Raw genomic sequence first — 56,808 nt, forward strand, 5'->3', positions numbered from 1 at the left:
ATGGCCACCGTCAGGCCGGAATCGAAGCGCGAGACCAGGCGCTCGTGGATGTCGGCCAGGCCCTTGGGGTAGGTGTCCGACGTCATCACGATGTGCGACTTTTTGGCCAGCAAGGCCTCGAAAGCGTTGAAAAACTCTTCCTGCGTCCTGTCCTTGTTGGCGAAGAACTGGACGTCATCGATGAGCAGCAGGTCCAGCGAGTGGTAGCGCTCCTTGAACTCGTCGAAAGTCTTGCGCTGGTAGGCCTTAACCACATCCGAAACAAACTGCTCGGCATGGATGTAGAGAACTTTGCTGCCGGGCTTGTCGGCCAACAACTTATTGCCTACAGCGTGCATCAAGTGGGTTTTGCCCAGGCCGACGCCGCCGTAGATGAACAGCGGGTTGTACAGCTGGCCGGGCATGCCCGAGACATGCATGGCGGCGGCGCGCGCCATGCGGTTGGCCGTGCCCTCGACCAGGGTGTCGAAGGTCAGGGCCGTGTTCAGGCGGTTCTTGAAGCCGTTGGCGGCCGCCTCTTCGGCGATATCGGCCGGCTCGGGGGCCGGGCGCATCTCTGCGGAAGAAGGCGTGGAGTAAGTCCTGGCGCCAGGTTCGCGCTGAGCAAGCGCCAACTCAAGCTGTACCGGCTGGCCGTAGAGCTTTTCCAGCAGGCCGGCAATGCGGCCGGCGTACTGGGCACGCACCCAGTCGAGCTTGAAGCGGTTGGCCACGTGCAGGGTGACCCTGCTGAGGTCTTCTGAGACGGTGGCCGCCAGCGGCTTGATCCAGGTGTTGAACTGCTGCTCGGGCAGCTCCTGGGCCAGTTGGTCCATGCAGGCCTGCCACAGGCTGTCGCCCGCGCCGAGGGCCGCTGCGGCCGTCAGGCTCTTGTGTTGCCCCTCGCTCATTCTCGGCTGTTGCCTCTGTGGATATTGTTCATTGCAGCAAACCCCGGATTCTAATTTATCAAGGCCTTATCCACAAGGCGGGAGGGGCTCTGGTACGCTGCAGTCCAGGCTGGCAATTGAAACCTTTTGTAGGACTCACCCGCGCAGCAGTTTATCCTCTGCCACGGCCAGTGTCTCGGGCCGGCCGGACAACACCAGGGTGTCGCCGTCCTGCAGCAGCGCGTCGCCGCTGACCGGCGCGGTTTTGCCGCTGGCGCGGCGCAGGCTGACCACCCGCACGCCTAGCGCATGCAGCGCGAAATGTCCCAGGGCTTTGCCCACTGCCTTGGCGCCCAGGGGCAGGGTCAGGGTGGCCAGGCGCTCGGTGTGCTGGTCGTCCACCGTGTCGTCGTCCGCGCCGTGGAAGTAGCCGCGCAGCAGGTTGTAGCGGGCGTCGCGCTGGTCCTGCACGATGCGGATCACCCGGCGCATGGGCACGCCCACCAGGGCCAGCGCGTGGCTGGCCAGCATCAGCGAGCCTTCCAGGGCCTCGGGCACGACCTCGGTGGCGCCCGCGCCCTGCAGTTTTTCCAGGTCGTGGTCGTCCTGCGTGCGCACGATCACCGGCACCTGGGGCGCGTGCGCCCGGGTGTGGCCCAGGACCTTGATCGCGCCGGCCACGTCCAGGTAGGTGATCACCACAGCGCTGGCGCGCGCCAGGCCGGCGGCCATCAGGGCCTGCAGGCGGGCGGCGTCGCCGAAGACCACCGAGTCGCCGGCCGCCGCGGCCTGGCGCACACGGTCGGGGTCCAGGTCCAGCGCCATGTAGGGGATGCCTTCGCGCTCGAGCAGGCGGGCCAGGTTCTGGCCGCTGCGGCCGTAGCCGCAGATGATGACGTGCTTGTTGGCGTTGATCGACTTGCGGGCGATGGTCGTCATCTGCAGCGACTGCTGCAGCCACTCGCTGGCCACCAGCTTGAGCACGATGCGGTTGCTGTACATGATGATGAAGGGCGTGGCCAGCATCGAGATCACCATGCTGGCCAGGATGGGGTTGAGCAGGTGCGGCGGCACCAGGCCGCTCAGCTGCGCCAGCGTCAGCAGCACGAAACCGAACTCCCCGGCCTGCGCCAGGTACAGGCCGGTGCGCAGCGAGACGCCCATCGAGGCGCCCAGGCCGCGCGCCAGCACCGTCACCAGGGCCAGCTTGAACAGCACCGGCACCGTCACCATCATCAGCACCAGGCCCCAGTGGGCGAACACCAGGCGCCAGTCCAGCAGCATGCCCATGGTGATGAAGAACAGCCCCAGCAGCACGTCGTGGAAGGGCCGGATGTCGGTCTCCACCTGGTGCTTGAACTCGGTCTCGGAGATCAGCATGCCGGCGATGAAGGCGCCCAGCGCCAGCGACAGGCCGGCCAGCTCGGTCAGCCAGGCCAGGCCCAGCGTGATCAGCAGCAGGTTCAGCACGAACAGCTCTTCGCTCTTGCGCCGCGCCACGATGGTCAGCCACCAGCGCATCACGCGCTGGCCGCCCACCAGCAGCACGGTGATCAGCACCGTGGCCTTGAGCGCGGCCACGCCCAGCGCCATGAACAAGGTCTCGGGTTTGCTGCCCAGCGCGGGAATGAGCACCAGCAGCGGCACGACGGCCAGATCCTGGAACAGCAGCACGCCCATCACCCGCTTGCCATGCTCGCTCTCGAGTTCCAGCCGCTCGGCCATCAGCTTGACCACGATGGCCGTGCTGCTCATGGCCAGCGCGCCCGACAGCGCCAGCGCGGTCTGCCATCCCATGTTCCAGAGCGTGGGCGCCAGCGCCGCCAGGAACAGCGTGCCCACGGTGCCGATCAGGATGGTGAGCACCACCTGGAACAGCCCCAGGCCGAACACGTGGGCACGCATGGCGCGCAGCTTGGACAGATTGAATTCCAGCCCGATCACGAACATGAGGAAGACCACGCCGAACTCGCCCAGGTGGCGCACGCTGTCGGAGTCGCCCAGTGCCAGGGCGTTGGGACCGATCGCCACCCCCACCACCAGATAACCCAGCATGGGCGGCAGCTTGAGCGAGCGGCAGACCACCACGCCGATGACCGCGGCCAGCAGGTAGATCAGTGCGAGCTCGAGCGTGGTCATGCCACTATGCTATCCGCAGGCCGGGTGTCCCTCGATAGAATCCCGCCATGACCGCTTCGACCCCCCCTGGACAGGCTTTCGACGCAGCGCAGGCGCTGCGACTGGCCCAGGAAACCTTCGACATCGAGGCGGCCGCCGTGCTGGGCCTCAAGGCCCGCACGGGCCAGGCCTTCGCCGACGCGACGCGCCTCATGCTCAATGTGCGCGGCCGCGTGGTCGTGATGGGCATGGGCAAGAGCGGCCACATCGGCCGCAAGATCGCTGCCACCCTGGCCTCCACCGGCACGCCGGCGATGTTCGTGCATCCGGCCGAAGCCAGCCACGGCGACCTGGGCATGATCCAGCCGATCGACCTGGTGCTGGCCATCTCCAATGGCGGCGAGAGCGAGGAGATCACGGTCATCCTGCCGGTGCTCAAGCGCCAGGGCGTGCCCCTGGTGGCCATGACCGGCAACCCGCAGTCGACGCTGGCGCGGCATGCCGACATCGTCCTGGACAGCGGCGTCGAGAAGGAAGCCTGCCCGCTGAATCTGGCGCCGACGGCGAGCACCACCGCCCAACTGGCGCTGGGCGATGCGCTGGCTGTTGCCCTGCTCGATGCGAGAGGCTTTCGCACCGAGGACTTCGCCCGCTCGCATCCCGGCGGCGCGCTGGGCCGCAAGCTGCTGACGCACCTGAGCGACGTGATGCGCTCGGGCGATGCCGTGCCTCGGGTGGAGCTTGCCGCGTCGTTCGTCGAGCTGATGCGCGCGATGAGCGTGCAGGGGTTTGGCGCCGCCGGCGTGGTCGACGCGCAGGGCCGCCTTGTGGGCATCTTCACCGACGGGGATTTGCGCCGGCTGATCGAGCGCGGCGTCGACTTGCGCCAGTGCACGGCGGACCAGGTCATGCACCCTGGTCCGCGCACCATCCGGGCGGACGTGCTGGCGGTTGAGGCCGCCGAGCTCATGGAGTTGCACGGGATCACCCGACTCTTGGTGACTGACGCCGACGGCAAGCTTTGCGGCGCGGTCAACAGCAACGACCTCATGCGCGCCAAGGTGATCTGAGGATGCCGGCGCTGAACTTTCCGCCCGAACTGCTGCTGGCGGCGCAGGACGTCCAGGTCGCCTTCTTCGATGTGGATGGCGTGCTGACCGACGGCGGCCTGTACATGTCGGACCTGGGCGAGACGCTCAAGCGCTTCAACATCCTGGACGGCCTGGGCCTGAAGCTGCTGCAAAAGGCGGGCATCACGCCGGTGGTGATCACCGGCCGCGACTCCAAGCCGCTGCGCGGCCGGCTGGCGGCGCTGGGCGTGACGCACGTGCACTACGGCACCGAGGACAAGGCGCCGGCGGCGCAGCAGACCCTGGAGGCGCTGGGCCTGGACTGGAAGCAGGCCGCCGCCATCGGCGACGACTGGCCCGACCTGCCGGTGCTGCGGCGCTGCGCCTTTGCCGCCGCGCCCGCCAATGCCCACGCCGAAGTCAAGGCCGTCGCCCGCTTTGTCACCCAGGCCGCCGGCGGCGCCGGCGCGGCGCGCGAGTTCTGCGACCTGCTGCTGGTGGCCAGCGGCCGCTACGCTGGCCTGCTGGAAGGGTACGCATGAGCGTGAGCGCCTGGGACAGTGGCTGGGCGCGGCTGCGCCGCGGCTGGGACCACCTGACCATCTACCTGCCGCTGATCCTGATGGGGCTGATGGCGCTGGGGACCTATTGGCTGGCGCGCAGCACGCCTTCGTTGCTGCCGCCCGAAGCGCAGCGGGCCGAAACCCACGACCCCGACTATTTCATGCGCCGCTTCTCGGTCAAGACCTTCGAGCCCAGCGGCCGCCTCAAGAGCGAGGTGGTGGGCACCGAGGCCCGCCACTACCCCGACACCGACACGCTGGAGATCGACCAGCCGCGCATCCGCGCCTACAACGAGGCTGGCGAGCTGACAGTCGCCACCGCCAAGCGTGGCCTGAGCAATGCCGACGGTTCCGAAGTGCAGCTGATCGGCGATGCCGTGGTGACCCGCGAGGCGCTCAAAGGCCCGGACGGCGTGCTGCGGCCGAAGCTGGAGTTCCGCGGCGAGTTCCTGCACGCCTTCATGCAGGCCGAGCGGGTCCGCTCGCACAAGCCCGTCACCCTGATCCGTGGCGACGACCAGTTCACGGCCGACAACCTGGACTACGACAACCTGGACCGCGTGATGGACCTGCGCGGCCGGGTGCGCGGCACCCTGATGCCGCGTAGCGCCCCCTGAGGCCGGCAATGGACAAACTGGTTTTCATCACGGGCGCTTCCAGCGGCATCGGCCAGGCCCTGGCCTGGCGCTACCACCAGGCCGGCTGGCGGCTGGCGCTGGCGGCGCGGCGCACCAACGAGATCGAAGACTGGGCGCGCCGCCAGCAGCTGCCGGCGGACTGTTATGCGGTCTACCGCGCCGATGTGGCCGACACCGACAGCGTGGTTGCCGCTGGCCAGGCTTGCCTGTCGGCGCAGGGCGTGCCTGACGTGGTGATCGCCAACGCCGGCATCAGCATCGGCGTGGACACGGCCGTGCGTGGCGACATCGATGTCATTGCCCGCAGCTTCGCCACCAACAACGTGGGCCTGGCCGCCACCTTCCATCCCTTCATCGACGCCATGGTGGGGCGCGGCTCCGGCGCGCTGGTGGGAATTGGCAGCGTGGCCGGCATCCGCGGCCTGCCCGGTCACGGCGCCTACTGCGCCAGCAAGGCGGCGGTGATCAGCTACTGCGAAAGCCTGCGCGGCGAGCTGCGCAGCAGCGGCGTCAAGGTGGTGACCCTCTGTCCGGGCTACATCGACACGCCGCTGACGCAGCAAAACCGCTACTCCATGCCCTTTCTGATGCGGCCGGAGGATTTCAGCGAGCGCGCCTTCCAGGCCGTCACCGCGGGCGCGAGCTACCGTGTCATCCCCTGGCAGATGGGTGTGGTGGCCAAGCTCCTGCGCCTGCTGCCCAATGCCCTGTTCGACCGGGCCCTGGCCGGCCGGCCGCGCAAGCACCGCCAGGACGGCAGCTGATTTAGCTACTCTTTTGATAGCGCCCCAGGGCCGTTGCACGGGGGCTACAAACCAAAAAGGCTCCCGAAGGAGCCTTTTTGCTGTGTGCCTGGGGCTTGTCAGTAGCCGCCGCGGCCACCGCCGCCACCGTTGCGGTCGCCGCCGCCGCGCGGGCCCGAGCCGTAGGGGCTGCGGAAACCACCGTCGCCGCCACCACCACCGCCGCCGCGGCCACCGCCGCCGTAGCCGCCGCCACCACCGCGGCGGTCACCACCACCACCGCCGCCGCCGTAGCCGCCCCCGCCGCCCCCATATCCGCCGCCACCACCGCCGCCGTAACCACCACCGCCGCCGCCGTAGCCGCCGCCACCACCGCTGCGCGGCGGGCGGGCTTCCATGGGACGGGCTTCATTGACGACGACGCTGCGGCCGCCCAGGGGCTGGCCGTTCATGCCGGTGATCGCGGCTTGCGCCTCGGCATCGCTGGCCATCTCGACAAAGCCGAAGCCTTTGGAGCGGCCGGTGTCACGTTCCATCATGACCTTGGCGCTGGTCACGCCGCCGAATTGGCCGAAGGCCTGCTCGAGGTCGCTGTCGCGCACCGAGTAGGGCAGGTTGCCCACATACAGTTTGTTGCCCATGTGAAGGGACTCCTAGATAAACACGGTTGACTTGAGCGATGGAGTCCCGAAAACGCATGCAACTGACGACGCGAAAGTGACCTGATCACCGCAATCCTGCGTGGGTACAGCTGTCCACGCGCAATGATTATTGCGCAGATATCCGGGGGATGGGCAAGCGCTGGGGGGCAATCGGGCTTCGCAAAAACCCTAGAAAACGGGCATGAAAAAAGGGCCCGTAGGCCCTTTTTCTGCATTTCTGCGGGATTGGCTTAGTAGCCGCCGCGGCCACCGCCACCGCCGCCGTAGCCGCCGCCACCGCCGGAGCGGCCACCGCCACCACCGCCGTAACCGCCGCCGCCGCCACCACCACCGTAGCCGCCGCCACCACCGCCGCCGCCGAAGCCGCCGCTACGGGGAGCGCGGGGCTCCATCGGACGGGCTTCATTGACAACCAGGCCACGGCCGCCGATTTGCTGGCCGTTCATGCCTTCGATGGCTGCTTGTGCTTCGGCATCGCTGCCCATTTCGACAAAGCCGAAACCCTTGGAGCGGCCGGTGTCACGTTCCATCATGACCTTGGCGCTGGAGACGGTGCCGTATTGGCTGAACGCCTGTTCCATGTCGCTATCGCGGTAAGAGTAGGGCAGGTTGCCCACGTAAAGTTTGTTGCCCATGAAGGACTCCTAAAAAACAACGCAAGACGCGATGGAGCCGGGCACGCAATCACAAACTAGAAACTTCATTCGATAGACGCGAAACTGACCATTCACCGCAAAACTGTGCCCCGATTGGACGGGGCACAAACGGATTATGGTCGAAAACTTTAGGGGAAGGGTAAAAAAATAAGCCAACAGCTGCCCGGATGTTGGCTTCAGGTCACCAGATGGGGTCGGGCCGGCCTTGCCCTGTAGGGCCAGGACGCAGGCAACTAAGCATTAAGTGCGCTAGAACCCTGCGCGCAAAGCCGGTCTTTAGAATGGGACGTCAAAGGGAGGAAGCCGTGCAGTCCGTGCGCGCCGCGCCGGCCTGGAGACCCCTTTTATATCCATGGAAGCCTTCCTCGTCTCCACCGGCCTCGTCGCCCTCGCCGAAATGGGCGACAAAACCCAGCTGCTGTCCCTGGTCCTGGCGGCTCGGTTCAAGAAGCCCTGGCCCATCGTGCTGGGCATCCTGGCGGCCACGCTGGCCAACCATGCCCTGGCCGGCGCCGCCGGCGCCTGGGTCATCACCCTGCTGGGGCCGCAGGCGCTGCGCTGGGTGCTGGGCGGCTCGTTCATCGCCATGGCCCTGTGGATGCTGGTGCCCGACAAGCTGGATGACGACGGCATGGACAAGCCGCCGCGTTTTGGCGTCTTCGGCACCACCTTGATCGCGTTTTTCATCGCCGAAATGGGCGACAAGACCCAGGTGGCCACCGTGATGCTGGCGGCGCGCTACGACGCCTGGGCCCTGGTGGTGATGGGCACCACCCTGGGCATGCTGCTGGCCAATGCGCCGGTGGTCTGGTTTGGCGAGCGCATCACCCGGCGCGTGCCGATCGCGCTGGTCCACAAGCTGTCGGCCGTGATCTTCCTGGGCCTGGGCCTGGCGGCCCTGTTGGGCGCGGGTTGATTGGCTATACTGACTGCCAGCGCCGATTTGCCCCAGCTTGCGGGCGCTCAATAAATTCAGCTAAAGACCGATCGCCCAAGCACCCGGCCTCGCCTCTTTAGCGACGCCGGGTTTTGTTTTTGGGTCCAGCATGATCGTCACACCGCAATCGATGGCCTTCGAAGCGCCGCTCGCACTGCGCAGCGGTGCATCGATCCGTGGCTACACGCTGGCCTACGAGACCTACGGCACGCTCAACGCCGACAAGAGCAACGCCGTGCTGATCTGCCACGCGCTCAACGCCTCGCACCACGTGGCGGGCGTCTATGCCGGGCAGGACAAGTCCGAGGGCTGGTGGGACACCATGATCGGTCCGGGCAAGCCGGTGGACACCGACCGCTTCTTCGTCATCGGCGTCAACAACCTGGGTTCGTGCTTCGGCTCCACCGGGCCCATGCACGTCAACCCGGACAGCGGCAAGGTCTACGGCGCTGACTTCCCGGTGGTCACGGTGGAAGACTGGGTCGCGGCCCAGGCCAGGCTGCTCGATGCGTTGGGCATCGATACCCTGGCCGCCGTCATGGGCGGCAGCCTGGGCGGCATGCAAGCCCTGTCGTGGACGCTGCAATACCCGCAGCGCGTGCGCCACGCGGTGGTGGTGGCCAGCGCGCCCAATCTGAATGCCGAGAACATCGCCTTCAACGAGGTGGCACGCCGCGCCATCGTCACCGACCCCGACTTTCACGGCGGCCACTTCTACGAGCACGGCGCCGTGCCCAAGCGCGGCCTGCGCATCGCCCGCATGATCGGCCACATCACCTACCTGAGCGACGACGTGATGAACGAGAAGTTCGGGCGGCAGCTAAGGGAAGGCATCGAGCTGAAGTACAGCACCCAGGACATCGAGTTCCAGATCGAGAGCTACCTGCGCTACCAGGGCGACAAGTTCAGCGAGTACTTCGACGCCAACACCTACCTGTTGATCACCCGCGCGCTCGACTACTTCGACCCGGCCCTGGCCTATGCCGGCAACCTGACCAAGGCCCTGGCCCGCGCCAGCGCCCAGTTCCTGCTGGTGAGCTTCACGACCGACTGGCGCTTCTCGCCGCGGCGCAGCCGCGAGATCGTCAAGGCGCTACTGGACAACCGGCGCAGCGTCAGCTACGCCGAGATCGACGCACCGCACGGCCACGACGCCTTCCTGCTGGAGGACGCGCGCTACCTGGGCGTGGTGCGCTCCTACTTCGAACGCATTGCACAGGAGCGCGTATGAGCGACCGCGCCACGATGGAGCGCATCGCCGCCCTGGTGCCGGCCGGCTCGCGCGTGCTCGACCTGGGTTGCGGCGACGGCGCGATGCTCGACTTTCTGCAGCGCGAGCGCGGCTGCTCGGGCTACGGCATCGAGCTGGACGACGCCAACGTGCTGGCCTGCGTCAAGCGCGGCGTCGACGTGATCCAGCTCAATCTGGAAGAGGGGCTGGCGATGTTCGACGACAGCTCCTTCGACGTGGTGCTGCAGATCGACACCTTGCAGCACCTGCGCAACGCCGAGACCATGCTGGTGGAGACGGCGCGCGTCGGCCGCGTGGGCATCGTCTCGTTCCCCAACTTTGCCCACTGGCCGAACCGGCTGGCCATCGCGCGCGGCCGCATGCCGGTGACGCGGCGCCTGCCTTACCAGTGGTACGACACGCCCAACATCCGCGTGGGCACCTACAAGGACTTCGAGGTGCTGGCGACCAAGAACCGCCTGAACGTGCTGGACGCCTTCGGCCTGCAGGACGGCCGCGAGGTGCGCTTTCTGCCCAACGCGCGGGCCGGCACCGCCGTCTTCAAGTTCGAACGCGGCTGAGGCGCTTGCCCAGCCAGGCGTTGTAGTCCGGGTCGCTGGCCAGCGTCCACAGGGCCAGCACCAGCACCAGCAGGCCGGTCAGCGACGTGCTGAGCATGGCGTCGCGCTGCCAGCCGAAGCCCAGCAGCCAGGGCGAGGCCATCAGCCACAGGCCCAGCGCGCCTTCGCTCCACTCTTCCCAGGCCTGCGGCAGCAGCATGGCGCCCAGCGCTACGGCGACCAGGGCCAGGCCCATGACGATCGCGTTGGACATGGCCATCGACATGCCCTGGAAGCCCAGCGCCCAGGGCGAGAGCATGAGCCACAGACCGAGCGCCGCGTTGACGCCATCCTGCCAGTGCTTGGGGGAACGCATGCTGCACCTCCGGTCGCCGGCAGGGTTGCCTGCGCTCTTTCACTATAGGCCGCTCACCAGGACTTGCAATGCCTGGCCGGTGCTAAGATTTGTGCAACGGGACTTCAGCCTCCCGGTCTTTCGAGATAGACGGTGTCCCGTCCAAGCGCTGGCAACTCACCTTGGAGTTTTCCGTGGACACCGCATCGCATTCCATATCCCCCGCCGAACTGGTCGTCCTCTTGGGACGGCCCGACGCGCCGCTGCTGCTCGATGTGCGCCGTCCCGAGCGCTTTGTCGCCAGCGACAGGCTGCTGCCCGGCGCGCAGCACTGCCCGCCCCAAGAGCTTGCTGCCTATGCCGCCTCGCACGCGCCACGCGAGGTGGTCGTGTACTGCGCCTATGGCCACGAGGTCGGCCAGCAGGCCGCACGGGACTTGCGCGCTGCCGGCTGGCCTGCGCGTTTCCTGGCCGGTGGCATCGAGGGCGGCGAGGACGGCGTCGATGCGCCGGCCGACATCGCGTCCTGGCGCAGTGCCAAGCCGTCCCTGCTGCGCAAGCGGCCCGACCTGGGTGTGACGGGCGAGCGGCCCTCTCGCTGGATCACGCGCGAGCGGCCCAAGATCGACCGCATTGCCTGTCCCTGGCTGGTGCGCCGCTTCATCGATCCGCGGGCGGAGTTTTTCTACGTGCCCGCCGACCGGGTGTTCGAGGAGGCCGCCCGCCTGGGCGCCGTGGCCTATGACATCGAGGGCGCGCCGATTTCGCATGCATGGGAGCGCTGCAGCTTCGATGCCTTGCTGCAGGCCTTCGAGCTGCACGATGCGGCGCTGGACACGCTGGCCGCCATCGTGCGGGCGGCCGATACCAACCGGCTTGCCATGGTGCCGCAGGCCGCCGGGCTGCTGGCCGTGTCGCTGGGACTGTCCCGCCAGCATGCCGATGACCATGCCATGCTGGCCGCGGCCATGCCGGTGTACGACGCGCTCCATGCCTGGTGCCGCAGCGCGCAAGGCGAGACGCACACCTGGTCGGTCAAGGAGCAGGCGGCATGAGCGCGGTCCCGTTTGGCCAGGCCCTGAAGTTCTGGCTGAAGCTGGGCTTCATCAGCTTTGGCGGGCCGGCCGGCCAGATCGCCATCATGCACAGGGAGCTGGTCGAGCAGAAACGCTGGATCTCCGAGCGCCGCTTCCTGCACGCGCTGAACTACTGCATGCTGCTGCCCGGCCCCGAGGCCCAGCAGCTGGCCACCTACATCGGCTGGCTGATGCACAAGACCCGCGGCGGCATCGCCGCCGGTGTGCTCTTCGTCCTGCCCTCGCTGTTCATCCTGATCGCGCTGAGCTGGGTCTACCTGCGCTACGGCCAGGTCAGCTGGGTGGCGGGGCTGTTCTACGGCATCAAGCCGGCGGTCGCCGCCATCGTGCTGCACGCGGTCTGGCGCATCGGCAGCCGCACGCTGCGGCGGCCATCGCAGGGGCCGCTGCTGTGGGCCATCGCCATTGGCAGCTTTGTGTCCATCGCCTTCTTGAAGATCGCTTTTCCGTGGGTCGTGGCGGCCGCGGCGGTGGCCGGTGCGCTGGGCGGCAAGTGGCTGCCGGCGCAGTTCGGCGCGAACGCCGGCCACGGTCCAGCGCAGCGCAGCTGGGGGCCGGCGCTGATCGACGACACCACGCCGACGCCGCCTCACGCCGTTTTCCGCAAGGCTCGGCTGGCCGCGGTGCTGACGGTGGGCGCGTTCCTGTGGCTGGCGCCCATGGCCTTGCTGATTGCAGCCCAGGGCTGGGACGGCACGCTGACGCAAATGGGGTGGTTCTTCACCAAGGCGGCCTTGCTGACCTTCGGCGGCGCCTATGCGGTCCTGCCCTATGTCTACCAGGGCGCGGTGGAGCACTTCCAGTGGCTGACCGGCGCGCAGATGATCGACGGCCTGGCGCTGGGCGAGACCACGCCCGGCCCGCTGATCATGGTGGTGGCCTTTGTCGGTTTCGTCGGCGGCTGGACGCGCCAGGTGCTGGGGCCGGACATGCTGTTCCTGGGCGCGGCGCTGGCGGCCAGCGTGGCGACCTGGTTCACCTTCCTGCCTTCCTTCCTGTTCATCCTGGCCGGCGGCCCGCTGGTGGAAGCCACGCATGGCCAGCTGCGCTTTACTGCGCCGCTGACCGCCATCACTGCCGCCGTGGTCGGCGTGATCGCCAGTCTTGCTCTGTTTTTCATAGCGCATATCGCGCAAAAGACGGGGGCTCCAGGCCTGTTTGGCTTGCAAATCGACTTCGCGGCCTTGCTGCTGGCAGGGGCGGCGGCGGCAGCCCTGCTGCGCAACAAGCTGGGCGTGATCCCTGTCATCGCGCTGTGCGCGTTGGCCGGCCTGGCGCTGCGCACGGCGGGTTGGGCCTGAGACGCGGCGGGTCCGCGCGCGGGTATCCTCGCCGCTCCATGCTGTTTTTTGTATGACAACACGCTTTCGTCCCGTCACCAGCGGCGCCCGCCTGTCCGACCAGGTGGCGCAGCAGCTGGCGGCCGAGATCAGCGCCGGCCGGCTGGGCGGCGGCGAGAAGCTGCCGACCGAGGCGCGGCTGGTCGAGCAGTTCCAGGTCAGCCGCACCGTGGTGCGCGAGGCGGTGTCGCGCCTGAAGTCGCTGGGCCTGGTCGACTCGCGCCAGGGCAGCGGTGTCTTCGTCAACGCCAAGGCGCCCTATGCGCCGCTGAACTTCGACCACCGCCATACCGAATCGCGCGAGGCCGTGGTGCAGATGGCCGAGGTGCGGCGCGCACTCGAGGCCGAGGTGGCGGGGCTGGCGGCGCAGCGGCGCAATGCCGCCGACGTCAAGCGCCTGCAGCAGGCGGTGCAGGCGCTGGACAAGGCGGTGCAGGCCGGCGGCGACGGCGTCGAGGAGGACCTGCGCTTTCACCGCGCCATCGCCGACGCCGCCCACAACCCCTTCATGCTGGGCACGCTGGACTACCTGGCGCAGTTCGTGCGCGGCGCCATCGGCGTGACCCGCGCCAACGAGGCGCGCCGCGCGGACTTCGCGCAGCAGGTGCGCAGCGAACACCATGCCGTGGTGCTGGCCATCGAGGCCGGCGACGTGGCGCGTGCCCGCAAGGCGGCGGCGCGCCACATGGACAACGCCATCAAACGCATCGAGAACGCCGACCCCGGTTTCTGGAGCCAGGAGGGCGCGCGCCTGGCCCGCCCGCTGGTGGCGCCGCGCCTCTGAAGGGGCTGTTTGTGGGCCGACAGAAGCTTCCAAAGTTGTATGATGACCAGATGAATTCAGGACAAGAACAAGGACAAACCATGCCCGATGCTGTGGGGGTGATCGGCCTGGGCGCCATGGGTGGCGGCATGGCGCGCTCGCTGCGCCGCGCCGGCTTTGGCGTACAGGTGTTTGACGTGCGCGCCGAGGTGGCGCAGGCCTTCTCCCAGGAGGGCGGCACGGCCGCCGCTTCGCCGGCTGCGCTGGCCGCGCAATGCGCCGTGGTCATCTCGGTGGTGGTCAATGCGCAGCAGACCGAAGAGGTGCTGTTCGGCCCCAACGGCTGCGCCGCTGCCATGCGCCCTGGCAGCGTCTTCGTCATGTGCTCCACTGTTGACCCCAACTGGTCGGCCGCGCTGGAAAAGCGCCTGGCAGACCTCGGCCTGCTGTACCTGGATGCGCCGATCTCGGGCGGCGCCGCGCGCGCCGCCAGCGGCGAGATGACCATGATGACCTCGGGCCGGCCCGAGGCCTATGCGCGTTGCGGCGCCATGCTCGACGCGATGGCGGCCAAGGTCTACCGCCTGGGCGACGCGGCCGGCGCCGCCAGCAAGGTCAAGATCATCAACCAGCTGCTGGCCGGCGTGCACATCGCCGCGGCTGCCGAGGCCATGGCCCTGGGCCTGCGCGAAGGCGTCGACGCCGCCGCCCTGTACGAGGTGATCACCCACAGCGCCGGCAACAGCTGGATGTTCGAGAACCGCATGGCCCATGTGCTGGCCGGCGACTACACGCCGCTGTCTGCGGTCGACATCTTCGTCAAGGACCTGGGCCTGGTGCTGGACCTGGCGCGCTCCAGCAAATTCCCGCTGCCGCTGTCGTCCACCGCGCACCAGATGTTCATGCAGGCCAGCAGCGCCGGCTTCGCGCGCGAAGACGACAGCGCCGTCATCAAGATCTTCCCGGGCATAGCCCTGCCCGCAGTAAAAGGAACCCCATGAACATCCTCATCACCGGCGGCTGCGGCTTCCTGGGCGCGCGCCTGGCCCGCACCCTGCTCGCTCTGGGCAGTCTGTCGTTGCGCGGCGCCCCCGAGCGGGTGATCACGCGCATCACCCTGGCCGACCGTGTCGCGCCGCCGGACGACCTGCGCGCCGACCCGCGCGTGCATTCCGTCACCGGCGACCTGCTGGCGCTGATCGCCGACAAGACCATCCCCGCCGTGGGCACCGACCTGGTGTTCCACCTGGCGGCCGCCGTCAGCGGCGAATGCGAGGCCGACTTCGACCTGGGCATGCGCAGCAACCTGGAAACCACCCACAAGCTGCTGGACGGCGCGCGCGCCCTGGGCACGCAGCCGGTCTTTGTCTTTGCCAGCTCGCTGGCGGTGTTCGGCAAGCAGCCCGGCCGGCCTCTGCCCGAGCCCATCACCGACGACACCTTGCCGACGCCGCAGGGCAGCTACGGCGTGCAGAAATTCATCTGCGAGCAACTGGTGGCCGACTACAGCCGCAAGGGATTCATCGCCGGCCGCAGCGTGCGGCCGATGACGGTGAGCGTGCGGCCCGGCAAGCCCAACGGCGCGGCCTCGGGCTTTTTCAGCGGCATGGTGCGCGAGCCCCTGGCCGGTATCCGTGCCCAGGTGCCGGTGGCGGCGGACACGCCGGTGGCACTGGCCTCGCCGGGCAACACCATCGCCGGTTTCGTGCGCGCGGCCCAGGCCAGCGACGCGCAATGGGGCCCGCCCACGGCCATCAACCTGCCGTCCTTTCGCACCACGGTGGGCGCCATGGCGCAGGCGCTGCAAAAAATCGGCGGCCGCGAGGCGGCCGCCCTGCTGGACTGGACGCCTGATCCCGCCATCGAAAAACTGGTCAGCAGCTGGCCGGGCAACCTGTCCTGGGAGCGGGCCAGGGGCCTGGGCCTGCAATCCGACGCCGACTTCGAAGCGGTGATCCGCGACTACGTGCGCGAGAACCCCGATGCCGTGAAGCTGCCGGTGCAATGAACGGGAAGATCTTTCTCGGCTGCATCGCCGACGACTTCACCGGCGCCACGGACCTGGCCAACAACCTGGTGCGCAGCGGCATGCGCGTGCTGCAGGCCATCGGTGTGCCCGATGCACCCTTGCTAGCCGATGTGGATGCGGTGGTGGTGGCGCTCAAGTCGCGCACCGTGCCTGCAGCCGAGGCGGTGGCCCAGTCGCTGCAGGCGCTGCGCTGGCTGCAGGCCCAGGGCGCGCAGCAGATCTACTTCAAGTACTGTTCCACTTTCGACAGCACGGCCGCGGGCAACATCGGGCCGGTGGCCGAGGCCTTGATGGACGCGCTGGGCACGGACTTCACGATTGCGACGCCGGCCTTCCCGGACAACGCGCGCACGGTCTTCAAGGGACACCTCTTTGTCGGCGACCAGCTGCTCAGCGATTCGGGCATGCGCAGCCACCCGCTGACGCCGATGACCGACGCCAACCTGGTGAAGGTGCTGCAGGCGCAGTGCAGCCGCAAGGTCGGCCTGATCGACCACAAGGCCGTGGCTGCGGGGCCGGCGGCGATTGCGCAACGCATTGAGGCGCTACGCGCCGAGGGTGTGGGCATCGCCATCGTCGACGCCGTGTCCAACGACGACCTGCTGCGCCTGGGTCCCGCGCTCAAGGGCATGCCCTTGGTGACGGCTGGCTCGGGCGTGGCCATCGGCCTGCCGGTCAACTTTGGCCTGGCGCCTTCCTCGCAGGCCAGCGCCCTGCCGGCGGCGACGGGCACGCGGGCCATCGTCAGCGGCAGCTGCTCGCAGGCCACGCAGCGCCAGGTGGCGGCCTTCATCGCCGCTGGTGGGGCAGCATTGGCGATCGACGCGCTGCGCGTGGCCGACGGCGCCGACGTGGTGGGCGAAGCCCTGGCCTGGGCCCGGCCGTTGCTGGCGCAGGGCCCGGTGCTGGTGTATTCGACGGCCGATGCCGCCACCGTGCAGGCCGTGCAGGCGCGCAGCGGCGTGCAGGCTGCGGGCGATGCGGTGGAGCGCACGCTGGCAGCGGTGGCCAACGGCCTGGTCGCCCATGGCGTCGGGCAACTGGTGGTGGCCGGCGGCGAAACCTCGGGCGCCTGCGTGCAGGCCCTGGGCATCACGCAGATGCAGATCGGCCCGCAGATCGACCCCGGCGTGCCCTGGTGCCACGCGGCCAGTCCCGGCCTGCACATCGCCCTGAAGTCCGGCAACTTCGGTACCGACGACTTCTTCTCCAAAGCATTTACATTGCTGCAATGACCGAAACCCAGGCCCGCGAAGAGATCTGCCGCGTCGGCAAGAGCCTGTTCGACCGCGGCTATGTGCATGCGACCGCAGGCAACATCAGCGTGCGCCTGGACGATGGCTTCCTGATCACCCCAACCGACGCCTGCCTGGGTTTCCTGGACCCCGCCAAACTGGCCCGTCTGGACGCCAGCGGGCAACAGCTCAGTGGCGAACGCGCCAGCAAGACCATCGCCCTGCACACGGCCATCTATGGCGCGGCGGGCCGCTTCGATCCCGCCACGCGCTGCGTTATCCACACCCACAGCACGCACTGCGTGGCCCTGAGCCTGCGGCCCGGTGTCGGCGAGTTGCTGGCGCCGCTGACGCCCTACTTCGTGATGAAGGTCGGCCATGTGCCGCGCATCGCCTACGCGCGCCCGGGTGCCCAGGAGGCGGTGCTGGCCGTGGTGCAGGCCATCACCCACTACGGCGACAGCGGCAGGCCGATCCGCGCCGTGATGCTGGACCGGCTGGGCCCCAACGTCTGGCACGATGGCCCGACCAGTGCGATGGCCGTGCTGGAAGAACTGGAAGAAACCGCCCGCCTGGCGCTGCTGGCCACGGCCATCGCGCCGCTGGACGAACCCCACATCGAAGAACTGCGTCGCGCTTTTGGCGCGCGCTGGTAAGGACACAAGCCATGCCCCGTTTTGCCGCCAACCTGTCCATGCTTTACCCCGAGCTGGATTTCCTGGACCGCTTCCAGGCCGCCGCCCGCGACGGCTTCCAGGCCGTCGAATACCTCTTTCCCTACGCCTATGAGCCGGCCCAACTGGCGGCGCGGTTGCAGGCCAACGGCCTGCAGCAGGTGCTGTTCAACGCGCCGCCCGGCAACTGGGACGGCGGCGAGCGCGGCCTGGCCTGCCTGCCGGGGCGTGAAGAAGAGTTCCGCGAAGGCATCGCCAAGGCCCTGGTCTATGCCAAGGCGCTGGCGTGCCCGCGCATCCATGTGATGGCCGGTCTGGTGCCCGCCGGCATCGAGCGCGCCAGCGTGCGCCCCACCTATGTGGCCAACCTGCGCTGGGCCGCCGCTCAAGCCGCTGCCCAGGGTGTCGATGTGTTGATCGAGCCGATCAACACGCGCGACATCCCGGGCTTCTTCCTGAACCGCCAGGACCATGCACACGAGCTGATCGACGAGATCGCCGCGGCCAACGTCAAGGTGCAGATGGACCTGTACCACTGCCAGGTGGTCGAGGGCGACATCGCCATGAAGATCCGCCAGTACCTGCCCACAGGGCGGGTCGGCCACTTCCAGATCGCCGGCGTGCCCCTGCGCCACGAGCCCGACCTGGGCGAGCTGAACTTCGCTTACCTGTTCGACGTGATCGATGAGGTGGCGGCGCAGTGCGATTGGCAGGGCTGGGTGGGCTGCGAGTACCGGCCGGCGCGCGGCGCCGTGGCCAACGGCACCTCGGACGGCCTGGGCTGGATGAAGCGCTAGCTGGCGTTGGGCGCCGGTTGAGAGCGGCGCTTGAGGATGCTGATCTGGCCGTCCGTCTCCAGGAAGGCGCGGCCCATGTCCTGTAGCGTGCAGTCGTGTTCGCGCAGGGCTTCATCGAAATCGTCCCTGCTGACACGCTCGCGCTCCAGCACCGTGTCGAAGACCTTGCCATCGCGTCCGAGCAGGACTGCGCTGCCTTCCACGGCCTGTTCGGCGCTTTTGCTGCGCGAGGTCAGCCAGGCCAGGCCCAGGTTCAGCACGATCAGGGTGCTGGCGGAAATGAGGCCGCCGATCACAGAGTCGTCGCCGCCGCCCAGCGCGTTGGACACCGATTCGCTCAGCAGCACCACCACGATCAGGTCGAAGGGGGTGAACTGGCCGATGGTGCGTTTGCCCGAAAGCCGCACCAGGACCAGCAGGAACAGGTAGACCACGGCCGCGCGCAGCACGAATTCCCACCAGGGCAGCTGCATGTCCAGCATGGGTGTTGCGGCCGCGCCGCTCAGACCATCACGACGTCGCTGCCATCGAGCAGTTGCTCGACGCGGGCGGCGCTGGTGCCGACCTTGGCGACCGCCTTGCGCAATTGCTCCGGGTTACAGCCGAAGCGCTTGCTCCACCAGGTGACCTCGCGCGGGTCGGCCAGCTCAATCTGGTCGCGTTGCGCGGGCACTGTCTCAAACACATAGGCCATGGCCTGGATCTCCACTTTCTTGATGCAGCGATTGGACAGCCGCGCCAGCCCCGGCCCTGCCCGCCGACTCCGCGACACGCTGTCGTCCGGCTCCTACTGCGCTATAAATATCATAGCTACTCAGGAAGGTTTTACGGGGGCTAGAGGCTGATTTGTCTTGGGCCAGGGGCGAGGCGGCGGGGCCGGCCGGGTGTGCCAGAGCACGGCTGTACTACGATGGCATGCCCATGGCCCAGCACGACTTCTCCACGCTCTTCGAATTGCTGCCGATCGGTGCCTACCGCACCGACGCCAACGGCGTGCAGTTGCGTGCCAACCGTGCCATGGTGCAGCTGTTTGGCTACGAGTCCGAGGAGCAGATGCTGAGCCTGCCCAAGGCGCACGCCGGTGGTTGGTATGCCCAGCCCGGGCGGCGGGCGCAGTTCCGGGCGCTGCTCGAAGCCCAGGGCGTGGTGCGCGACTTCGTCTCCGAGTTACGCCGCCGCGACAACGGTGAGCCGTTCTGGATCAGCGAGAACGCCCACCTGGTGCGCGACAGCGAAGGACGGGTTCTTTACCACGAGGGCACGATCGAGGATGTAACGGCCCGGGTGCACGCCGAGCAGGCCGCGCTGGCGGCCGGCGAGCTGCTGCGCGAACGCACCGAGGCGCTGCAGCTGACGCTGGACAACGCCGGCCGCGGCATCGTGCGCATGGACGCCGAGGGCAAGGTGGTGCTGTACAACCGCCGTTTCCTGGAGGTGCTGGAACTGCCCGAGGCGCTGCTGGCGCAGCGGCCGCTGATGCGCGACGTGATCGCCTTCCAGGAGGCGCGCGGCGACTTCAGCGAGAACAGCGAGCTGCCCGGCGTGGACGTGATGCCGCGGATCTTCCGCGACCCCAGGGACCCCGGCCACTTCGACACCGGCGGCAGCTACCTGCGCCGCACCCGCGCCGGCCTGGTGCTGGAGATCGCCACCCTGGCCCTGCCCGATGGCGGCCTGGTGCGCACGTATTCGGACGTCACCGCCTACTATGAGGCCCAGCGCCAGCTGGCCGAGAAAAGCCGCACGCTGCAGATCACCATGGACAGCATGAGCCAGGGCATCGCCACCATCGACGCCAGCGGCCGCTGCATCAGCTCCAACCGCCGGGTCCAGGAGCTGTTGGACCTGCCGGCCGCGCTGATGGCCAGCCAGCCGACCATGGAGGAGCTGGTGCGCTTCCAGGTCGAGCGCGGCGACCTGGGCCCCAATTTCGACCAGGTGGATGCGGTGGCGCGCGGCTACGTGGCGCAGGGGGGCCAGACCCCACCCATCCAGGGACCGCAGACCTATCTGCGCAGGACCCGCGACGGCCGCACGCTGGAGGTCAAGACCCAGCCACTGCCCGAGGGCGGCGTGGTGCGCACCTTCACCGACGTGAGCGACTATGCGCAGACCCAGGAGGCGCTCACTGAAAAGAGCCGCATCCTGCAGATCACACTGGACAGCATGAGCCAGGGCATCGTGAGCATCGACCGCCACGGCCGCACCGTCATGTCCAACCGCAGGCACCAGCAGCTGCTGGGCCTGCCGGAAGAACTGCTGGCCACAGGGCCCTCCCTGGAAGAGCTGGTCCACTTCCAGATCGAGCGCGGTGACTTCGGCGAGAACTTCAGCTTTGCCGATGCCATTGCCAGGGGCTATGTGGCTGTCAGCGCCGACATGCCGCCGGTGCTTGGCCCGGAGACTTACCTGCGCAAGGGCTACGGTGGGCGGACGCTGGAGGTCAAGACCCTGCCCCTGCCCGATGGCGGGGTGGTGCGCACCTTCACCGACATGACCGACTACATGCTGGCCCAGGAGGCGCTGTCGCAGAAGCAGGCCCAACTCAGCGCGCTGATCAACAACATCCCGGACCGCATCTGGCTCAAGGACACCGAGGGTGTCTACCGGCTGTCCAATCCGGCGCACCTGCGCCAGCACGGTTTCACCGATGCCAGCCAGGTGGTGGGCAAGACCGCGGCCCAATTGTTCGGTGGGCCGGACGGCGCGCACTACAGCCGTTCCGACCAGGACGCGATGGCCTCGGCGCGGCCGATGGTCTATGAGGACGAACTGGTCAACCAGGTGACCGGCGAGACGGAGTACTTCGAGCTGGTCAAGGTAGCGATGCGCGACGACGCCGGCCAGTGCATCGGCCTGCTGGGCATTGCCCGCGACATCACGGCGCGCAAGGAGACCGAGGCGGCCCTGATCGCGGCGCGCGACGCCGCCGAGGCCGGCAACCGCGCCAAGGCCGAGTTCCTGGCCAACATGAGCCATGAGATCCGCACGCCGATGAACGCGGTCATCGGCATGAGCGAACTGCTGCTGGACACGCCGCTGACCCCGGCCCAGCACGAATTCGCCGAAACCATCCGCACCAGCGGCGACGCCCTGCTGGTGCTGATCAACGACATTCTGGATTTTTCCAAGATCGAGTCGGGCCACCTCGAGCTCGAGCGCGTGCCGGTGAATCTGGCCGAGTGCGTGGAAAGCGCGCTGGACATCACCAGCGGCGCGGCCACGGCCAAGGGCCTGGAACTGCTGTACTGGATCGAGGACGGTGTGCCGCGCAATGTCTACGGCGACATGACGCGCCTACGCCAGGTGCTGACCAATCTGGTCAACAATGCCGTCAAATTCACCGCGCAGGGCGAGGTGGTGGTGACGCTGGCACGCCGTGAGGCGGCCGACGGCACCCCCCTGTTGTCCTGCTCGGTGCGTGACACCGGCATCGGCATTCCGGACGACCGGCTGCATCGCCTGTTCCAGGTCTTCAGCCAGGTCGACACCTCGACCACGCGCCAGTTCGGCGGCACCGGCCTGGGCCTGGCGATCTGCCGCCGGCTGGTCGAGCTGATGGGCGGGCGCATCTGGGTGGACTCGCAGGCCGGCCAGGGCTCGGACTTCCAGTTCGAGATTCCTTTGCAGGCCGTTCCCTCCGGTCCCATTGCCTTCCAGGGCCGGCAGGCCGCCAGCCTGGCCGGGCGGCGCGTGCTGCTGGTCGACGACAACGCCACCAACCGCCAGATCCTGGGCCTGCAGACCAGCCGCTGGGGCATGCAGGCGCGCGCCGCCGCATCGGGGCGCGAAGCCCTGGACTGGCTGGACGGCGGCGAGGTTTTCGACTGCGCCATCATCGATGTGCAGATGCCCGGCATGGACGGCTACATGCTGGCGGCCGAACTGCGCAAGCGCTTCGACCCGGCCCAGCTGCCAGTGCTGGCCCTGACCTCCCTGGGCGACGGCGGCACGCAGTTCGCGGGCCTGGGCCTGGCCCGCACGCTGAGCAAGCCAACCAAGCCGCAGGTGCTGTTCGAGGCCCTCACCAACCTGTTCGAGCGGCCGACCGCGTCGGTCACCACTGCGGCAGCGCTGTTGCCGGCGCGGCCACGGGTGGCGCCGGAGACCCCGCTGCGGCTCTTGCTGGCCGAAGACAACCCTGTCAACCAGCGGGTGGCGGCGCTGATCCTCAGCGGCCTGGGCTACGAGCTGCAGGTGGTGGCCGATGGCCAGCAGGCGCTGGACGCGGTGGCCGCGGCGCAGGCCGAGGCACCCTTTGACGTGGTGCTGATGGACGTGCAGATGCCAGTGATGGACGGGCTGGAGGCCAGCCGCCGCCTGGTGGCGCTCTCCCCGGTGGGCCAGCGGCCCTGGATCATCGCCATGACCGCCAATGCCATGGAGGGCGACCGCGAGGTCTGCCTGGCAGCCGGCATGGACGACTACCTGAGCAAGCCGATCCGCGCCGCCGCGGTGGTCGATGCCCTGCGGCGCGCCGTGGCCGGCCGCGCCGCGCGCGGCTAGGCCAGGCGCCGCAGCAGCGCCATCGCAGCGGCCGGCGCCCTTTCCTTGGCGCCGTTGATGAAATAGATGAAGACCTCGCGCGGCCGGCTGCCGCCGGCCCAGGCCCGCGCGCCCTGCGCCCAGGCCTCGATCGCCTCAGGTGGGTAGCCGGTGGGGATGTGGGGCTCGCTGCGCATCAGGCGCAGGTAGGCGAAATCGGCGCTGGCATCGGCGATGGCCGGGAACTTGGGCGAGTCGGTGTGCACCGGCACGCAGCCGTAGCGGCGCGCCAGCGCCAGGAAGGCCGGTGTGGCGAAGCTCTCGTGGCGCACGTCCAGCGCGTGGCGCAGCGGCCGGCCCTCCACCTCCTTGGGCAGCAGGGCCAGGAAGGCCTCGAAGTCCTGCGGCTCGAACTGCTTGGTCGGCATGAACTGCCAGACGATGGGCCCGAGCTTGTCACCCAGTTCGGCGATGCCGCTGTCGGTGAAGCGCAGGATGGATTCGCCGGCGGCCGCCAGCACGCGGCGGTTGGTGGCAAAGCGGTTGGCCTTGAGCGAGAACACGAAGCCATCGGGCGTCTCGTCGCGCCACTTGGCGAAGGTCGACGGCCCGAAGCTGCTGTAGTAGGTGCCGTTGACCTCGATGCTGGTCAGCTGCCGGCTGGCATGGTGCAGCTCCTTGCTGTGCGGCAGGCCGGCAGGATAGAAGTTGTCGCGCCAGGGCTCGAAGGTCCAGCCGCCGATCCCGACCCGGATGCGTTGAGTGTGGCTCATCGTTGTGCTCCCGCTATTACACGCACTCTAGCGCGGCCCGCAGCGCCGGCGTACAGTGGCTGCACGTTTTTGCTGACAGAAAAGAGAACCCCATGAACGCCCCCCTGCACAAAGAACTGCCTGCCGGCATGCTCGACGCCGCCGCCGCCCTGTCCCACGCCACCGAGCAATGGGACCGCGACATCGTCAAACAGCTGACCGACTACATCGCCATCCCGGCCAAGTCGCCGGGCTTCGACAAGGACTGGGCCCAGCACGGCCACATCGACACCGTGATGCGCAATGCCGCGGCCTGGGTCGAGGCGCAAAAGGTCGAGGGCCTGAAGCTGGAGATCGTGCGTCTGGAAGGCCGCACGCCGGTGCTGTTCTTCGAGATTCCTGCCACCCGGGCTGGCAGCACCGAGACCGTGCTGATGTACGGCCATCTGGACAAGCAGCCGGAGTTCAACGGCTGGCGCAACGACCTGGGCCCGTGGACGCCCAAGTACGAGGACGGCAAGCTGTACGGCCGCGGCGGCGCCGACGACGGTTATGCAGTCTATGCCAGCATCGCCGCCGTCCAGGCCCTGAAGGCGCAGAAGCTGGCGCACCCGCGCATCGTCGGCCTGGTCGAGACCTGCGAGGAGTCGGGCTCCTACGACCTGCTGCCGTATGTGGACGCGCTGCGCAGCCGCCTGGGCGAGGTCGGCCTGGTCATCTGCCTGGATTCGGGCGCCGGCAACTACGACCAGCTGTGGCTGACCACCTCGCTGCGCGGCATGGCCAGCGGCACGCTCAAGGTCCAGATCCTCACCGAGGGCGTGCATTCGGGCGACGCCTCGGGCCTGGTGCCCTCGAGCTTTCGCATCATGCGCCAGGTGCTGGACCGGCTGGAAGACAGCAAGACCGGCACGCTGCTGCCGCAAAGCTTTCACTGCGAGATCCCGGCCGAGCGCGCGGCCCAGGCCGCGGCCACGGCCGCGATCCTGGGCGACGAGGTCTACAAGCGCTTCCCCTGGGCCCACTACGACTGCGGCGGCTCGACCAGCTTCGCCCTGCCCACCACCACCGATCCGACCCAGGCTCTCCTCAACCGCACCTGGACGCCGACCCTGTCGGTGACCGGCGCCGAGGGCTTCCCGGCGCTGCAGGACGCGGGCAACGTGCTGCGGCCCTACACCGCCTTCAAACTGTCGCTGCGCCTGCCGCCCCTGGTCGACGCCGGCCAGGCGGTGCAGGAGCTCAAGGCCCTGCTGGAAGACAACGCGCCCTACCAGGCCAAGGTGACCTTCGAGAGCAATGGCGGCGCCACCGGCTGGAACGCGCCGGTAACGGCGCCCTGGTTCGAGCAGGCCCTGCATGCGTCGTCGCAGGCGCATTTCGGCGCGCCCTGCGGCTACATAGGCCAGGGCGGCACCATCCCGCTGATGAACATGCTCAGCGCCGGCTTTCCCAAGGCGCAGATGATGGTCTGCGGCGTTCTGGGCCCCAAGAGCAATGCCCACGGCCCCAATGAGTTCCTGCACGTGCCCTATGCGAAGAAGCTGACCGCTGCGGTGGCCGAAGTCATTGCCCGCATGCCCTGAGCAAGATGTAACTTTTTGCATATAAGCGCAGCAATTTGTTGCGCTGGTCGGCGCCGGAGCGCCGCTGATCCGCGATGGATTGCAAGGCCGTCCCACCTCGGCTCAAGATTACGGCAATGACGGTCAGCAGCTCAACCCTCTCCACTTTCACGGCCAGCGATGGCGACAACCTGGCTGTCCAGGACTGGTCGGTCCCCGAGGACTTGCCGGTGCGGGGGGTGGTGCTGGTGGTGCACGGCCTGGGCGAACACGCTGGCCGCTACGAGTTGGTCGCCCGACGCCTGACCAGCTGGGGTTTTGCCGTGCGCGGCTATGACCAGTATGGCCATGGCGAATCCGGCGGCAAGCGCGGCGCGCTGCCCGCCCGCGGCCGGCTGATCGAGGACCTGACCGACGTGGTGGACAGCGTGCGCCACCGCATGCCCGATGGCCTGCCGCTGATCCTGCTGGGCCACAGCATGGGGGGCCTGGTGGCCAGCTGCTTCGTCGCGCTGCGGCGGCGCCCGATCGACGCCCTGGTGCTGTCCTCGCCGGTGCTCAACCCGGGCCTGAACCGGCTGCAAAAACTGCTGCTGGCCATCCTGCCGCGCATCGCCCCCAACCTGACGGTGGGCAATGGCCTGGACCCCAATCTCATTTCGCACGACCCGGCGGTGGTGCAGGCCTACAAGGACGATCCGCGCGTGCACGACCGGATCTCCGGCGCCTTGGCGCGCTTCATTGCCGATGGCGGGCCGATGGTGGTCCAGCGAGCACCCAAGTGGACGGTGCCGACCCTGTTGATGTATGCCGGCAGCGATGGCCTGGTCAACCCGCAAGGCAGCCGCGACTTCGCCGCCGCCGCGCCCAGTGAGTTGCTGACAGCGCGCTGCTTCGATGACCTCTTCCACGAGATCTTCAACGAGGCCGACCCCGAGCCGGTGTTCGACTGCCTCAGGGCGTGGCTGGACGCGCGCTTCTGAGCTTGCGCCAGAGCCAGAGCAGGCCGGCGCCGGTCAGCGCCACCGGCAGCAGCGAGCCGTAATTGAGCAAGGTCCAGCCCTGGGTCGTGACCAGCACGCCCGAGGCCAGCGAGCTTACGGCCAGCGTGGCCATCACGAAGAAGTTCAGCGCGCCCTGCGCGCGGTCGCGTTCCTCCGGCCGGTAGGTCGACAGCGACAGCGTCGTGCTGCCGGTGAACAGGAAGTTCCAGCCCACGCCCAGCAGCAGCAGCGCCAGGGTGAACTGCTGCAGCTGCACACCTGACAGGGCCACCAGGATGCAGGCGAAGTTCAGGGCCACGCCCACGCCCATCACCGGCAGTGGGCCGAAGCGCTTGATCAGGTGGCCGGTGAAAAAGCCCGGCGCGAACATGCCCAGCACATGCCACTCCAGCACGAAGGCGGCGTCGGCAAACGGCAGGCCGCACTGCTGCATGGCCAGCGGTGTCGCCGCCATCAGCAGGTTCATCACGCCGAAGCCCAGGGCGCCCGACGCCGCGGCGACGATGAAGACTGGCTGGCGCATGATCTGCGCCAGCGGCCGCCCGCCCTGGGACGCGCTTTGCGCCGGCGCAGGCGCGAACCGGATGAAGGCCATCAGCAGCATGGCCAGCAGGGCGACGCCGGCCAGCGCGGCATAGGCGCCGGCGAAGGGCGCGGCCGTCAGGTCGCGCGTGCGGGCCGCCAGGTTGGGCCCGAGCACGGCGCCCAGCAGGCCACCGGCCATCACCAGCGACACGGCCTTCTCGCGCGTCGCCGGCGCGGTCAGTTCGGCGGCGGCAAAGCGGTACAGGCCGGCGTTGGCGTTGTAATAGCCGGCCACCAGGGTGGCAAAGCACAGCAGCCAGAAGTCGCGGCTCCAGGCGGCCCAGGCGCACAGCAAGGCGGCCAGCACGGCCACGGCCAGACCCGACAGGAACGAGGCCTTGCGGCCGAAGCGTTGCTGGACCCGGGCCACCGGGCCGGTGGCCAGCGCGCCGCCCAGCACATAGCCCATCACCGGCAGCGTCGCCATCCAGCCCAGCGGCGCCAGCGCCAGCCCGACCAGGCCGTTGATGGCGATGAATGTGACGTTGTTGGTCAGGAACAGGCCCTGGCAGATTGCCAGCAGCCAGAGGTTGCGGTTCATGCGGCGCCCAGGGTGAGCGCGGCCAGAACGGCCAGCGGCGCGGTTTCGGCGCGCAGCACGCGCGCACCGAGCGTGACGGGTGCGAAGCCGTGCCGCTGCGCGGCCTGCTCCTCCTGGGGGCTCAGCCCGCCTTCGGGGCCGGACAGCACCAGCACGGGCCCCGTGCCAGAGGCCGCATCGGCCAGCGTGCGCGACTGCGTCTGCAGGGACAGCACCAGCCGCGTGGCCTGCGGCGCGCTGGCGCACCAGGCGGCCAGGTCCGTGGGGGCATGGATGGCGGGCACGCGGTTGCGGCCGCACTGCTCGCAGGCGGCGATGGCGACGCCCTGCCAATGGGCCTGCTTCTTGGCGGCGCGCTCGCCGGCCAGGCGCAGCACGCTGCGCTCGGCCAACAGGGGCTGGATGGAGGCCACGCCCAGCTCAGTGGCCTTTTCGACCAGCCAGTCCATGCGCTCGTTGGCCGGCATGCCCAGCGCCAGATGGATGGCGCGCGGCGCCTCGCGCTCGATGGCCTGGTGGGCGCCGATCTGCACGGCCACGTTGCTGCGGCCCATCTGGGTGATGACGGCCTCCCACTGCCCGCCTTCGCCGTTGAACAGCGTCAGCGCCTGGCCGGGTTGCATGCGCAGCACCTGGACATGGCGCGCCGCGCCGGCGGGCAGGTCGAGCGTGGCACCGGTCTGCAGGGCTGCCGGGCAGTGAAAACGGGGCATGGTGCTCAGTCCCGGAGGCTATCAAATTGATAGCTGTACAGGCCCATTGGACGCGGGTTTTGGGCCGAATTTGACATCAAACGCGGCCAAAGGCATAGCCGCTGGCCACAGCCACGCCCTCGGCCTCGTCCAGCACCTTGAGCAGGGGGCCCAGCTCGCGGTAGCGGTTGAGGGTGGCGCGGATGTAGGCCATGAAGCGCGGCGTGTCGGCCAGGTACTTGGGCTTGCCATCGCGCAGGCTGAGGCGGGCAAAGATGCCGGCGACCTTGAGGTGGCGCTGCAGGCCCATCCACTCGACGCCGCGCCAGAACTCGCCGAAGTCGCTGTTGACCGGCAGGCCGGCCTTGAGCGCCTTTTGCCAGTAGCGCACCGTGATGTCGAGAACGAATTCCTCATCCCAGCTGAGGAAGGCATCGCGCATCAGGCTGGCGATGTCGTAGGTGATGGGGCCGTAGACCGCGTCCTGGAAATCCAACACGCCCAAGCGGGGCTCGGACACATCCGTTGGCATCATCAGATTGCGCGGCATGAAGTCGCGGTGCACATAGACCGATGGCACGGCCAGGTTGCGCTGCACGATCAGTTCGAAGGCGCTGTCCAGCGTGGCGCGGGCCTTGCCTTCCAGCGTGATGCCGCGGTGCTGGCCCAGGTACCAGTCCGGGAACAGGGCCAGTTCGCGCTCCAGCAGGGCCTGGTCATAGGACGGCAGCACCCCGGGCCTGGAGGCCAGCTGCCAGGAGATCAGGGCGTCGACAGCACGCATGTACAGGCCCTGGTTGGCCGCGGGGTTCTCGCGGTCCACGACCTCGATCATGGTCTGCGTCCCCAGGTCGTCCAGCAGCATGAAGCCCCCGGCTTCGTCCCAGGCCAGCACGCGCGGCACCTGCAGGCCGGCATTGGCCATCAGGCCGGCAACCTGGACGAAGGGCCGGCAGTTCTCCTTGTCGGGCGGCGCGTCCATGATGATGCGGCTGCCTTGTGCGGCATCGATGCGCAGGTAGCGGCGGAAACTGGCGTCGGCCGAGGCGATGCGCAGGCTGGCGGCCTGCAGGCCGTGCGCGCCGGCGACGCTGTCCAGCCAGCGCCGGAAGGCTGTTTCGCGTTGGGGATGGTCCCAGGTGACGGCGGCGCCGGCACTGGGGGATGCGAGAGGGGGAAGCTGGGGGGCGCTCATGGATAATCCATTCTACAAACGCATTGGACGGCGGCCCTCCCGGCGCCGCCGGCGCTCCCCAATTCCTCGATGCATGCCTTGACAGCCCGGTCGTCCCGTGCCCGCTTTGCCCTGACCCCGGTGGCCCTGGTCGCTTGTGCCATGTTGCAGCCGGCTGCCGTGCGCGCGCAGCAGGAACCGGGGCCGCAGCTCAAGTCCAGCCCCATGCTGCGCGAGGACATCCCGGGCGATGTGCGCGGCTCGCTTCCCACCTTCGTCAGTGGCCAGCGCATTTCCGGCCGCACCGAGCTGGAGACGGTGGTCGAGGGCGACGCCGTCATGCGCCGCGGCGACACCGTGATCCGGGCCGACCGCCTGGAATACCAGCAGCCCGACGACCTGGCCAAGGCGCAGGGCAATGTGCGCATCAACAAGGCCGGCGACGTCTTCGAAGGGCCGCAGCTGGAGCTCAAGCTCGACGCTTTCGAGGGCTTTTTCGACCAGCCGCAGTACCACTTCCTGAAGAACGGTGCCTATGGCGGCGCCGACCGCATCGACTTCATCGACGAGAAGCGGGCCATCATCCGCAACGCCACCTACACCACCTGCCGGCGCCATCCGGGCCCCAGCTGGATGCCCGACTGGATCCTGCGCGCCGGCAGCCTGCACATCGACAACGAGGAAGAAGTCGGCCAGGCCACCGACGCCTCGCTCAAATTCCTGGGTGTGCCCATCCTGCCGCCGCTGCCGGAGCTGAGTTTCCCGCTCAGTGACAAGCGCAAGTCCGGGCTGCTGCCGCCCACCGTGGGCATCGACAACCTCAACGGTGTCGAGGTGATGTTGCCGTACTACTGGAACATCGCGCCCAATCGCGACGCGACCTTCTACCCGGCCTTGATGAGCAAACGCGGCATCGACCTGGGCGGCGAGTTCCGCTACCTGGAGCGCGATTACACGGGCCTGGCCCGGGCCAACTTCATGCCCAACGACTCGCTGCGCGACCGCGACCGCTGGGCCTATGCGCTCAAGCATGACGGCGCGTTGCGCACGCCGGTGCCGGGTGCCAGCGCGCTGGGCCTGAACCTGAACCTCAACCGGGTCAGCGACGACGACTACTGGCGCGATTTCTCCCGCAGCACGCCATCCCTGACCCAGCGTCTGCTGGCCAACGATGGGGCGCTGTCCTGGGGCCAGGGCAATTTCACGCTGCAGGCGCGGGCCCTGAAATGGCAGACCCTGCAGGACGTCAGCGCGCCCATCGTGCCGCCTTATGACCGGTTGCCGCAGGTGGTGGGCCGCTACGTGCGCAACGATTTCGCCGCCGGCCTGGATGCCTCGGTCGAGACCGACTACACGCAGTTCGAGTCGGATCCGCACCTGACCGGCCAGCCCAATGGCAAGCGCACCTACCTGCTGGCCCAGGTCAGCCGGCCCTGGCTGGCGCCGGGCGGCTTCGTCACGCCCAAGCTGCAGCTGCACACCACGCAATACAACTTCGCCGCGCCGCTGGCCAATGGCGGCCTGGCGGCCCAGCGCACCGTGCCGACCTTCAGCCTGGACAGCGGCCTGGTGTTCGAGCGCGACGCCGCCTACTTTGGCCGCAGCTTTCGCCAGACGCTGGAGCCGCGCGCCTTCTACGTCTACACGCCGTTCCGCGATCAGAGCCAGCTGCCCAACTACGACTCGGCGTCCAACGACTTCAATTTCGCGACCATCTACACCGAGAACGCCTTCGGCGGCAACGACCGGATCTCGGACAACAACCTGCTGACCGTCGGCGCCACCACCCGCCTGCTCGATCCCGACACGGGCGCCGAGGCGGCGCGCTTTGGCATCGCCCAGCGGCTGCGCTTCAAGGACCAGCTGGTCACCCTGCCGGGCGGCACGCCGGTCAGCGAGCGGCTGTCGGACCTGCTGTTCGGCGCCTCGGTCAACTGGGTGCCGCGCTGGAGCACCGACGCCACCGTGCAGTACAACCCCAAGGACGGCCGCTCGATCCGCTCCAGCCTGGGCGGCCGCTACAGCCCCGGCAACTACCGGGTGGTGAGCGCGGCCTACCGGCTGCAGCGCGGCACCAGCGAGCAGGTCGACCTGGGCTGGCAATGGCCGCTCAACGACCTGTGGGGAGACAAGGGCCAGAACCTGGGCCCTGGCCAGGGCGAAGGCGAAGGGCGCTGGTACAGCGTCGGCCGGCTCAATTACAGCCTGCAGGACAGCCGGGTGGTCGATGCGGTGGTGGGCCTGGAGTACGATGCCGGCTGCTGGTTGGGCCGCGTCGTTTTCGAGCGCCTGCAGAGCAGCACCACGACGGCGAACAAGCGTGTCCTGTTCCAGCTGGAGCTGATCGGCTTCACCCGCGTGGGCTCCAACGCCCTGAAGAGCCTGAAGGACAATGTCCCCCGTTACCAGTTCCTGCGTGAGCAGGTCACCGTCCCCAGCCGCTTCAGCAATTACGAATAGCCGCACCATGAAATCCAACGATCGACATGCCCTTGCCCTCTGGCTGGCCTGCGCGGCGGCTGCCGTGTCCAGCGTGCCGGCGGCGGCCCAGGGCCTGCGGCCGACGCCCCAGCTGGGCGTGAACCGTCCGGCCGCACGCCCTGCCGACAACACGCCGCGTGCGGCGGACTACATCGTGGTGGTGGTCAATTCCGAGCCGATCACCAACAACGAGTTGCGGGCCCGCCTGGTGCGCTTCGAACAGCAGCTGACCCAGCAGGGCTCGCCTCTGCCGGCGCGGCCGGAACTGGCGCGCCAGGTGCTGGAGCGACTGATCAGCGAAAAAGCCCAGCTGCAGCTGGCGGTGAGCAATGGCATCAAGGCGGACGAAGGCATGGTCGACGCGGCCGAGCAGAACGTGGCGCGCCAGAATCAGGTCAGCGTGACCGAGCTGCGCCGGCGCCTGACCGCTGACGGCATTCCCGTGGCGGCATTTCGCGACGATCTGCGCAATCAGATCCTTCTCCAGCGCCTGCGCGACCGGGAACTCGATTCGCGCGTCAAGGTGACCGACCAGGACATTGATCTTTACATCCGTGAGCAGCAGGGCTCGACCGACCTGTCGTCGCTGGAGCTGAACCTGGCCCACATCCTGGTGGCGGTGCCGGAGAACACCGGCGAAGCCCAGCTGGCGACGCTGCGGGCCAAGGCCCAGCGGGCGCAGGAGCGGGCGCGTGCCGGCGAAGACTTCGCCAAGTTGGCGCGCGAGCTGTCGGACGCGCAGGGAGCGGACCGCAGCGGCGGCGTGGTCGGCCTGCGCACGGCCGACCGCTACCCGCCGCTGTTCGTCGAGGCTACCAAGACCCTGCGCGAAGGCGGCATCAGCGAAGTCGTGCGTTCCGGCGCAGGCTTTCACGTCATCAAGGTGGTGGAAAAGCGCCAGGGCGGCCTGCCCGGCATCCATGTCACCCAATCCCACGCGCGCCACATCCTGCTGCGGCCCAACGCCCAGCTGAGCGAGACCGCTGCGCGGGAGCGCCTGGCCGACTTCAAGAAGCGCATTGAAGCCGGCCAGGCCGACTTCGCGGCGCTGGCGCGCGAGTTCTCGCAGGACGCCAGTGGGCGCAATGGCGGCGACCTGGGCTGGAGCAATCCCGGCATGTTCGTGCCCGAGTTCGAGGCCACGGTGGACAGCCTGGCGCCGGGCAAGATCGCCGATCCCATCGTCTCGCGCTTCGGTGTCCACCTGATCCAGCTGCTGGAGCGGCGCCAGTCCTCGCTCAGCCAGCGCGAGCAGCGCGAGATCGCACGCAATCTGGTGCGCGAGAAGAAGCTCGACGAGGCCTATGCCCAGTGGGCGCAGGACGTGCGCGGCCGCGCTTACGTCGAATACCGTGAGCCACCCCAGTAAATGGCCTCGCTCGACTGCGCATGAAGCACATTGCACGCAAGCGGTTCGGCCAGCATTTCCTGGCCGACCAGGCCATCATCGAGGCCATCGTGCACGAGATCGATCCGCGGCCGGGCCAGGCCATGGTGGAGATTGGCCCGGGCCTGGCGGCCCTGACCCAGCCTCTGGTCGAACGCCTGGGACGGCTGACCGTGATCGAGTTGGACCGCGACCTGGCCGCCCGCCTGCGCGGCCACGGCCAGCTGGAGGTGATCGAGTCGGACGTCCTCAAGGTGGACTTTGCCGCGGTGGCGCGCACCCAGGGTGTTGCCAAGACGCGGGTCGTCGGCAACCTGCCCTACAACATCTCCACGCCTATCCTGTTTCACCTGCTGGAGGCGGTCGACAGCATCGAAGACCAGCACTTCATGCTGCAAAAGGAAGTGATCGACCGCATGGTGGCGCGGCCCGCGACGGCCGACTACAGCCGGCTGTCGGTGATGCTGCAATGGCGCTATGTGATGGAAAACGTGCTGTTCGTGCCGCCGGAGTCCTTCGAGCCGCCACCGCGGGTGGACAGCGCCGTGGTGCGCATGGTGCCGCTGGCCGACCCGCCGGTGGTGGACGCCAAGCTCCTCTCCGAGCTGGTCCAGGTCGCCTTCAGCCAGCGCCGCAAGATCCTGCGCCACACGCTGGGCAAATGGCTGGAGAACAAGGGCTTTGCCGGCAACTTCGACATCCAGCGGCGCGCCGAGGAAGTGCCGGTGGACGAGTACATCGCCCTGGTCAAGGCGCTACCCCCCGCCCCATGACACCGCGCCCATGAAAAAACCCGCCGGAGCGCGGCGGGTTTTCTGGGCGGTCAACGGTCTTTCAGGCGGCGGCGAGCCAGTAGCCTGCGTTGAACGGGCTGCTCATGCGCAGCGCCAGGGGCGAGACGTCCACCAGCTTGTCGGTGGGCATTTTTTCGCCGGGTTCGACGGGAGCGGCGACGATGCCAGGGGTGGCTTCGGTACCAGGTGCCTCATTCGCCCGTTCTGCTTGGCTGTTTTGCGCAGAACGGGCTACAGAAAAGAATAGAAGCACCTGAATGGAATTTTCCGGTCGGCCCAGTAATCGGCCGTGTCGCGGAAGATGTCCAGCAGCTGTTCGCGCGCTTCCTTGTCGAACTTGGCGTTGGCAGGAATTTGCTCGAGCACGACGATGAAGCCGGGCTGCGGGCCCGATTTATGCACAGGGTCAGTCATGCAGTCGTACAACGCGTCGAAATTCTTGCCGAAATGCGCCGGCAGCATGAATTGCTGGGCCAGCAGGTCCAGCACGTCCTGCTTGCTCTGGGCATTGGCCAGGTTGGCATACAGGAAATGATGAGCGAGCGCACTGGCGCTATCTTGCAGATCCTGCACCCGGAAGGCGCGGATCGATTGCACGATATTGCTGCGTACGCCCTTGAGCGGCGTCTCGTTAACTTCCTTACGAAGTGGCATATCCATCCCCGTGTCTCTTTCCATGGTCAAAAACAGATCCCGCTTCATTGGCTACTCCACGATCTTGCGAAAACTTGCGTAATGGTCAGCGGTGTAATAACAGGCGTCCGGCGCTCTCGAGGGTCCACCGCACACGATGCGCCGGGCTCCCCGGTCGCGCGATCCAGGCGTCTTCACGGTGTACTCGCGGTAATAGCCGCGCTTCTCGAACGGAAGCAAATGCTCCCGGTTGCCGAACACCGTGCCGTCCTTGTCATAAGCAAAAGGCCCGCCCTGGCGGATCAGTTCGTAGGTGTCCCGGCCCTGCGGCGGCAACTCAGACACCTTGACGGCGGCTGATGTGCTCCCTGCAGGGCGGTCCACCGGAGACTTGGCTTGCACCAAGCCGGAGCCGGTGACTGCCGCTGCCAACAAGAAGCTAGTAAGCGCAAACTTGACAGCCGCGAAACGCGCCATGAAAGAACGGACCTTCTAGGTGACCTTGGACGCCATTTCCGGACTCCTTGGACCCTGGGGATCCACGGGTAAACCCGGAAAATCAAGAGCGCTAGTGTGACTTATCCCGCCCCAAAACGCAAGCGGCTGCCCAATTTTTGGGCAGCCGCGAAGGCCTTTACGGCCCAGTTGACAAGCAGATAAGTTAGTGCCAGCTGTCTGGTGTAGCCTTATCTTGCCGCATTGGCATCGGCAACCGTCAAGGCTGTCATATTGACGATGCGACGCACTGTGGTGCTTGCGGTGAGGATATGCACCGGCTTGGCCGCTCCCAACAGGACAGGGCCGATGGCGATGTTGCCGCCGGCCGCCGTCTTGAGCAGGTTGTAGGAGATATTGGCGGCGTCGATGTTGGGCATAACCAGCAGGTTGGCGTCGCCGGCCAGGGTGCTGTGCGGCATGATGAGGTTGCGGGCCGCGCCGTCCAGCGCCACATCCCCGTGCATCTCGCCGTCGACTTCCAGCCAGGGCGCCTGGATGCGCAGCAGCTCCAGGGTCTGGCGCATCTTCAGCGCGCTGGGGTGGTTGCTGCTGCCGAAGTTGGAATGCGACAGCAGGGCGACCTTGGGCTTGAAGCCAAAGCGCATCATCTCCTCGGCCGCCATCACCGTGATCTCGGCCAACTGGGGGGCCGTGGGGTCGTAGTTGACGTGGGTATCGACCAGGAAGACCTGGCGATTGGGTAGCACCAGCCCGTTCATGCAGGCGTAGGTGTTGACGCCTTCGCGCCGCCCGATGACCTGGTCGATGTAATGCAGGTGCATCGCCGTGTTGCCCCAGGTGCCGACGATCATGCCGTCGACTTCGTCCTTGTGCAGCAGCATGGCGCCGATCAGCGACAGGCGCCGGCGCATCTCGATCTTGGCCATCTGCGCCGTGACGCCTTGGCGCTCGGTCATGCGGTGGTAGGTCTGCCAGAAGTCGCGGTAGCGCAGGTCCTGTTCGACGTTGACGACGTCGTAGTCCATGTCACTGCGCAGGCGCAGGCCGAATTTCTCGATGCGCTGGGCGATGATGGCCGGCCGGCCGATCAGCGTGGGCCGCGCGATGCCTTCGTCGACCACGATCTGGGCGGCGCGCAGCACGCGCTCTTCCTCGCCTTCGCAGTAGGCGACGCGCTTTTTCTGAGCGATCTTGGCGGCGGCAAAGATCGGCTTCATGGTCGTGCCCGAGGCGTAGACGAAGCTTTGCAGCCTGTCGCGGTAGGCGTCCATGTCCTTGATCGGGCGCAGCGCCACACCGCTGTCGGCCGCTGCCTGCGCAACCGCCGGGGCGATCTTGATCATCAGCCGCGGATCGAAGGGCTTGGGAATCAGGTACTCGGGGCCGAAAGCCAGCTGCTCGCCGGCGTAGGCCGCGGCCACCACCTCACTTTGCTCGGCCTGGGCCAGTTCGGAAATCGCATGCACCGCGGCGATCTCCATCTCCACCGTGATGGTGGTGGCGCCGGAGTCAAGCGCGCCGCGGAAGATGTAGGGGAAGCACAGGACGTTGTTGACCTGGTTGGGATAGTCGGTGCGGCCAGTGGCGATCACGCAATCGGGCCGCACGGCCTTGGCCTCGTCGGGCTCGATCTCGGCATTGGGATTGGCCAGCGCCAGGATCAGGGGACTGGCGGCCATGGTCTTGACCATGTCGGCCTTGAGCACGCCGCCGGCCGACAGGCCCAGGAAGACGTCGGCGCCTTCCATCACCTCGGCCAGCTTGCGGGCGGAGGTCTTCTGCGCGAACTGCGCCTTGTCCTCGTCCATCAGCTCGGTGCGGCCTTCGTAGACCACACCGGCCAGGTCGGTGACCCAGATGTTCTCGCGCGGCATGCCCAGCTTGACCAGCAGGCCCAGGCAGGCCAGTGCCGCGGCGCCAGCGCCGGAGGTGACCAGCTTGACGCTCTTGATGTCCTTGCCCACGACCTTCAGGCCGTTGAGGATGGCCGCGCCGACCACGATGGCCGTGCCGTGCTGGTCGTCATGGAAGACAGGGATCTTCATGCGCTCGCGCAGCTTGCGTTCCACGTAGAAGCAGTCGGGCGCCTTGATGTCTTCGAGGTTGATTCCGCCGAAGGTGGGCTCGAGGGCGGCAATGATGTCCACCAGCTTGTCCAGGTCGTGCTTCTCGTTGATCTCGATGTCGAAGACATCGATGCCGGCGAACTTCTTGAACAGCACGCCCTTGCCTTCCATCACCGGCTTGGCGGCCAGCGGGCCGATGTCGCCCAGGCCCAGCACGGCCGTGCCATTGGTGATGACGCCCACCAGGTTGCCCCGGGCGGTGTACTTGAAGGCGTTGTTGGGGTCCTTGGCAATCTCCTCGCAGGGCGCAGCAACGCCGGGCGAGTAGGCCAGTGCCAGGTCATGCTGGTTGATCAGCTGCTTGGTGGCGTGGATGGCAATTTTGCCGGGGGTCGGAAACTCGTGGTACTCGAGTGCGGCCTGGCGCAGCTCGGCACGTTTTTCTTCCGAGTTCACCTTGGTGATGGGGGGCATGTTGTGGCGTCTCCTGAACACACAGCGAAAGCGGCGGTTCGAAGGCACCGTCAGCTTCTGTAAGGGAGTGCGATTGTAGACCCGCGTGCGGGACGTCCTTCGCGCGGACCCGGGTTGAAAAAGTCCTAGGGCTTGTGACCTGGACGAAGGATGACGGTCTCAGGATGCGGCGGCGGCAGGCTTGACGCCGCCCAGCCGTTGCCAGACTTTCTCGTGGGCAAAGAAGGCAAAGGCCTGGACGGTGGGCTCGAGCAGGCTCAAGGTCAGCGACACCATGAGGTTGCCGGTTACCGCATAGGCCACGATCGAGGCGACCGCGATGTGCAGCAGGTAGTAGCTGCCGGTTTTCTTCAGCGTGGGCAGGTTGGCGCGGGCGATCTGGGCCATGGTGAACTCCTAGACAGGCAGGCTGTGAGCCGATGCCTGGATGCTAGTGAGAACTGATAGTTTTTGCCAATTGCGACTGCCTATTCGATTGATAGCCCAGCGCTGCGCTCAGTTGAATGTCTGCGACGAATAGCTGGTGGTGTCCGCGCGGCAATTGGCGGGCAGGGCGTTGCGAACCGGCTTCCAGTCGGAACCGCAGAGCCAGACGCCGACGCTGCGGCCCAGATGGTCCGGGGTGACCATCGGCGAGGTCTCGTCGCTGAGCATGGGCACCAGGTAGACATGCTGGCCGTTGACCAGGCCGTCCATGTTGGTGATGGCCACGCGGATGACGCCGTCGGAGGATGTCTGGACTGCGCCCGCATACGCGGTGGCACCGGTTGCCGCCTCGCAACCCCAGGTGCCGGCGTCCGGCGCCTCGTCCCGCAAAAGGTAGTTCTCCGTCACGACGCCCTTGCAGGTGTTGGTGGCCAACACGACCTCGGAAATCCGCGCCCGCCGGGTGTAATCGCGCATGCTCGACACCGCGATCGAGCCCAGGATGGCAGCGATGGCCACCGTGATCATCAATTCGATCTGCGTGAATCCGGCCTGCTGAAGGCGCTTGCTTGTCATCGACTTCCCCTCGAAGGGTCGATATCAGGCAAATCCTATGCCACGCACCAATACCTTGTAAAACGGTGCAAACCTCACAAAAAGTGACATTTTTGGGCGGTAATCCGCCCAATTTGGTCGACCGTGCGCCCTCAGGCGCGCATCAGGGCCTCGATCTCGCCGCCATCGACCGGCACACCGCGCGAGATCAGCTCGCAACCGTTGGGCGTGACGATGGCATCGTCCTCGATGCGGATGCCGATGTTGTGGAACTGCTCGGGCACGCCATCGGCCGGCCGCACGTAGATGCCCGGCTCGATCGTCAGCACCATGCCCGGCTGCAGGATGCGGCTGGGGCGGTTCTTGATCAGCTCGTTGGACAGCGGGTCCTTGCGCTCGCTGACCTCCCCCACCTGGGACGGCTCGATGTAGCTGCCGCAGTCGTGCACGTCCATCCCCAGCCAGTGGCCGGTGCGGTGCATGTAGAACTGGAAATAGGCGCGCGTGTCGATCACGTCCTGGACGCCGCCGACCTTGTTGCGGTCCAGCAGGCCCAGGTCCAGCATGCCCTGGGCCAGCACCTTGACCGTCGCCTCGTGCGGGTCGGTGAAACGGGCGCCGGCCTTGGTGGCCGCCACGGCCGCCTCCTGCGAGGCCAGCACCAGGTCGTACAGCGCGCGCTGCGGACCCGTGAACCTGCCATTTGCCGGGAAGCTGCGGGTGATGTCGCTGGCATAGCCGTCGAGCTCGCAGCCGGCGTCGATCAGCACGATGTCGCCGTCGCGCACGGGCGCGGCATCGGCGCGGTAGTGCAGCACGCAGGCGTTGGCGCCTGCCGCGACGATGGAGCCATAGGCCGGGTATTGCGAGCCGCCCAGGCGGAACTCGTGCAGCAGCTCGGCGTCCAGGTGGTATTCGCGCACGTCCTTGCCGTCGCGCAACATGCGCGCCGACAGCTGCATGGCGCGGATGTGGGCGCGTGCGCTGATCTGCGCGGCGCGCCGCATCGTGTCCTGTTCATGCGCGTCCTTGACCAGGCGCATCTCATCGACGATGCCGCACAGGTCGCGTTGCTGTTCCGGGCACAGCGCGCCATAGCGCACGCGGGCGCGCACCTTGTTGAGCCAGCCGCCGACACGCGCCTCCAGGCCCTCGTGGATGGCAAAGGGGTACCAGGCGGCGTCGCGGTTCTCCAGCAGCTGTGGCAGGCGGCTGTCCAGTTCCGTCACCGGATGCGCTGCCTGCACGCCCAGCGCGGCCGGGGCGGCGTCGGGGCCCAGCCGGTAGCCGTCCCAGATCTCGCGCTCGAGGTCCTTGGGCTGGCAAAACAGCGTGCTGTTGCCGTCGCCCGTGACCACCAGCCAGGCATTGGGCTCGGTGAAACCGGTCAGGTAGTAGAAGTAGCTGTCATGCCGGAACAGGAAGTCGCTATCGCGGTTGCGTTGGCGCTCGGGCGCCGTGGGGATGATGGCGATGCCGTTGGGACCGAGTTGTGCCGCCATGCTGGCCCGGCGCTGTGCGTAGATGGCGTTGTGCTTGCTCATTGTCAAATCTCCGCCCGCGACGGGGCTGCGTTCAGTTGGGCCAGCCGCTCGGGCGTGCCGACGTCGGTCCAGGCACCGCTGTAAACCTCGGCTGTGACCTGGCCATTGTCCATCGCCGCACGCAGCAAGGGGGCCAGCGGGGCTTTGATGCCGTCGGGGTTGCCCCCCGGCAAGCCGGCGAACAGGGTCTTGCGGTACAGGCCCAGGGTGGAATAGGTGTAGCGGGTGTCGGCGGTGTTCAGGGCCAGGCCGTCAGCGCGCAGGCCGAAGTCGCCCTTGGGGTTGTGTAGCGGGTTGGCCACCAGGAGCAGGTGGGCCAGCTTGCCGCTGGCGGCAAAGCGCTCCAGTGCTGCGCGGCTGAAGGCGAAGCCGGGCACGTAGACATCGCCGCCGGCCAGCCAGAACACCTCGTCCAGCAGCGGCAGGGCGCGGGCAATGCCGCCGGCGGTCTCCAGCGCGCCACCGAAGTCACGGCCCTCGCGCGAGTAATGAATCCGCGGTTGCTGCGAATTTGATAGCGGCTCAGGTCCATCTGCCGGGGGGTAGAGGGCAAAACGGTTCTCAATCTGCTCGCCCAGCCAGGCGGTGTTGACGACCACGTCGGAAAAGCCCGCGCGGGCCAGCGCCTCCAGGTGGTATTGCAGCAGCGGCTTGCCCTGCACTTGCAGCAGGGGTTTGGGGCAGGTGTCGGTCAGGGGCCGCATGCGTTCGCCGCGGCCGGCGGCCAGGACCATGGCCTGGGCGCCGCTCATGCGCCGGCGCGCCCGGCGCCGGCGCAGCAGGGGGTCATATCAAGCATTTGCATGGCGCCACTTTAGACGAAGGCGCAGGCCATTCCCGCCGCGCCGGGCGGTCCGGGGAGCGACCGGTAAAATACGGGATTCCCCTGACCTTCCCCCGGAGCTCCTTTCCCATGGCCAACCAACAACAGATGGCGAACGCCATTCGCGCGCTCTCCATGGACGCTGTCCAGCAAGCCAACTCCGGGCATCCCGGCGCCCCCATGGGCATGGCCGACATCGCCGTCGCGCTCTGGGGCAGCCACCTCAAGCACAACCCGGTCAATCCGCACTGGTTCGACCGCGACCGCTTCGTGCTGTCCAACGGCCATGGCTCCATGCTGGTATACGCCCTGCTGCACCTGACCGGCTACGACCTGCCGATCGGCGAGCTGCGCAACTTCCGCCAGCTGCACAGCAAGACGGCCGGCCACCCCGAAGTGGGCGTCACGCCGGGCGTCGAGACCACCACCGGCCCGCTGGGCCAGGGCATCACCAATGCGGTAGGCATGGCGCTGGCCGAGAAGCTGCTGGCGGCCGAATTCAACCAGAGCGGCCACACGGTGGTCGACCACCGCACCTACGTCTTCCTGGGCGATGGCTGCCTGATGGAGGGCATCAGCCATGAGGCCTGCGCCCTGGCCGGCGCCTGGAAGCTGAGCAAGCTGGTGGCGGTGTACGACGACAACGGCATCTCCATCGACGGCCAGGTCGCCCCCTGGTTCGTCGACGACACGCCGGCGCGCTTCAAGGCCTATGGCTGGAACGTCATCGGCCCGGTCGACGGCCACGACGTCAAGGCGCTGGACCGCGCCATTGCCGACGCGAAGAACAGCGCCGACAAGCCCACCCTGATCGTCGCCAAGACCCACATTGGCAAGGGCAGCCCGAACCGCGCCAACACCGCCAAGGCCCACGGCGAGCCGCTGGGCGCCGACGAGATCAAGCTCACGCGCGAGGCTCTGGGCTGGCCGCACGAGCCCTTCAGCGTGCCCAAGGAGGTCTACGCCGACTGGGATGCCAAGGCCAGGGGCCAGGCCAGCGAAGCCGCATGGGACAAGCGCTTCGCCGCCTACAAGGCCGCCCATCCGGCGCTGGCCGCCGAATTTGTGCGCCGAATGAAGGGCGAGCTGCCGAAGAACTTCGCCCAGACCGCGGTCGATGCCGCCGTCGGTGCCCATGCCAAGGCCGAGACCGTGGCCTCGCGCAAGGCCTCGCAGCTGGCACTGGAAGCCTTTACCGCAGCCTTGCCCGAGCTGCTGGGCGGCAGCGCCGACCTGACCGGCTCCAACCTGACCAACACCAAGAGCACGCCGGCCCTGCGTTTCGACCTGGCCGGCGAGGTCCAGAAGACGGACGAAGGCAAGATCGGCCGCCACATCAACTACGGCGTGCGCGAGTTCGGCATGGCGGCGGTGATGAACGGCGTGGCCCTGCACGGTGGCTACATCCCCTACGGTGGCACCTTCCTGACCTTCAGCGACTACAGCCGCAATGCCATCCGCATGGCGGCGCTGATGAAGCAGCGCGTCATCCACGTCTTCACCCACGACTCCATCGGCCTGGGCGAGGACGGCCCCACCCACCAGTCGATCGAGCACGCCGCCAGCCTGCGCCTGATCCCCAACCTGGACGTCTGGCGTCCCTGCGACACGGCCGAAACCGTCGTGGCCTGGGCCGTGGCCCTGCAAAACAGCCAGCGGCCGACGGCCCTGCTGCTGTCGCGCCAGAACCTGCCCTACGCGCCCAAGACCGGCCTGGAAGACATCAGCAAGGGCGCCTATGTGCTGGCCGAACCCGACGAGGTGGGCCTGAAGAAGAAGCCGCAGGCGGTGATCATCGCCACCGGCTCCGAAGTGCAGCTGGCTCTGAAGGCGCAGGAACTGCTGGCCGCGCGCAAGATCGCCGTGCGCGTGGTCTCCATGCCCAGCACCACGGCCTTCGACCGCCAGAGCGCGGCCTACAAGACCAGCGTGCTACCCGCCGGCATCCCGCGCATCGCGGTGGAAATGGGCGTGAGCGATGGCTGGTGGAAGTACGGCTGCGCCGCCGTCGTCGGCATCGACACCTATGGCGAATCGGCCCCGGCGCCCGTGCTGTTCAAACACTTCGGCTTCACGCCGGAAAACGTCGCCGACACCGTGCGTGCCGTCCTCGCCAAATAAGTTTTCATCATCCTGGAGCAACCACTCATGACGATCAAGGTAAGCATCAACGGTTTTGGCCGCATCGGCCGCAACGTGCTGCGCAGCGCCGTGGCGAATTTTTCCGACATCGAAATTGTCGGCATCAATGACCTGCTCGAACCCGACTACCTGGCCTACATGCTGCAGTACGACAGCGTGCACGGCCGCTTCAAAGGCACGGTCTCGGTCGAGGGCAACACCCTGGTGGTCAACGGCAAGAAGATCCGCCTGACGCAGGAGCGTGATCCCGCCAACCTCAAGTGGAACGAGGTCGGCGCCGAAGTGGTGATCGAGTCCACCGGCCTGTTCCTGGACAAGGACGGCGCGGGCAAGCACCTGGCCGCCGGCGCCAGGAAGGTCATCATCTCGGCCCCTAGCAAGGACGACACGCCGATGTTCGTCTTTGGCGTCAACGACAAGACCTACAAGGGCGAGGCCATCGTCTCCAACGCCTCGTGCACCACCAATTGCCTGGCGCCGCTGGCCAAGGTGCTCAACGACAAATGGGGCATCAAGCGCGGCCTGATGACCACGGTGCACGCTGCCACGGCCACCCAGAAGACGGTGGACGGCCCCAGCAACAAGGACTGGCGCGGCGGCCGCGGCATCCTGGAAAACATCATCCCCTCGTCCACCGGCGCGGCCAAGGCTGTGGGCGTGGTCATTCCCGAGCTGAACAAGAAGCTCACCGGCATGAGCTTTCGCGTGCCGACCTCGGACGTGTCCGTGGTCGACCTGACCTGCGAGCTGGTCAAGGAAGCGACGATGAAGGAGATCTGCGCGGAGATGAAGGCGCAGAGTGAAGGCGCGCTCAAGGGCGTGCTGGGTTACACCGAAGACAAGGTGGTCGCCACCGATTTCCGCGGCGACGCCCGCACCTCGATCTTCGATGCCGACGCCAGCATCGCGCTGGACGGCACCTTCGTCAAGCTCGTGTCCTGGTACGACAACGAATGGGGCTACTCCAACAAGTGCCTGGAGATGGTGCGGGTCGTGACGGCCAAGTAAGCCGCCCGCCTGGCTCCATGACAACGCGCCTTCGGGCGCGTTTTTCTTGGGCGTTGACGCCTGCGCGCTGCCTGCGTATGGTTCGCCCTGCGGTGGCCCCGCGCCGCCGCCAGGGAGGGTCCATGGACGATCCATCATTCCGGCCGTGGCTGGCGGCCAAGAGCTGGGCGCAGGGTGTGCGTTACTGCAAGGTCGTGGCCGTGCTGCTGCCGCCGGCCGCCCTAGCCATCCACGCGCCCTGGATCCACAGCGGCTCCTTCGCGCCGCCGCCCGCCCAGGCCTGGTTGCTGGGCTGGCAGCTGGCCACGGAATGCGTGGCGCTGGCCGTGGTCGCGGCCGACCGGCTGGCGCCGCAGCTGCGCGGCCGCGAATGGCCGCTGAACCTGCTGTGCGCCCTGATGATGGTGTTGACCACCTGGATCGGCCTGGCGCCGGGCTGGACCCTGCGCCCCGACCTGTCGTTGTATGCGGCGGGCTGCACCTTCGTGGCGGTCGTGATGTGCACCCCGCGGCCAGTGCGCCGGCCCATGTACGTGCTCAGCCTGGCGGTGCTGGCTCTGGCGGCCTGGAACCGCGGCGGCGACACCATCGCGCTGGTCATGGCCCTGGTCAATCCGTTTTGCGTTGTCGTCCTGTGCATCGTGCTGGACCGCTTCACCTACTCGCGCAACCGGGAGCTGCACCTGGAAACGCAGCGCGCGCAGGCCGAGCGCGCGCGCGCCGACGGCGTGCTGTCCAACGTGCTGCCGCCGGCCATTGCCGACGAGCTCAAGCGCTCAGGCCGGGTCGTGGCCGTCAAGCACGAGAACATGGGCGTGCTGTTTGCCGACATCGCCGGCTTCACCAGCCTCTCGCGCGGCCTGCCGCCCGATGCCGTGCTGGTGATGCTCAACCAGATCTTCTCGTCCTTCGACGCGCTGGTCGAGCGCCACGGCCTGGAGAAGATCAAGACCATAGGCGATGCCTACATGGTGGTCTCGTACCAGCAGCTCGATGCCTTGTGCCGTCTGGCACTGGATCTGCTGGTGGCGATGGACCGCTACAACAGCGCCAACGGCACCCAGCTGGCCCTGCGCATCGGCATCCACGTGGGCCCCGCCGTGGCAGGGGTCATCGGCTTCAAGCGCTTTCTCTACGACGTCTGGGGCGACACGGTGAATGTGGCCAGCCGCATGGAGGCCACCGGTGAGCCGGGGTCCATCCAGGTGAGCGCGCAAGTCCATGCGCAGGCCCATGAGAACTTCCGCTTCCAGGCCCGCGGCGTGCTGGACATCAAGGGCCGTGGCCAGATGCACACCTACTGGCTGCTGGGTCCGGCGCCAGCAAGTGAAGCAGCCGCGCAGCCAGTTCCCAGTCCTGCGCCATGGTCAGCTTGATGTTGCTGGTCTCGCCCGGCACGGCCAGCGGCCGGTGACCGGCGCGCTGCACCAGTTCCATCGTTGATGCCGCTTGCCAGTCTTCACGCTCAGCCCGCGCCAGCACCTCGAGCAGCAGCGTGCGCTGGAAGGCCAGCGGCGTCTGAAAGCCCGCTGCCGCGCCCGGCGCCGGCGCGTCCAGCCAGGCACCGGCGGCGCCGCTGCCTTGCGCCTGCGCCAGCACGGCGCGGGCCAGTGCCACCGAGCCGAAGGGCCGCGCCGCATCCCAGACCAGCACCCAGGGCCGGCTGGAGGCCCGTGCCAGCCGCAACACGCTGTCCTGCCGGCTGGGCCCGCCAGCAATCTGCAGGCAGCCGGCCAGCGTGGGTGCCTGCGGCACGCAGGCAAGAATGACTTCCTCACCGAGCAGGAGCGCCTTGTCGGCCACCCACTCGAGCACTGTGCGGCCGTCCAGCATCAGCAAGGCCTTGGGCCCGCGCCCCAGGCGGTCGCCGGCGCCCGCGGCCGGCACCAGCACCGAGACCTGGTCGCGCGGCGGCGCGTTCATGGCCCGGCCGCCATCGCCAGTGCCGCATCCAGTGCGGCGCGGTAGCTGCGCAGTTGCGCGTCCGCTCCGGCGCGCCGCTCGATCTGGTCGAGCAATCGCCGCGTGCGACCCAGGTCGCCGGACAACCAGCGCTCGCTCAGGCTCTTGAGCGCCCAGCAACGCCATTGCAGATTGGTGTCTTGCACCGCCAGGCAGGACACCAGCGAATCCCATTCGGGCTGCGGCTGGCGCCAGTCGCCGTACAGCGCGGCGAGCAGGCCGTCGGCCGGCTCGGGCCACCAGACCTCGCCGGCCGGGCCTGCGCGCGGCGCCAGCTCCAGCCAGGGATAGTGGGTGATGCGCTGGTGGTGTGGCGGCCTGCCATAGAGCCAGACACCGCCTTCCAGCCGGCACGCCAGCGGGTCGCGCCGGATGCCGAACAGGTCGACCGACAGGCCGCTGGCCGGATCGAGCAGGCTGGCCATGTTGTCGAACGGCGGCGCGTTGTCCACCGGCCGCAGGCCCAGGGCCTGCAGCACGCGGCAGGCCAGCGTGAAGTCTTCCAGCCAGACGCCCAGGTCCGCGTCCTTGTCCTGGGGTAGCAGTCGGCCATCGCGTTCCAGTCCCAGCAAGGTGCCGGCGAAGGGAAAGGCGCGGCAGCCGGCCTGTTTCAGCTGTGCCAGCAACTGCCAGACCCAGCGCTCCATGCGCGCGCCGTCCCAGGCGACGGCCGGCGCCGCCGGCAGGCGCGGCAGCTGGCCGGCATGGGCCAAGGCCGCCAGGTCGGCCAGGCCCTGCTGCAGGCCGTCATGCATGGCGTCGAAGTCGGCGCGGCGCAGGGCCTGGCCGGCGCGCTCCAGGCTGGCAGCGGCACGCTGCAAGACGGCCATGTGCGGGGACGAAGGGGCTGCGGCAGGCATCGGCCGACTGTAGCGCAGCCGCAATTTCGAAAGAAATCGGCCTGTAGCCCCCGCCCAATGAGCGTTAGATGCTATGAAAACAGTAGCGAGGCTGGCGCCTAGAGCACGCGGTGCGTGAGCGCGGGCAGTTGCAGGCGCAGCTGGTCCAGGCGCTGGCCGTCCAGGCTGGCATCCACCACGCCGGCGCCCTCGGCCTCGCGCTGGGCGCTCACCAGGCCCCAGGGATCGACCACCATGGAATGGCCCCAGGTGCGCCGCCCGTTCTCGTGCAGGCCGCCCTGGGCCGGCGCCAGCACCCAGGCCAGGTTCTCCACCGCGCGGGCGCGCAGCAGCAGCTCCCAGTGCGCCTGTCCCGTCACGTGGGTGAAGGCGCTGGGCACCAGCACCACATCGGCCGCCAGGGTGCGGTACAGCTCGGGAAAGCGCAGGTCGTAGCAGACCGACATGCCGACGCGCCAGACGCGGCCGTCGCGCGATGGCAGCTCGAAGGCCACAGGCGCGGCGCCGCATTCGATCACGCGCGACTCGTCGTAGCACTCACGTCCGTTGTCGAACTTGAACAGGTGAATCTTGTCGTAGCGCGCCACGCACTCGCCCGTCGGCGCATAGGCCAGGGAAGTGTTGCGCACATGGGCGTCGTCGCCCGTGGCCATGGGCAGCGTTCCGCCGACCACCCACAGCCCCAGCTCACGCGCCGCGCTCGCCAGGAAGCGCTGGACCTGGCCGTCGCCGAAGGCCTCGCGCACGGCCAGCTTGTCGCCGTCCTTGTGGCCCATCAGGCAGAAATATTCCGGCAGCACGGCCAGCTCGCAGCCGGCGGCGGCAGCCTGCTCCAGCAGCTGGCGTGCCGTGGCCAGATTGGCCTGCACGTTTGTGCCCGACACCATCTGCAGGGCGGCGGCCTGCATCAGTTGGACCCCTGGACCTTGCCCGAGGGCGGGGCCTCGGCGGCGGCGGGCAGGGCCGCCTTGCGGTCGACCTTGGTGATGCGCGGGTCGGCCCAAGTGCCGTCGATGTGGAACTGCTGGGTGGCCGCCGCGATCAGGGGACGTTTGAGCACCATCTGGGCCACGAAGGTGCCGATGCCGATCAGGGGATTGATGGCGCCGGCCACCAGGGCCGCCGTGCCGGCATCGATCTCCGGCACCACCACCACGCTGATGTCCTGGGTTTCCTTGGCGATGTCGGCCCGCCCTTCCATCAGCACGGCGGCGTTGACGCCTTTCATCTGCAGGTTGTTGGTGGCGGCCACGCCCTGTTGAATGGTGATATCGCCGCGCAGGAAGTCGAAGGCAAAGCCCTGGCTGAAGACGTCACGGAAGTCCAGCGTCAGGCGGCGCGGCAGTGACTGCAGGCTGAGCACGCCCAGCAGCTTGGCGATGCCGGGATCGGCCTTGAGGAACTGGCCGGCCTCCACGTTGACGTTGAAGGCGCCGGTCAGCGAGGGATAGTCCAGGCCCAGGGGCGAGCCTGTCCAGGCGATCTGCCCTTCCATCCTGCCCTTGCCGCGGCGCACGATGTCCTTCATGCCGAAGCGCGCCAGCAGCTGGCCGGAGTCCGCGATGTCCAGCTTGAAGTTCATGACGGTGCGGCGGCGCTCGGCGGCCGCGCGCGTGCCGCGCACCGGGCCGGCCTGCGGCTCCAGCGCCGCCCAGTTGCCGGTGGCGGTGAAGCTGCCCTCGGGCATGGTCAGGCCCAGCTTGTTCAGGCGCCACTCGCGCACGCCGCCTTCGCGCGCCACCGCGCCGGCGCCGCGGTTGACCGCGTTGATGTCCAGCCGGCCGAACTTGCGGCCCTTGAGCTCGAAGTCGTCGACCACGATGTCCAGCGCCGGGATGCTTTCGGGTTGCTGGTCCAGCAGGGTCTCGACCTCGCTGGCGGTGCTGGCGGCGATCGCCAGCCGCGCCAGCCGGGCATAGACGCGGCCGTTGCCCGCGCCGGCGCTTTGCTGGTATTCGACATAGCCATTGAGCTCGCGCGCATCAACGTTGGCGCGCCAGACCAGGCCTTCGCGCGAGCCGCCGACCACCACGTTGTGCAGGGTGCGCCCTTCCACGGTCAGCTCGCTGGCGCGCAGCGCCATCACCGTCGGCAGATAGCTTTGCGAGGTCGGCAGGCTGGCGCGCGGCACGGCACTGCGGCCCTGCGCCACGTCGACGCCGACGCCCGCCAGCGCGGCCTCCCAGGCATCGATGTCCACCTTGGCCAGGTTGACGTTGGCTTGCACGCCCTGCTCGGGCAGCGGGGCCGACTCGCCCGGCGCCAGGCCCACCGCGATGCCGCCGCGCAGCACGCGCGGCTCGGCGCCGGACACATCGCGGATGTAGGCCAGCGATGCCACCCGGCCCAGGTCCAGAGCCACCTGGTCCTGCAGCCGGGCTGCACTGCCGGCGAGCGACTCGCGCACCAGGGCGTTCTCGTAGCGCAACGGCAGCGCCGCGTCGGCCGGCTTGGCCAGCGGCGGCGGCAGATTCAGCGCCAGCCCCTGCAGCGTGCTGTTGACCATCACCTCCATCACGCCGCGCCGCACTGCCAGCGTGGCGTTGTAGGCGGCGCCGCCGCTGGTGCTGCTGCCCAGGCGGGCGAGCGAGCCGAGCTCGGTTGCCTGGCGCAGGCCTTCGGCGGTGAACGCGCCCTGCACGCGCACCTGGACGCTGGGCTCGGTCGAGCCGGCCGGCACGCTGCGCCCGCCGCCCTCGATGCGCACGTCGCCGCCGAGCGCGCGCGCCTGCGTGCCGGCCAGGCTGAAGCCCTGCTCGCTGAAGCCCACGACGCCGCGGGCGCGCGACAGCATGGGGCTGTCGGGCGAGAGCTGCATGTCATTGCCGGCCAGAGTCACGCTGCCCTGCACGCGCGAGCGCTCCAGGGTCGCCAGCGGCAGCGCCAGTTTCAGAACGACCTCGGCATTGCCGCTGGCGCTGGTTTTGGCCAGTGCGCGGCTGGTCATGGCCGCCAGCGGCGAGGCGTTGACGAAGGCCAGCGATTCGGCCAGCGGCCCGCGCACATTGCCGTTCACGTTGACTACGGCGCCGTGGAACTGCGGAATCTGCGCGTCGGCCTTGACCTGCAGCCCCGCGCTGCCGGCAAAGCGGCCGGTCGCGCCCTTGACCTGCATGCCGCCGCGCTCGAACACCAGCTCGCCCGCCAACTGGCTCAAGGCCGGCCACTGCGGCGTGCCGGCAGCGCCGTGCGGCGGCACATAGGCGAACAGGACGTTCTGCACCTTGGCCGTGACCTTGAACTCGCCCGGCTGGCCGTTGGCGAAGGGAAAATCGTGCAACCGGCCCTTGACGCGAAAGCGCGCCTCGGTCACCGAGCCCTGCTGGACCGAAGCCTGGACATAGTCACGCGCCGGCTTGTGCACGCCCAGCGGCAGGTAGCGCCAGACCCGGGCGCCGTCGGCGCGGCTGAGGCTGGCCTGCAGGTCCAGCACGCCGGGAAAGCGTGCGCCGGCATCGCCGGTGCGCCAGCTGACCTGGCCTTCGCCCTGGGTGTCGGCGTTGCTGAACTTCAGGCCCGAGACCGAGACCTCAAGCTGCTCGCCCTTGCGCTGCCACTGCAGGTTGGCTGCCAGCTGCTGGAAGGGCAGGACCGGTTCCTCGAAGACACCGGGAAAGTCCAGCGCGCCGTCCTGCAGCGCGAGCTTGGCCTTGCCGCCGCTGTCGCTGAAGTCGAAGTCCAGCGCCGCGCCGCGGATGCCGGGCACGCCGGCTGCCGGCTTGTCGCCATGCGCCAGGCCGGGCCGCGACGCGATCTCCAGCCGCGAGACGCGGCCGCGCGCCTCATAGCGCAGGGGCGCGGCCAGCGGCCCCTGCCATTTGGCCTGCACGGTTTCGACCAGGCCGGCCGGCGCATGCGCGGCCAGCGCGGCGTGGGTGGTGCTGCCCAGGGGCAGGCGGCTGGCGACCTGGCTGAGCGCTGCCAGGTCCAGCCTGTCGGCGCGCAGCTGGCCACGTGCGGCCTGCTGGCCCTGGGCCTCGGTCCAGGTGACGGCCACGTTGCCGCCGGGCCAGCGCTGGCCTTCATGGCTGCGGAACTGCAGGTCGCGCGTCTCGAAATCAAAGCCGCCGGCCAGCCGCTTGCCGCCCAGCCGGCCCGACAGGTTGTCCAGTGCCAGCGGCGCCAGCCCGGCGCCCAGGGTGGCATTCACATCGGCCAGCACCATGTCGGCCACGCCGCCGGTGACCTCGCCCTTGCTGACGTCGGCCCAGGCGCGCAGCGCGCCGCGGCCGCTGGCCACATTGACGCCCAGGTCCGCATAGCGGCGCAGCTGCGACACGTCGATGCGCGCAAAGTCCGCGTGCAGCTGGCCGTCCCATTCGCGCCAGCGGCCGTGGTGGGTCGACAGCAGGGGCTGGCGGAACAGCGCGCGCAGGCTGAAGCGCTCGCCCCATTGCGCCGGCGGTGTGGCATCGAGCCGCAGCGCATGGCGGCGGGTGCTGTTGCGCATGGTGAAGTCGAGGTCTGCCAGCGCCAGTGGCGGCGCCGCGCGCGACTCGTCGGTCCAGCGCAGCGTGCCGCCGCGCACCACCACCTCGGTCTGGCGGAAGAACCAGTCGGCCGCGCGGCCGTCGTCGCCGCTGCTGCCGCTGGACAAGGCCAGGCCGGCGATGAAGATCTTGCCGTCGCGGCTGCGCCGCACGTCCAGCTCGGGCTTCTCGATATAGAGCTGGGCGAAGCCCAGGTTCCACAGCGAGCGCGGCGTCAGGGCCGCAACCACCCGCGCCAGCCGCAGGGCTTCACGGCCCTGCGGGTCCAGCAGCACCACGTCGCGCAGCTCGAACGAGGGGATGGGGCCCTCGCTGCGGGCCGTGACGGAGCCGATGCGCACCGGCACCCCCAGCACCCGTGAGGCCTCGATTTCCAGGTCGGGGCGCAGCTCGCCGATTCGCGGCACAATCCAGCCATGGAGCGCCCCCCAGGCCAGCGCCAGGACCAGCCAGCAGGCCACAAGAAGCCACAACAACCACTTTGCAAGGGCGGCGCAGGTCTTGAGCAGACTTGAGGGCGGCGGTGGCGACTCGTTCATGAAAACTTCGATGTGGCAGGAATTATGACCCCCGGTGGTGGCGCCGGTTCGACGCCCCAAGCCTTGCCGGTGTCGGACAAACACGCATTCGACGCGGCTGCGCTGTCGGGACAATCGCGCTTCGTGCAGCGCCTGCGCCGCCGCTATGCCGCGGAGTTGTCCCTGCTGCCGCCCGGTGCGCCCGACGCTGCGGCGCTGGCGGCCTGTTACGCGGCGTTGCGCACGCGCGGCGACGACCTGGGCACGGCCCTGCGCGTGCTGCGCCAGCTGGTGCTCGAGCGGCTGGTGCGACTGGACTGCGATGAACAGGCGCCGCTGGCCGTGGTCACCAGCGCCGTCACCACGCTGGCGGAATTCGCGCTGGACCATGCCTGTGTGCAGGCCATGCAGGACCTGGATGCGCAGCATGGCGCCCCGCTCGGACCCCAGGGCCAGCGCGCGCAGCTGTGGATCATCGGCATGGGCAAGCTCGGCGCGCGCGAGCTCAACGTGTCCAGCGACATCGACCTGATCTACGTCTACGACCATGACGGCGAGACCGCCGGCGCCGAGGGCCGCGGCCGCATCTCCAACCACGAATACTTTGCCAAGGCCGTCAAGGCCATCTACGGCCTGGTCGGCGAGACCACCGAGCACGGCTTCGTCTTCCGGGTCGACCTGGCGCTGCGGCCCAATGGCAACTCCGGCCCGCCGGCGGTGTCGCTGGATGCGCTGGAAGACTATTTCCAGGTGCAGGGCCGCGAGTGGGAGCGCTTTGCCTGGCTCAAGAGCCGGGTGGTCGCGCCGCGCTCGTGCATCGAGAACGGCTCGGCCCCCGCGCCCAGTGCGGGTTCGGCGTCCCCGCCCGGCGAAGGTTCGGTGTTCTTGCCGCGCGAAGGCTCGGCCACCGCGTTGCGCGGCGCAGTCCTGCCCTTCGTGTTCCGCCGCTACCTGGACTACAACGTGTTCGACGCGCTGCGCGTGCTGCACCGGCAGATCCGCGAGCACGCCGCCAAGCGCAGCGCCGGCCGGCCCGAGCGGGCCAACGACGTGAAGCTCTCGCGCGGCGGCATCCGCGAGATCGAGTTCACCGTGCAGCTGCTGCAGGTGGTGCGCGGCGGCCAGTTCCCCGAGCTGCGTACGCGCCCGACCCTGCAGGCCTTGCAGCGGGTGGCCGCCGCCGGCCTGATGCCGCAGGCCACGGCCGACACGCTGGCGCGGGCCTATGAATTCCTGCGCCGGGTCGAGCACCGCATCCAGTACCTGGACGACCAGCAGACCCATGTGCTGCCCATGTGCTGCAGCAGCGACGACGACAGCGACCTGACCTGGATCGCCCGCACCATGGGCTATGCGGAGTGCTGCGCCTTCCTGCACGAGCTCGACAGCCATCGCGAGTTCGTCGCGCAGGAGTTCGACACCCTGCTGGGCGGCGCCGGCGCCGGTGAATGCAAGAGCTGCACCAAGGGTGGCCGCGCCCCGGCGCCCGACCTGGAGGCGCTGCTGGAGGACCTGCCCGACAAGCTGCGCGAGCGCGTCGACCAGTGGCAGCGCAACCCGCGTGTGCTGGCCCTGCGTGAAGACGCCCGCAACCGGCTGACGCGTCTGGTGGCGCGCACCGGCCAGTGGCTGCGCGAGGGCCGGGTCAGCGAGGAGGCCGCGCTGCGCATGGCCGACTGGATCGAGCCGCTGCTGCGGCGCGAGAGCTACCTGGCGCTGCTGCTGGAGCGCCCTGGCGTGCACGAGCGCCTGCTGCGCCTGCTGGGCGCGGCGCGCTGGCCGGCGCGCTACCTGCTGCAGCACCCGGGTGTGATCGACGAGCTGGCCGGCGACGCCCTGCTGTCCGAGCGCTTCGTGGCCGCCGACTTCGAGCGCGAGCTCGAGCAGCGCCGCAACGCGCTGCGCCGCACCGGTGAGGACGACGACGAGGCCCTGCTGAACCTGCTGCGCCGGGCCCACCACGCCGAGATGTTCCGCACCCTGGCGCGCGACGTCGAGGCCCGCATCACGGTGGAACAGGTGGCCGACGACCTGAGCGCCCTGGCCGACGCCGTGCTGCGCGTGACCGCCCGCTGGTGCTGGGACCGGCTGAAGAACCGGCACCGCGAGGCGCCCAGTTTCGCCATCATTGGCTACGGCAAGCTCGGCGGCAAGGAGCTGGGCTACGGCAGCGACCTGGACATCGTCTTTGTCTACGAGGACGAGGACGAGCGGGCGCCCGAGGCCTATGCCGCCTTTGTGCGCAAGCTGATCAACTGGCTGACCACCAAGACCGCCGAGGGTGACCTGTTCGAGATCGACACCGCGCTGCGTCCCAACGGCAGCTCGGGCCTGCTGATCACCAGCTTCCAGTCCTACGCCAACTACCAGCAAAACCGCGGCAGCAACACGGCCTGGACCTGGGAACACCAGGCCATGACGCGGGCCCGCTTCGTGCTGGGCGAAGAGGCGCTGCGCCAGAGTTTTGACGCCGTGCGCCAGGCCGTCATCAGCGCGCCGCGCGATGTCCAGGCCCTGCGCGGCGAAATCATCGCCATGCGCGAGAAGGTGCGCAGCGCGCACCCGGTCAAGGCTGGCATGTTCGACGTCAAGCACAGCCCCGGCGCGATGGTGGACGCCGAGTTCGCCGTGCAGTTCCTGGTGCTGTCGCAGTCCCTGGCCCATCCCGAGCTGGTACCCAACCTGGGCAACATCGCCTTGCTGCAGCGCGCGGAAGGCGCCGGCCTGCTGCCCGCCGGTGTCGGCCAGGCCGCAGCCCATGCCTACCGCGAGCTGCGGCGGGTGCAGCACAAGGCGCGCCTGAACGAGGAGCCGACCCAGGTCGCGCTGCCTGCGCTGCAGGCCGAGCGCGATGCCGTGCTGGCCCTGTGGGCTGCGGTTTTTGCCTGAGGCCTGCACCACAGCTTTTTGCCGGTTTCCGTCAGTAACCCGGCCCCACTTTGGCCGCCGCGCGATGGTAGGCTTGCGCGGCGCGCCGCACCCACAGCCTTGGCCGTACCAAGGTCCGGGCACAGGGGCGGCGCAGCGCACCCGACCAAGGGGAAAGACCCAATGAAGAAACTCCACATCCTCGCAGCAGCGAGCGCCGCGCTCTGGCTGGCCGGCTGCGCCCTGCCACGGCCGCCGGCCTCCGTCGCCGCACCCACGCCGCCGCAGTGGTACGCGCCGCTGCCCCACAATGGCACCATCGCCGACCTGAGCCAATGGTGGCGCCAGGTCGGCGACCCGCTGCTGGCCGAGCTGGTCGACGCGGCCCAGGCGCTCAGCCCCAGCGTGGCCTCGGCGCGCTCGCGCATCGAGCAGGCCCGCGCCAGCCGCGTCGCCGCCGGCGCCGCCCTGTTGCCGTCGCTGGACGGCACGGCTTCGGCCAACCGTAGCAACACCCAACTGGGCCTGGCGCAGGCCGCCAGCACCGCCCAGGTCGGCCTGCAGGCCGGCTGGGAGATCGACCTGTTCGGCGCCAACCGCGCCGCCGTCGACGCCGCCCAGGCCCGCTTCGAGGGCGACCAGGCCGGATGGCACGAAGCCCGGGTGTCGGTGGCGGCCGAGACGGTCAACAGCTATGTGGCGCTGCGCACCTGCGGCCAGCAGCTGGCGGTGGCGCTCAACGACGCGGCCTCGCGGGCCGAGACGGCGCGCCTGACCGGCATCAGCGCCGGCGCCGGCTTCACCGCGCCGGCCGACGCGGCGCTGGCCCGCGGCAGCGCCGCCGAGGGTGCGGCACGGGCCAAGCAGCAGCGCGCCCTGTGCGACGTCGAACTCAAGGCCCTGGTGGCGCTGACCGGCATGGCCGAGCCGCTTTTGCGGCAAAAAGTGGTCGCAGCCCCCATGATCGTTGCCCAGGACGCTATGCTTTCCGTAGCATCCCTGCCGGCGCAGGTGCTGGCGCAGCGGCCCGATGTCTACCGCGCCGAGCGCGAGGTGGCGGCCGCCAGCGCAGAGGTTGGTGCGGCCCGTGCCGACCGCTACCCGCGCCTGCAGCTGTCGGGCACCGTCGGCGCCGGCCGCATCCGCGTGGGCGGGGTGGACACCGACCTCAACACCTGGTCGATCGGGCCGCTGGCGATGACCCTGCCGCTGTTCGACGGCGGCCGCCGCGCCGCCAACGTGGACGCCGCCCAGGTGCGCTACGAGGAGGCCGCGACCTTGTATGCGGCCAACGTGCGCCAGGCGGTGCGCGAGGTCGAGCAGGCCCTGGTCAACCTGGACAGCGCGCGCGGGCGCGACCAGGACACCCGGGTGGCGGCCGAGGGCTACCGCACGGCGTTCAACGCCACCGAGGTGCGCTACCGCAACGGCCTGGCCAGCCTGGTGGAGCTGGAGGACACGCGGCGCACTGCGCTGGCCTCCGAAACCGCCCTGGTCGCACTGCAGCGCGAGCGTATCGCCGCCTGGGTGGCGCTGTACCGCGCGGTGGGCGGCGGCTGGAGCCGTCCGGAAGAAGGCGCTGCCACCGCGCAGCGCTGAACGTTTCACAAGACAAGAACAAGCCATGCAATTCCAACAACGCAAATCCGCCGCCGCCATCGCCGTCCTGGTCCTGCTGGCCGGCGCCGCCGCCATCCTCAGCAGCGGCTCGCGCGCGGCCGACGACAAGAAGCCCGTGGCCAAGCCGGCGCTGACCGTGACCGCTGCGCTGCCGCTGCGCCAGAGCCTGGCCATCAAGCTGGCGGCCAACGGCAACATCGCCGCCTGGCAGGAAGCCAGCGTCGGCGCCGAGGGCGTGGCGCTGCGCCTGACCGAAGTGCGGGTCAATGTCGGCGACCGCGTCAAAAAGGGCCAGGTGCTGGCGGTGTTCGCCACCGACACGCTGCGCGCCGAGGCAGCGCAGGCGCGCGCCAGCCTGGCCGAGGCCGAGGCCAGCGCCGCCGAGGCCCACGGCAATGCGGAGCGGGCCCGCAGCGTGCAGGCCAGCGGCGCGCTCAGCGCCACCCTGGTCAACCAGTACCTGACGGCCGAGAAGACGGCGCAGGCCCGGCTGGAGGCGGCGCGGGCGGTCTACCAGGCGCAGAGCGTGCGGCTGAACCAGACCCAGGTGCTGGCGCCCGATG

At 68.6% G+C, this 56,808-nt stretch carries 49 protein-coding genes (1 of these 49 only partly in view); 27 read left to right on the top strand and 22 right to left on the bottom strand.

All coding sequences use genetic code 11. The features are described from left to right. Together Q0632_RS12310 and Q0632_RS12315 are read right to left on the bottom strand one after the other, a co-directional pair. Nucleotides 1-890, bottom strand: an 890-nt coding sequence (locus Q0632_RS12310) for a DnaA/Hda family protein (RefSeq protein ID WP_298929935.1), incomplete at its 3' end; no start/stop codon positions are given. Between the two features lie 135 nt (nt 891-1,025). After that, nucleotides 1,026-3,008 carry a cation:proton antiporter gene (locus Q0632_RS12315; RefSeq protein ID WP_298929940.1) on the bottom strand — a complete coding sequence of 661 codons (1,983 nt, stop codon included), beginning with the start codon at nt 3,006-3,008 and terminating at the stop codon, nt 1,026-1,028. A 47-nt stretch (nt 3,009-3,055) separates the two neighbouring features. Between Q0632_RS12315 and Q0632_RS12320 the strand changes: the two genes are divergently transcribed. The 4 genes from Q0632_RS12320 to Q0632_RS12335 are packed head-to-tail and all read left to right on the top strand — an operon-like array spanning nt 3,056 to nt 6,022. Further along, nucleotides 3,056-4,057, top strand: coding sequence for a KpsF/GutQ family sugar-phosphate isomerase (locus tag Q0632_RS12320; RefSeq protein WP_298929945.1), 1,002 nt, complete (start codon nt 3,056-3,058; stop codon nt 4,055-4,057). 2 nt (nt 4,058-4,059) lie between these two features. Beyond that, on the top strand, nt 4,060-4,599 hold the full coding sequence (locus Q0632_RS12325; RefSeq protein WP_298929949.1) for an HAD family hydrolase: 540 nt from the start codon (nt 4,060-4,062) through the stop codon (nt 4,597-4,599). After that, nucleotides 4,596-5,237: an LPS export ABC transporter periplasmic protein LptC gene (gene lptC / locus Q0632_RS12330; protein ID WP_298929954.1), complete on the top strand. Its 642-nt coding sequence runs from the start codon at nt 4,596-4,598 to the stop codon at nt 5,235-5,237. Before Q0632_RS12325 ends, lptC begins: the two co-directional genes overlap by 4 nt. Nucleotides 5,238-5,245: 8 nt before the next feature. Then, the gene (locus Q0632_RS12335; protein ID WP_298929959.1) at nt 5,246-6,022 is read left to right on the top strand and encodes an SDR family oxidoreductase; all 777 of its coding nucleotides are present in this window, start codon (nt 5,246-5,248) and stop codon (nt 6,020-6,022) included. Between the two features lie 98 nt (nt 6,023-6,120). Here Q0632_RS12335 and Q0632_RS12340 read toward each other — a convergent pair whose 3' ends face one another. Then, nucleotides 6,121-6,642, bottom strand: coding sequence for an RNA-binding protein (locus Q0632_RS12340; RefSeq protein WP_298929966.1), 522 nt, complete (start codon nt 6,640-6,642; stop codon nt 6,121-6,123). Nucleotides 6,643-6,893: 251 nt separating this feature from the next. Further along, a complete protein-coding gene (locus Q0632_RS12345) occupies nt 6,894-7,298 on the bottom strand; it encodes an RNA-binding protein (protein WP_298929970.1) in 405 nt (134 codons plus the stop codon). A 373-nt stretch (nt 7,299-7,671) separates the two neighbouring features. Between Q0632_RS12345 and Q0632_RS12350 the strand changes: the two genes are divergently transcribed. The 3 genes from Q0632_RS12350 (at nt 7,672) to metW (ending at nt 10,068) form a co-directional block, all read left to right on the top strand. Beyond that, entirely contained in the window at nt 7,672-8,235 is a 564-nt protein-coding gene (locus Q0632_RS12350; RefSeq protein WP_298929974.1) for a TMEM165/GDT1 family protein, read from the top strand. 130 nt (nt 8,236-8,365) lie between these two features. Then, the gene (locus tag Q0632_RS12355; protein WP_298929979.1) at nt 8,366-9,487 is read left to right on the top strand and encodes a homoserine O-acetyltransferase; all 1,122 of its coding nucleotides are present in this window, start codon (nt 8,366-8,368) and stop codon (nt 9,485-9,487) included. Then, on the top strand, nt 9,484-10,068 hold the full coding sequence (gene metW, locus Q0632_RS12360) for a methionine biosynthesis protein MetW (protein WP_298929981.1): 585 nt from the start codon (nt 9,484-9,486) through the stop codon (nt 10,066-10,068). The genes Q0632_RS12355 and metW overlap by 4 nt, the downstream gene beginning before the upstream one ends. On the opposite strand, the gene Q0632_RS12365 is transcribed toward metW, so the two are convergent. Then, nucleotides 10,049-10,423, bottom strand: a complete 375-nt coding sequence (locus tag Q0632_RS12365) for an SPW repeat protein (protein ID WP_298929985.1) — start codon at nt 10,421-10,423, stop codon at nt 10,049-10,051. The genes metW and Q0632_RS12365 overlap by 20 nt on opposite strands. 173 nt (nt 10,424-10,596) lie before the next feature. On the opposite strand from Q0632_RS12365, the gene Q0632_RS12370 reads away from it, so the two are divergent. From Q0632_RS12370 to otnI, 8 genes are all read left to right on the top strand, one after another. Beyond that, the gene (locus tag Q0632_RS12370; protein WP_298929990.1) at nt 10,597-11,457 is read left to right on the top strand and encodes a chromate resistance protein ChrB domain-containing protein; all 861 of its coding nucleotides are present in this window, start codon (nt 10,597-10,599) and stop codon (nt 11,455-11,457) included. Further along, entirely contained in the window at nt 11,454-12,800 is a 1,347-nt protein-coding gene (gene chrA / locus Q0632_RS12375) for a chromate efflux transporter (RefSeq protein ID WP_298929994.1), read from the top strand. Before Q0632_RS12370 ends, chrA begins: the two co-directional genes overlap by 4 nt. A gap of 52 nt (nt 12,801-12,852) precedes the next feature. Beyond that, nucleotides 12,853-13,623 carry a FadR/GntR family transcriptional regulator gene (locus tag Q0632_RS12380; protein WP_298929999.1) on the top strand — a complete coding sequence of 257 codons (771 nt, stop codon included), beginning with the start codon at nt 12,853-12,855 and terminating at the stop codon, nt 13,621-13,623. Between the two features lie 80 nt (nt 13,624-13,703). Beyond that, the gene (gene ltnD / locus Q0632_RS12385) at nt 13,704-14,603 is read left to right on the top strand and encodes an L-threonate dehydrogenase (RefSeq protein WP_298930004.1); all 900 of its coding nucleotides are present in this window, start codon (nt 13,704-13,706) and stop codon (nt 14,601-14,603) included. Continuing rightward, a complete protein-coding gene (gene denD / locus Q0632_RS12390; RefSeq protein WP_298930009.1) occupies nt 14,600-15,610 on the top strand; it encodes a D-erythronate dehydrogenase in 1,011 nt (336 codons plus the stop codon). The genes ltnD and denD overlap by 4 nt, the downstream gene beginning before the upstream one ends. Further along, on the top strand, nt 15,607-16,866 hold the full coding sequence (gene otnK, locus Q0632_RS12395; RefSeq protein WP_298930013.1) for a 3-oxo-tetronate kinase: 1,260 nt from the start codon (nt 15,607-15,609) through the stop codon (nt 16,864-16,866). Before denD ends, otnK begins: the two co-directional genes overlap by 4 nt. After that, nucleotides 16,863-17,522, top strand: coding sequence for an aldolase (locus Q0632_RS12400; protein ID WP_298930017.1), 660 nt, complete (start codon nt 16,863-16,865; stop codon nt 17,520-17,522). The genes otnK and Q0632_RS12400 overlap by 4 nt, the downstream gene beginning before the upstream one ends. An 11-nt stretch (nt 17,523-17,533) precedes the next feature. Then, nucleotides 17,534-18,337, top strand: a complete 804-nt coding sequence (otnI, locus tag Q0632_RS12405) for a 2-oxo-tetronate isomerase (protein ID WP_298930020.1) — start codon at nt 17,534-17,536, stop codon at nt 18,335-18,337. Here otnI and Q0632_RS12410 read toward each other — a convergent pair. Then, nucleotides 18,334-18,819, bottom strand: a complete 486-nt coding sequence (locus Q0632_RS12410; RefSeq protein ID WP_298930024.1) for a DUF421 domain-containing protein — start codon at nt 18,817-18,819, stop codon at nt 18,334-18,336. The two genes, otnI and Q0632_RS12410, sit on opposite strands and share 4 nt — an antisense overlap. Before the next feature lie 20 nt (nt 18,820-18,839). Further along, the gene (locus Q0632_RS12415) at nt 18,840-19,031 is read right to left on the bottom strand and encodes a DUF3606 domain-containing protein (RefSeq protein WP_298930028.1); all 192 of its coding nucleotides are present in this window, start codon (nt 19,029-19,031) and stop codon (nt 18,840-18,842) included. Between the two features lie 227 nt (nt 19,032-19,258). Between Q0632_RS12415 and Q0632_RS12420 the strand changes: the two genes are divergently transcribed. Then, nucleotides 19,259-22,843, top strand: a complete 3,585-nt coding sequence (locus tag Q0632_RS12420) for a PAS-domain containing protein (protein WP_298930033.1) — start codon at nt 19,259-19,261, stop codon at nt 22,841-22,843. Here the strand turns inward: Q0632_RS12420 and Q0632_RS12425 are convergent. After that, nucleotides 22,840-23,595 carry a DUF72 domain-containing protein gene (locus Q0632_RS12425; RefSeq protein ID WP_298930037.1) on the bottom strand — a complete coding sequence of 252 codons (756 nt, stop codon included), beginning with the start codon at nt 23,593-23,595 and terminating at the stop codon, nt 22,840-22,842. The genes Q0632_RS12420 and Q0632_RS12425 overlap by 4 nt on opposite strands. Nucleotides 23,596-23,687: 92 nt before the next feature. Between Q0632_RS12425 and Q0632_RS12430 the strand changes: the two genes are divergently transcribed. Together Q0632_RS12430 and Q0632_RS12435 are read left to right on the top strand one after the other, a co-directional pair. Then, complete coding sequence (locus tag Q0632_RS12430) at nt 23,688-25,160, top strand: M20 family metallopeptidase (protein ID WP_298930042.1); 1,473 nt, start codon at nt 23,688-23,690, stop codon at nt 25,158-25,160. Nucleotides 25,161-25,276: 116 nt separating this feature from the next. Beyond that, nucleotides 25,277-26,122 (top strand): alpha/beta hydrolase, encoded by an 846-nt coding sequence (locus Q0632_RS12435; protein ID WP_298930047.1) that lies wholly within the window; start codon nt 25,277-25,279, stop codon nt 26,120-26,122. Here the strand turns inward: Q0632_RS12435 and Q0632_RS12440 are convergent. The 3 genes from Q0632_RS12440 to Q0632_RS12450 form a co-directional block, all read right to left on the bottom strand. Continuing rightward, nucleotides 26,094-27,269, bottom strand: coding sequence for an MFS transporter (locus tag Q0632_RS12440; protein ID WP_298930051.1), 1,176 nt, complete (start codon nt 27,267-27,269; stop codon nt 26,094-26,096). The two genes, Q0632_RS12435 and Q0632_RS12440, sit on opposite strands and share 29 nt — an antisense overlap. After that, on the bottom strand, nt 27,266-27,982 hold the full coding sequence (locus Q0632_RS12445; protein WP_298930056.1) for a 16S rRNA (uracil(1498)-N(3))-methyltransferase: 717 nt from the start codon (nt 27,980-27,982) through the stop codon (nt 27,266-27,268). Before Q0632_RS12445 ends, Q0632_RS12440 begins: the two co-directional genes overlap by 4 nt. Nucleotides 27,983-28,058: 76 nt before the next feature. Next, nucleotides 28,059-29,156: a phosphotransferase gene (locus Q0632_RS12450; RefSeq protein WP_298930060.1), complete on the bottom strand. Its 1,098-nt coding sequence runs from the start codon at nt 29,154-29,156 to the stop codon at nt 28,059-28,061. A gap of 141 nt (nt 29,157-29,297) precedes the next feature. Here Q0632_RS12450 and Q0632_RS12455 point away from each other — a divergent pair, with 141 nt between their 5' ends. From Q0632_RS12455 to rsmA, 3 genes are read left to right on the top strand one after another with little or no spacing between them, the layout of a single operon-like run. Beyond that, complete coding sequence (locus Q0632_RS12455; protein WP_298930694.1) at nt 29,298-31,595, top strand: LPS-assembly protein LptD; 2,298 nt, start codon at nt 29,298-29,300, stop codon at nt 31,593-31,595. A 7-nt stretch (nt 31,596-31,602) separates the two neighbouring features. After that, on the top strand, nt 31,603-32,985 hold the full coding sequence (locus Q0632_RS12460) for a peptidylprolyl isomerase (RefSeq protein ID WP_298930064.1): 1,383 nt from the start codon (nt 31,603-31,605) through the stop codon (nt 32,983-32,985). Between the two features lie 20 nt (nt 32,986-33,005). Continuing rightward, the gene (rsmA, locus tag Q0632_RS12465) at nt 33,006-33,776 is read left to right on the top strand and encodes a 16S rRNA (adenine(1518)-N(6)/adenine(1519)-N(6))-dimethyltransferase RsmA (RefSeq protein WP_298930069.1); all 771 of its coding nucleotides are present in this window, start codon (nt 33,006-33,008) and stop codon (nt 33,774-33,776) included. A gap of 252 nt (nt 33,777-34,028) precedes the next feature. On the opposite strand, the gene Q0632_RS12470 is transcribed toward rsmA, so the two are convergent. The 7 genes from Q0632_RS12470 to Q0632_RS12500 form a co-directional block, all read right to left on the bottom strand. Next, nucleotides 34,029-34,457: a barstar family protein gene (locus tag Q0632_RS12470; RefSeq protein ID WP_298930697.1), complete on the bottom strand. Its 429-nt coding sequence runs from the start codon at nt 34,455-34,457 to the stop codon at nt 34,029-34,031. Nucleotides 34,458-34,502: 45 nt separating this feature from the next. Then, nucleotides 34,503-34,907, bottom strand: coding sequence for a ribonuclease (locus Q0632_RS12475; RefSeq protein WP_298930074.1), 405 nt, complete (start codon nt 34,905-34,907; stop codon nt 34,503-34,505). Between the two features lie 209 nt (nt 34,908-35,116). Continuing rightward, nucleotides 35,117-37,429: an NADP-dependent malic enzyme gene (locus Q0632_RS12480; protein ID WP_298930078.1), complete on the bottom strand. Its 2,313-nt coding sequence runs from the start codon at nt 37,427-37,429 to the stop codon at nt 35,117-35,119. Between the two features lie 159 nt (nt 37,430-37,588). Beyond that, on the bottom strand, nt 37,589-37,816 hold the full coding sequence (locus tag Q0632_RS12485) for a DUF2061 domain-containing protein (RefSeq protein WP_298930083.1): 228 nt from the start codon (nt 37,814-37,816) through the stop codon (nt 37,589-37,591). Nucleotides 37,817-37,924: 108 nt separating this feature from the next. Further along, nucleotides 37,925-38,431, bottom strand: coding sequence for a pilin (locus Q0632_RS12490; protein ID WP_298930088.1), 507 nt, complete (start codon nt 38,429-38,431; stop codon nt 37,925-37,927). 131 nt (nt 38,432-38,562) lie between these two features. Continuing rightward, nucleotides 38,563-39,954 (bottom strand): aminopeptidase P N-terminal domain-containing protein, encoded by a 1,392-nt coding sequence (locus Q0632_RS12495; protein WP_298930095.1) that lies wholly within the window; start codon nt 39,952-39,954, stop codon nt 38,563-38,565. 2 nt (nt 39,955-39,956) lie between these two features. Next, entirely contained in the window at nt 39,957-40,706 is a 750-nt protein-coding gene (locus Q0632_RS12500) for a nucleotidyltransferase family protein (RefSeq protein ID WP_298930100.1), read from the bottom strand. Between the two features lie 161 nt (nt 40,707-40,867). Between Q0632_RS12500 and tkt the strand changes: the two genes are divergently transcribed. The 3 genes from tkt (at nt 40,868) to Q0632_RS12515 (ending at nt 45,303) form a co-directional block, all read left to right on the top strand. Further along, a complete protein-coding gene (gene tkt / locus Q0632_RS12505) occupies nt 40,868-42,898 on the top strand; it encodes a transketolase (RefSeq protein ID WP_298930105.1) in 2,031 nt (676 codons plus the stop codon). A 27-nt stretch (nt 42,899-42,925) separates the two neighbouring features. Continuing rightward, nucleotides 42,926-43,927 (top strand): type I glyceraldehyde-3-phosphate dehydrogenase, encoded by a 1,002-nt coding sequence (gap, locus tag Q0632_RS12510; RefSeq protein WP_298930110.1) that lies wholly within the window; start codon nt 42,926-42,928, stop codon nt 43,925-43,927. Between the two features lie 122 nt (nt 43,928-44,049). Continuing rightward, a complete protein-coding gene (locus Q0632_RS12515) occupies nt 44,050-45,303 on the top strand; it encodes an adenylate/guanylate cyclase domain-containing protein (protein WP_298930115.1) in 1,254 nt (417 codons plus the stop codon). Here the strand turns inward: Q0632_RS12515 and Q0632_RS12520 are convergent. The 4 genes from Q0632_RS12520 to Q0632_RS12535 form a co-directional block, all read right to left on the bottom strand. After that, nucleotides 45,200-45,850: a 2-C-methyl-D-erythritol 4-phosphate cytidylyltransferase gene (locus Q0632_RS12520; protein ID WP_298930123.1), complete on the bottom strand. Its 651-nt coding sequence runs from the start codon at nt 45,848-45,850 to the stop codon at nt 45,200-45,202. The two genes, Q0632_RS12515 and Q0632_RS12520, sit on opposite strands and share 104 nt — an antisense overlap. Further along, nucleotides 45,847-46,749, bottom strand: coding sequence for a hypothetical protein (locus tag Q0632_RS12525; RefSeq protein ID WP_298930127.1), 903 nt, complete (start codon nt 46,747-46,749; stop codon nt 45,847-45,849). Before Q0632_RS12525 ends, Q0632_RS12520 begins: the two co-directional genes overlap by 4 nt. Before the next feature lie 98 nt (nt 46,750-46,847). Next, nucleotides 46,848-47,657, bottom strand: a complete 810-nt coding sequence (locus Q0632_RS12530) for a carbon-nitrogen hydrolase family protein (protein WP_298930130.1) — start codon at nt 47,655-47,657, stop codon at nt 46,848-46,850. Then, nucleotides 47,657-51,778, bottom strand: coding sequence for a YhdP family protein (locus Q0632_RS12535; protein ID WP_298930133.1), 4,122 nt, complete (start codon nt 51,776-51,778; stop codon nt 47,657-47,659). Before Q0632_RS12535 ends, Q0632_RS12530 begins: the two co-directional genes overlap by 1 nt. A 24-nt stretch (nt 51,779-51,802) precedes the next feature. Here Q0632_RS12535 and glnE point away from each other — a divergent pair, with 24 nt between their 5' ends. The 3 genes from glnE to Q0632_RS12550 form a co-directional block, all read left to right on the top strand. Next, on the top strand, nt 51,803-54,646 hold the full coding sequence (gene glnE, locus Q0632_RS12540; protein ID WP_298930136.1) for a bifunctional [glutamate--ammonia ligase]-adenylyl-L-tyrosine phosphorylase/[glutamate--ammonia-ligase] adenylyltransferase: 2,844 nt from the start codon (nt 51,803-51,805) through the stop codon (nt 54,644-54,646). Between the two features lie 162 nt (nt 54,647-54,808). Then, nucleotides 54,809-56,224 (top strand): efflux transporter outer membrane subunit, encoded by a 1,416-nt coding sequence (locus Q0632_RS12545; RefSeq protein ID WP_298930139.1) that lies wholly within the window; start codon nt 54,809-54,811, stop codon nt 56,222-56,224. Nucleotides 56,225-56,249: 25 nt separating this feature from the next. Continuing rightward, nucleotides 56,250-56,808, top strand: the 5' portion of a protein-coding gene (locus Q0632_RS12550) for an efflux RND transporter periplasmic adaptor subunit (protein WP_298930143.1). 602 nt of this gene lie beyond the right edge of the window; only the first 559 of its 1,161 coding nucleotides appear in the window; the start codon lies at nt 56,250-56,252; its stop codon lies beyond the right edge, outside the window.

This window comes from uncultured Ramlibacter sp., assembly GCF_936925435.1.
Classification (GTDB): Bacteria; Pseudomonadota; Gammaproteobacteria; order Burkholderiales; family Burkholderiaceae_C; genus Ramlibacter.

Coding starts and splice junctions, on each gene's coding strand:
- Q0632_RS12315 (WP_298929940.1), bottom strand. CDS start 3,008: ATGACCACGCTCGAGCTCGCACTGATCTACCTGCTGGCCGCGGTCATC.
- Q0632_RS12320 (WP_298929945.1), top strand. CDS start 3,056: ATGACCGCTTCGACCCCCCCTGGACAGGCTTTCGACGCAGCGCAGGCG.
- Q0632_RS12325 (WP_298929949.1), top strand. CDS start 4,060: ATGCCGGCGCTGAACTTTCCGCCCGAACTGCTGCTGGCGGCGCAGGAC.
- lptC (WP_298929954.1), top strand. CDS start 4,596: ATGAGCGTGAGCGCCTGGGACAGTGGCTGGGCGCGGCTGCGCCGCGGC.
- Q0632_RS12335 (WP_298929959.1), top strand. CDS start 5,246: ATGGACAAACTGGTTTTCATCACGGGCGCTTCCAGCGGCATCGGCCAG.
- Q0632_RS12340 (WP_298929966.1), bottom strand. CDS start 6,642: ATGGGCAACAAACTGTATGTGGGCAACCTGCCCTACTCGGTGCGCGAC.
- Q0632_RS12345 (WP_298929970.1), bottom strand. CDS start 7,298: ATGGGCAACAAACTTTACGTGGGCAACCTGCCCTACTCTTACCGCGAT.
- Q0632_RS12350 (WP_298929974.1), top strand. CDS start 7,672: ATGGAAGCCTTCCTCGTCTCCACCGGCCTCGTCGCCCTCGCCGAAATG.
- Q0632_RS12355 (WP_298929979.1), top strand. CDS start 8,366: ATGATCGTCACACCGCAATCGATGGCCTTCGAAGCGCCGCTCGCACTG.
- metW (WP_298929981.1), top strand. CDS start 9,484: ATGAGCGACCGCGCCACGATGGAGCGCATCGCCGCCCTGGTGCCGGCC.
- Q0632_RS12365 (WP_298929985.1), bottom strand. CDS start 10,423: ATGCGTTCCCCCAAGCACTGGCAGGATGGCGTCAACGCGGCGCTCGGT.
- chrA (WP_298929994.1), top strand. CDS start 11,454: ATGAGCGCGGTCCCGTTTGGCCAGGCCCTGAAGTTCTGGCTGAAGCTG.
- Q0632_RS12380 (WP_298929999.1), top strand. CDS start 12,853: ATGACAACACGCTTTCGTCCCGTCACCAGCGGCGCCCGCCTGTCCGAC.
- ltnD (WP_298930004.1), top strand. CDS start 13,704: ATGCCCGATGCTGTGGGGGTGATCGGCCTGGGCGCCATGGGTGGCGGC.
- denD (WP_298930009.1), top strand. CDS start 14,600: ATGAACATCCTCATCACCGGCGGCTGCGGCTTCCTGGGCGCGCGCCTG.
- otnK (WP_298930013.1), top strand. CDS start 15,607: ATGAACGGGAAGATCTTTCTCGGCTGCATCGCCGACGACTTCACCGGC.
- Q0632_RS12400 (WP_298930017.1), top strand. CDS start 16,863: ATGACCGAAACCCAGGCCCGCGAAGAGATCTGCCGCGTCGGCAAGAGC.
- otnI (WP_298930020.1), top strand. CDS start 17,534: ATGCCCCGTTTTGCCGCCAACCTGTCCATGCTTTACCCCGAGCTGGAT.
- Q0632_RS12410 (WP_298930024.1), bottom strand. CDS start 18,819: ATGCTGGACATGCAGCTGCCCTGGTGGGAATTCGTGCTGCGCGCGGCC.
- Q0632_RS12415 (WP_298930028.1), bottom strand. CDS start 19,031: ATGGCCTATGTGTTTGAGACAGTGCCCGCGCAACGCGACCAGATTGAG.
- Q0632_RS12420 (WP_298930033.1), top strand. CDS start 19,259: ATGGCCCAGCACGACTTCTCCACGCTCTTCGAATTGCTGCCGATCGGT.
- Q0632_RS12425 (WP_298930037.1), bottom strand. CDS start 23,595: ATGAGCCACACTCAACGCATCCGGGTCGGGATCGGCGGCTGGACCTTC.
- Q0632_RS12430 (WP_298930042.1), top strand. CDS start 23,688: ATGAACGCCCCCCTGCACAAAGAACTGCCTGCCGGCATGCTCGACGCC.
- Q0632_RS12435 (WP_298930047.1), top strand. CDS start 25,277: ATGACGGTCAGCAGCTCAACCCTCTCCACTTTCACGGCCAGCGATGGC.
- Q0632_RS12440 (WP_298930051.1), bottom strand. CDS start 27,269: ATGAACCGCAACCTCTGGCTGCTGGCAATCTGCCAGGGCCTGTTCCTG.
- Q0632_RS12445 (WP_298930056.1), bottom strand. CDS start 27,982: ATGCCCCGTTTTCACTGCCCGGCAGCCCTGCAGACCGGTGCCACGCTC.
- Q0632_RS12450 (WP_298930060.1), bottom strand. CDS start 29,156: ATGAGCGCCCCCCAGCTTCCCCCTCTCGCATCCCCCAGTGCCGGCGCC.
- Q0632_RS12455 (WP_298930694.1), top strand. CDS start 29,298: ATGTTGCAGCCGGCTGCCGTGCGCGCGCAGCAGGAACCGGGGCCGCAG.
- Q0632_RS12460 (WP_298930064.1), top strand. CDS start 31,603: ATGAAATCCAACGATCGACATGCCCTTGCCCTCTGGCTGGCCTGCGCG.
- rsmA (WP_298930069.1), top strand. CDS start 33,006: ATGAAGCACATTGCACGCAAGCGGTTCGGCCAGCATTTCCTGGCCGAC.
- Q0632_RS12470 (WP_298930697.1), bottom strand. CDS start 34,457: ATGGATATGCCACTTCGTAAGGAAGTTAACGAGACGCCGCTCAAGGGC.
- Q0632_RS12475 (WP_298930074.1), bottom strand. CDS start 34,907: ATGGCGCGTTTCGCGGCTGTCAAGTTTGCGCTTACTAGCTTCTTGTTG.
- Q0632_RS12480 (WP_298930078.1), bottom strand. CDS start 37,429: ATGCCCCCCATCACCAAGGTGAACTCGGAAGAAAAACGTGCCGAGCTG.
- Q0632_RS12485 (WP_298930083.1), bottom strand. CDS start 37,816: ATGGCCCAGATCGCCCGCGCCAACCTGCCCACGCTGAAGAAAACCGGC.
- Q0632_RS12490 (WP_298930088.1), bottom strand. CDS start 38,431: ATGACAAGCAAGCGCCTTCAGCAGGCCGGATTCACGCAGATCGAATTG.
- Q0632_RS12495 (WP_298930095.1), bottom strand. CDS start 39,954: ATGAGCAAGCACAACGCCATCTACGCACAGCGCCGGGCCAGCATGGCG.
- Q0632_RS12500 (WP_298930100.1), bottom strand. CDS start 40,706: ATGAGCGGCGCCCAGGCCATGGTCCTGGCCGCCGGCCGCGGCGAACGC.
- tkt (WP_298930105.1), top strand. CDS start 40,868: ATGGCCAACCAACAACAGATGGCGAACGCCATTCGCGCGCTCTCCATG.
- gap (WP_298930110.1), top strand. CDS start 42,926: ATGACGATCAAGGTAAGCATCAACGGTTTTGGCCGCATCGGCCGCAAC.
- Q0632_RS12515 (WP_298930115.1), top strand. CDS start 44,050: ATGGACGATCCATCATTCCGGCCGTGGCTGGCGGCCAAGAGCTGGGCG.
- Q0632_RS12520 (WP_298930123.1), bottom strand. CDS start 45,850: ATGAACGCGCCGCCGCGCGACCAGGTCTCGGTGCTGGTGCCGGCCGCG.
- Q0632_RS12525 (WP_298930127.1), bottom strand. CDS start 46,749: ATGCCTGCCGCAGCCCCTTCGTCCCCGCACATGGCCGTCTTGCAGCGT.
- Q0632_RS12530 (WP_298930130.1), bottom strand. CDS start 47,657: ATGCAGGCCGCCGCCCTGCAGATGGTGTCGGGCACAAACGTGCAGGCC.
- Q0632_RS12535 (WP_298930133.1), bottom strand. CDS start 51,778: ATGAACGAGTCGCCACCGCCGCCCTCAAGTCTGCTCAAGACCTGCGCC.
- glnE (WP_298930136.1), top strand. CDS start 51,803: ATGACCCCCGGTGGTGGCGCCGGTTCGACGCCCCAAGCCTTGCCGGTG.
- Q0632_RS12545 (WP_298930139.1), top strand. CDS start 54,809: ATGAAGAAACTCCACATCCTCGCAGCAGCGAGCGCCGCGCTCTGGCTG.